The sequence below is a fragment of the Mesorhizobium sp. M0227 genome (assembly GCF_040321855.1).
Lineage (GTDB): Bacteria > Pseudomonadota > Alphaproteobacteria > Rhizobiales > Rhizobiaceae > Mesorhizobium.
On sequence record NZ_JAMYSJ010000007.1, the window covers coordinates 115344 to 173014 of the forward strand.

Sequence of the window (57671 nt, forward strand, 5' to 3'; positions counted from 1 at the left end):
ACAGGAACCGCCAGTTCAGCAATGCCCACACGGCGCTGCCCTGCCCGAACGCCCATCTGGCGACAAGACAGCCGACGATGGTCGCAAACAGGGCGATCACGGTCCAGAAGAGGGCGTCGGCGGCATGGGTCAGGACGATGCCGGCCGCCCTGATCGGCAGGATCATCATCAGCATTGCGCTGAAGAAATAGACAGCGGCAATCGGGATGAACACGCCGGCGTCGGCGATGCTGTCAAGGCGCCTGACGCCGATGGCACCATAGGGATAGCCGTGCCTGGCGACAGCCAGGCTCAACGCCATGAGCAAGGCGGTCAGCACGGCGACCAATGCGAAGGATGTGAGGGCTTTGCTCATGACGTTCCTGTCCCAGACGAATCAGACAGGAACGTTTTTAGCGGGCAGTCGTAAATTGCGTAAGCGAGATCAATCACTACGCGAATTTCGATTGCGGCGTAATCCGCCGACGGCGTCTATTCGGCGGCGATCCTGCCTGCCGAGCGGTTGGCCAGCACGAAGCCGACCTCGTCGACCGCCTGCGCGGCACGCTTAAGGATCGCCTCGGAGTGTAGCACGCCGTCGGTGAAATCCTTGTCGGTGGCGTAGACGGCGGTGGGCAGCGCAAAGGCCTCGAAGAAGCCGAACAGCGGCCGCAGCTGATGTTCGACAATCAAGGCGTGGCGCTCGCCACCGCCGGTCGCCGTCAACACGATGGGCTTCCCCCGCAGCGCTGCCGGATCGATCAGGTCGAAGAAGTGCTTGAACAGGCCGGTATAGCTGCCCTTGTAGGTCGGCGAGCCGACGACGAGCACGTCGGCGGCGAGGATTTCCTCCAGGATCACGCGCGCCTGGCCGTCGAGATCGCGGGCCCATTTCGCCGTTCCCAGCGACGGACCGAGGTCCTCGATATCATAGGTGCTCGCCGACAGGCTGTGGCTGGCGGCGATGTCCCTGGTGACCAGATCGACGAAGGCGCGCGTCTTTGACGGCCGGGTGATGTTGCCGGAAAAGCCGACGACTGTTGGATTTGACATGGCAGTGAACCTCTTGGGGTATAGTGGCCGAAAAATTTTGCTGTGGCGAGCCTCTCGCCCGCCGGTGAGAAATCAGCTCCAGGCGTGCAGCGGCGGGTTTTCGCCGTTGAGGAAATATTTGCCGAGGATCGAATATTTCCAGCGCACCGGATCGTGCAGCGTGTGCGTGCGCGCGTTGCGCCAATGCCGGTCGAGATTGTGTTCGGCCAGCGTTGAGCGGGTCCCCGCAAGTTCGAACAGCTTGTTGGTGGCGGCAATGGCGATCTCGGTCGACAGGATTTTTGCCTCGGCGGTGACGATCTGGGCGTGCGCCACCGTGTCGGCGGTCGGCTCGATCACCGCCCGGTCGATTGCCAGGCCGGCCTTTTCCAGCAGCGCCTGCGCCGCGTGCAGGCGCAGCGTCAGGTCGCCGATGGCCTGGATGGTGTAGGGATCGTCCCAGGCATTGTCGACGCCACTGTCGATCCAGGCTCGGCTCTTGGTCCTGACGAAATTGACCGTCTCGTCGATCGCTGCCTGGGCGATGCCGGTGTCGACCGCCACTTGGATGATCTGGAAGATGGCGCCGTCGGCGGTTGGCCTGTCAAAACCCTTGTAGCCTGGCACCAGATGCGTCTTCGGCACCTTGACGTTGTCGATGATGACGGTGCCGGACAGCGTCGTGCGCTGGCCGAAGCTCGACCAATCGTCGATGACGGTCAGGCCGGGCGCGCCGCGGTCGGCGATCGCATACCAGGCACGGCCTTGGTCATCGAGCGCGACGATCGGCACGAGATGAGCGAGCAGCGCGCCGGACGAATAGAATTTGCGGCCATTGACGACGACATGGTCGCCGGCATCGGTGAAGCGGGTTTCGAAATCGGCGGCGCGTTTGGAGCCGAACTCGGAAAAGGCGTTGCCGAACCGCGTGCCTTTCAACGCTTCGGCAAACAGCAGCTTCTGCTGGTCCGCGTCGGACACGGTGCGGATGGCGGCGACCACGCCGAGATGGTTCTGGGCAATCTGGCCGATCGAGGAATCGGCCGCCGAGATGATCTCGATCACCTTCGCCAGCGTCGCATAGGACAATTCCGGCCCGCCGAATGCCTTGGGCACGTTGATCGACCACAGGCCGCTTTGCGAAAAGGCATCGAGTTCGGCAACCGGCCAGATCCGCTCGCGGTCGCGCCTTGAGGAGTCCTTGACGAATTCGGCGGCGAGCGCGTGGGCGATAGCAATCGCCTCGGCGGCGTCCTTGATGATGTGCGCCGGCGCGGTCGGTCTTGCGACTGCCGGCACGGCGGCGGAAGCCTGGTCGGTCTTGACGGTCGAAACGGTCATTTCACTGCTCCTTGGGATTTCATTTCAGGCAACGGCATGGAGATGGGCTGGTTTGACGGCGGGCGAAGGCTGTTGCCCGGCGGTCGATTGACCGAGGTAGAAGGCCCTGATGTCCTCGCGCTGGCGAAGCTCGGCGGCCGCACCAGTGAGAACGGAGACGCCGTTTTCGAGCACAGTGGCGTGGTCGGCATAACGGAGCGCCACCGCCGAATTCTGCTCGGCGACCAGGATCGACAGGCCGGTCTCGCGGTTCAGCTTTCTGAGCGTCTGGAAGATGTCCTGGACGATGAGCGGGGCGAGACCCATCGACGGTTCGTCGAGGACCAGCAGGCGCGGCCGCGACATCAGCGCCCGGCCGATGGCGGTCATCTGCTGTTCGCCGCCAGAAGTCAGGCCGGACGATGTCCGGCGCTTTTCCCTGAGCCTCGGGAAATAGCCGTAGATCCGCTCGAGATCTTCGTTGATCTCGGCGCGGCGGCCACTGCGGCCAATGCCGCCGGCAACCAGATTTTCCTCGACGGTGAGGCTCTTGAAGCAATGCCGGCCTTCCAGCACCTGGACCAGGCCGGCGCGCACGAGATCGCCCGGCTTGCGGCGCGAGACATCCGAGCCTTCATAGCGGATGGTGCCTGCATTGACCTGGCCACGCTCGGCCGGCAGCAAATTGGAGACGGCCTTGAGCGTCGTGGTCTTGCCGGCGCCATTGGCGCCAAGCAATGCCAGGATCTGGCCGCGCCGAAGTTCGAAGCTGACGCCGTGCAGCGCCGTGATGGCGTGGTTGTAGGTGGCATGAACCGTATCCACGGCAAGAATGACGTCATCGTCCGGCATGGGGCTCTCATTTTGTGGTTCGATGAACCGAACAGGCCGGGCGCTGCGGAACCCTATCCGCTGCGCCCGGCTCTGCCCTGATCAGTTGGTGGTCACTGCGTTGGCATCATCCGCGGTGCGCAGCTTGATGCCCTTCTCGGCGGCGTAGGCCTCGGCGGACTTCTCGATGATTGGCCGCAGCAGCGCCCAGTCCGGCGCGATCCAGTCGGAGACGACGTTCCACTTCTTGCCGTCCCACTGCTGGAAGGTCACGTAGCCCTCGCCTTCGTGATTGTCCCAGCTGACATTGATCGAGTGGAACAGGTCCTTGGCGCCAAGCGCCTCGACTTTGGCCGGATCAAGCTTGAGGTGCTCGAAGCCCCAGCGGACCTCGTCGCCGGTCAGCGTGCGGTGGCCGAACTTCTCCTGCGCGACGCGGATCGCCTCGACATTGAGGATGCCGTTGACGATGCCGAGATTGTGGTAGACCGAGCCGATACGCGCCTTGTCTTCGAGGTTACCCTTGCCGGCGCCGTAGACCGTCTTCACGATCTCCTGAACCACCGGGTAGGAGTTGCCGGAAGCCTGGGTGGTGATGGCGGTGTAACCCTTGGCGGCGTCGCCGGCCGGGATGACATCCTCTTCCGAGTTCGACCAGACATTGCCGACGATGTGATCGACGGGAAAGCCGACCTTGACCGCCGTTTTCAACGCCACCGGGTTCATCACGCCCCACCCGCGCAGGACGACGAAGTCCGGCTTGGCGCGGCGGATCGTCAGCCACTGCGACTGCTGCTCGTTACCGGGATGCGGCACCTCGATCTGCTGCACGGTGAAGCCGTATTTCTGCGCCAGCAATTCATAGATCGGGATGGTTTCCTTGCCGTAAGGCGAGCCGTGATAGAGCACGACGATCTTCTTGCCCTTCAGTCTGTCGATGCCGCCTTCCTTGGAGGCGATGTAGTTCACGATGCCTGATGTCTCACTGTAAGGATTGAGCAGCAGCGGGAAGACGTAGGGGAAAACGCGTCCATCTGTGGAATCGGTGCGGCCGTGGTTGACGGTGATCAGCGGCACCTTGTCGGCGGTGATGCGGTCGATCATGGCGTAGGCGATGCCGACCGAGAGCGGGTTCCAGGCGGCGGCACCGGCATGGCTCTTCTGCCGCTCGTAGCATTCGACGCCGCGCTCGACCTCGTACTGGGTCTCGCATTCGTCCCAGGTCAGCTTGACGCCGTTGACGCCGCCGTCGCGGATGTTGATGAGGTTGAGATAATCGATGAAGCCGCCGAAGAAGCCGGTGCCGCCGGCCGCATACGGCCCGACACGATAGCTCTGCAGCGGGAAATACTGTTCGTCGGCGTGCGCGGCGGGCAAGGCCACCGACACGATCATCGCCGCGGACAGCGCCGCCGCCTTGATTGTGTTCAGGAAATTCATGGTTGAGGTACTCCCGGTATGGGCCGTCTTGGGTTCGGCCTCTGGTTCATTTTCGGATGCGTCAGCTCAAGTCGACTGCCAGGCGGACAGGAGCCGTCTTCGGACCCTGTCCCACAGCGCCACCAGCCCGTCGGGTTCAAGGATCAGAAACAGGATGATGAGCGCGCCCAGCACGATGCGCTGGCTCATGTCGAGCACGCCCGAATCGAAAAGATCGCCAAGCAGGAAGCCGCCGAGGCGCGAAAGAGCGAGCGGGAAGACCACGATGAGGGCGGCGCCGAAAAATGCGCCGCGGATCGAAGCCAGGCCACCGATGATGATGATGAACAGTATCTGGAACGACCGGTCGAGGTCGAAGCCATCCGGCTCGACGGTCCGCAGATACGCGAAGGCCCAGATGACGCCGGCGACGCCGATGATGAAGGACGAGATGGCGAAGGCCAGCAGCTTGGTCTTCAGCACCGGGATGCCGATGATGCGGGCAGCGGTTTCATTGTCGCGGATGGCGATGAAGTTGCGCCCGGTCTGCGACGAGACCAGCCGATGGGCGAGGAAGGTCAGCACGGTGACGACGGTTAGCGCGAAGAGATAGCGGCCGATGGCGCCGTCGAGCGCGAAGCCTGAAATCGACAATCTCGGCGCGTCGATGACGCCGGAAGCCGAGTTGTTGGAGAACCAGCTGAACTTGGTCAGCGCCCATTGCACGAAGAACTGCGCGGCGAGCGTCGAAACCGCGAGATAGAAGCCTTTGAGCCGCAGGCTAGGCAGGCCGAAGACGATGCCGATCGCGGCGGCGACGATGCCGGCCAGGAAAATGCTGCCGATCAGCGGCAGGCCTTCGACGCGCAGGTTGAAATTATAGGCGGCGAAGGCGCCCGCCGCCATGAAGGCAGCACTACCCAGCGAAACCTGGCCGGCATAGCCGGTCAGGATGTTCAAGCCCACGCCGGCGAGGCTGAGCGCCAGGAACGGCAGCAGGATGGCCTCGAACAGATAGCTCGAGCCGATCAGCGGCACGACGCCATAGGCGAAGGCGAGCAGCAACACGGGCACGACCCATTTCGGCAGCACCGGCGCGGACGAGAAATCGCTTGTTATGGCCGTCATGGCTCAGATCCTCTCGACGAGCTTCTGGCCGAACAGGCCGGAAGGACGGATCAGCAGGAAGACCAGCGCGACGACATAGGCGAACCAGCTCTCGATGCCGCCGCCGAAATAGTCGCCGATATAGACCTCGGCGAGCTTCTCGCTGGCGCCGATCAGCAACCCGCCGACGATGGCACCGAGGATGGAATCGAAGCCGCCGAGCACCAGCACCGGCAGCGCCTTGAGCACCACCAGCGACAGCGAGAACTGCACACCGAGGCGCGCACCCCAGAGCAATCCCGCCACCAGTGCGACAAGACCGGCAGCAGCCCAGACGGTGGCCCAGATCAGCGGCAGCCTGAGACCGACCGCGAGGGCCGCGAACTGATCGTCGGCGACGGCGCGAAAGGAGAGGCCGATGCGGGTGTAGCGGAAAAACAGCGACAGCAAGAGGACCATGCCGGCGGCAACCACTGCGGCAAAAATGTCGAACTGGCTGATCAGCACGCCGCCGATTTCCAGCGGCACGTCCTCGATGCCGAGATCGAGGCCGTGGACCTGCGTGCCCCAGATCAGCTGGGCGGCGCCCTCGATGATGTAGGACAGGCCGAGCGTCGCCATGAACAGTGTGATCGGCGGCTTGTTGGTCAGCGGCCGCAGCACCGTGCGCTCGATGGCGACACCCATGGCGACCATGATGGCGAAAGTGATCACCAGCGCCAGCGCGAACGGGATGCCGCGCTCGATAAGGCTGACGAAGGTGAGTGCCGCGAACAACAGCATCGCGCCTTGCGCGAAATTGAGCACGCCCGAGGTCTTGTAGATCAGCACGAAGCCGATCGCGACCAGCGAGTACATGACGCCGGAGAGCAGGCCGCCGACGAGCACTTCGATGAAGAACTGGTAGTCAAAATCGGCGATCATATGCCTGCCCCGTCCTCATTGTCCGAGGCGACGCCGAGGTAGGCATCGATGACGCGCTGGTCGTTCCTGACCTCGTCTGGCGTGGCGTCGGCGATCTTGCGGCCGTAGTCGAGAACGGCAATGCGGTCGGACAGGCCCATGACGACGCCGACATCGTGCTCGATCAACACCACGGTGGTGGCGAAACGATCGCGCGCGGCACGGACGAAAGCCGCCATCTCGCTCTTTTCGCTCGCGGTCATGCCGGCCATCGGCTCGTCGAGCAAAAGCAGGCGCGGCTGGGCGACCAGTGCGCGGGCCAGTTCGACACGCTTCTGCAGTCCGTAAGGCAAGGTGCCGACAAGACGGTCGCGAATGGCGGTGAGGTCGAGAAATTCGAGGATCTGTTCCGCGCGGCTGCGTGTTTCGCGCTGCTCGCCGCGCGAGCGGCCGATGCCGAGCACCTGGCCGGCAAAGTTGGAGCGAACCTTGTAGGCGAGGCCGGAAGCGACATTGTCGAGGACGCTGAGACCCTTGAACAGTGCAAGGTTCTGGAAGGTTCTGGCGACACCGAGGTGAGCCAACTGCTGCGTCGGCACCTGGGCATAGAAGGTGCCGTCGAGCCGGACGTGGCCGCGATCCGGCCGATAGACGCCGCTGATGACGTTGATCAGCGAGCTTTTGCCGGCGCCGTTCGGGCCGATGATGGCGCGAATTTCGCCTGGGTGAACCGACAGGTCGATATCGGCCAGTGCGACGACGCCGCCGAACGACAGGCCGATGCCCTGGAGCGAAAGCAGCGGAGCGGCGACACCAGTAACGGAGCCGATCGCCTCGCTGCCGGCTTCGGACTGCTGCTCCCGCGGGCTTGACGGCAGGCCGCGCGCAAAGACTTCCGGCGCATAGACCGAAGCGTCCATCACTCCGAGAGTATAACTGGGCAACGGCATTCCAATCGTCCTTGATTAGGCGCGCAAAACCTCATTGCCGCTCGACGGATCGAGCGCGCCGGCAACCTTCATGCGTGTGCTGGCCGGACCGTGGCGGGCCAGGCTGCGGGATGGCTACTCCGCCGCCAGCGACGCCGCCGCCTCGGCGTTTTCCAGTTCGCGGACCAGCGGGATGACATGCTTGCCGAAATACTCGACCTCTTCCTGGAAGTGCAGGAAGCCGAGCAGGATGAGATCGGCGCCGGCGCGCTTCAGGTCGACGATGCGCTCGGCGACTTGCCTTGGCGTGCCGATCAGGTTCGAGCGGAAGCCGTCATTGTACTGGACCAGATCGTCGAAGGAGGATTTCGCCCAATTGCCCTCGCCTTCCGGCGAAGCCTTGCCGGCATTTTTCACCTCATGGCCAAAGGCGTTGACCGCCTCGGGGTTGGCCTTGGCAATGATTTCGGCGAGCACCGCCCTGGCCTCATCCTCTGTCTCGCGGACGACCGCGAAGGCGTTGACGCCAACCTTGACGGAATGGTTATTGGCCTTCGCCTTGGTCCTGAGGTCGTCGACCTGCTTGGCGATCTCGGCCGGCGTGTTGCCATTGGTGAAGTACCAGTCCGAGACCCGCGATGCCATGTCGCGCGCGGCGCGCGACGAGCCGCCCTGGAAGATTTCGGGCAGCGGCTGCGGCGGTTTCGGCTTCAGCGAATATTCGTTGAAGCGGTAGAAATCGCCACGGAAGGTGAAGCTGTCCTCGGTCCATATTCCGCGCAGCGCACGAATGAATTCCTCCGAGCGGCGATAGCGCTCGTCATGGTCGAGCCAATGCTCGCCGATGGCATGGAACTCGCCACGGAACCAGCCGGAGACGAGGTTGATCGCGACGCGGCCATTGGTGAGATAGCTGATGGTGGCGATCTGCTTGGCCGCCAGCGCCGGGTTCCACGGTCCGGGCAGGATCGCCGCGATGACCTTGAGCGTTGTGGTCGCCGCCAGCAGATCATGGCTGAACGCCACCGATTCATGCTGCTCGTCGGCGCCGTAGCCGGCGGTGAAGCGGATCTGGCTGAGTGCGTAATCAAAGCCGGACTTCTCGGCGATCTGCGCCAGCTTGCGATTGTACTCGGCCGAATGGTTGGTGCGCTGCTCGATGTTGGAGATCACAAGGCCGCCCGAAACATTCGGCACCCAGTAAGCAAACTTGATCGAGTCGGTCTCTGCGTGTGCCATGAACTGTCTCCCATTCAGGCCATCTCGTTGATCGATCCGACCGCAGCCGGTTTCGTCGGTATTTATTATGTTTATAGAATCTATATACAAAGAAGGATTTTCCGTTTTTGAGCCCCTCTTGGGACGGAAATACCAATTTTGCTCGGCCAACCCGGTTTGCCGGTGTCAGCTCATGACCGGACCCTGCGCGGCATTGGCGCCGATGGCCTGCGCTGACGGCAGCGTTACCAGCAGCTTGGCAATTTCAACCGCGACCGCCTGGGCATGGCGAGCGACTTCCGGCAGACCCATGAGCTCGCCGAAAGTCCCTCGTGCCAGCGGGCCGGCGACCAGGAGTGTCGCGACCGCCTCACCGTCCCGGCCGATCGCGCGGCTGTCGAGACCTGTCTCGATGCCAAGCCCATATTGGTCCGTCCTGATCAAGCCGGTTTCCGCCAGCGAGCTCAGCGCCGGGTTCAGCTGCAGCGCCTGCCCATGAGCCGGACCGGTGGTGTTGATGACGGCAGCGAAGCGCGCCGCCTCGATCCGGGTCTGCCCGCGCCGTTGAAAGCTGACAGCCAGGCTGCCGTCCTCATCGTTCGACGCGACAAGCCTGGCGGCAATGGTGTCGACTGTACCGGCGGCATGGCGCCGGTCGAGCACGGCGGCGACCTGCGGGGCGATCCTGAAACGATGCACGTCCCAGAACACGCGCAGCTGGCGGACCAGCCTTGCCCGCTCCGGCGGGGCAAGTGCGGCCCACAGCACCGGCCCCTGCAGGCGCAACTGGTCGAAGACCGACTGCCAGTTGACATTGGCCGCTCTTGCCGCTGCCAGCGTCGCGCGAATGGTCCTGAGCAGGCCGAGCGCCGTCGTCGCCGGCGCGGATGCAAAATCGCCAAAAGGCTCGCCCCTGACATCGGGGTGTCCGCGCGAGCGTAAGCCGCGGCGCGACAGCGTGAGGATGCGGCCACGATGGCCACGACGGTCAAGTTCGGCGACCATGTCGGCCGAGGTCAGCCCGGAGCCGACGATCAGCACCGAGGCGTCCGGCCCGATCCCGGCAAGCGCCGCGGCTGCGTATGGGTCGGCGATGAAACCCGGCGCTTCCGTCAGGTGGATCAACGCGGCTGGAATTGCAGGCTGCGGATGCGTTGCTGCTAGAACGACGATGTCGGAGGCGACCGGTCCGGCAGAGGTGTGCACGGTCCAGCCCGCGCCACTGGCATCGCGTGTCACGCGTGTGGCGGAACCTTCAACATGATGGACAAGGCCGGAATTGAGATGCTGCGCCAGATGCTCGGCAACATAGCGACCGAACACGCGCCGGCGCGGAAAAGCGTCGCCGTTCATCCAGATCGCATCCGGGTCGTGTTCGAGTTCTCCGCTGCCAGTCAACCAGCGTGCAAAATGCTGCGGGTCGTCGGGAGCCATGCTCATCCTGACCGCGGGAACATTGACCCGATGAGAGGGTTCCTCGCTGGAATAGGCAAGGCCACCGCCAATCCAGGGTCGCGGCTCGATCACGGAAATGGAAATGCGCTCCGGTCGAGGCATTTGCGCCAGGTGCCACGCCACCGCCGCACCGGAAAAGCCGCCGCCAATAATGGCGACGCGCAACCGCGAGGACGCAGGAAGCAAGTTCACGAGGCGCTGGCGAGCGACTTCGGCCGGTGGTCGCCGGCGATGGTTTCGCCGAACGGACCGGTGTTTACGGACGAGCCGGCTGCCTTGACCGGATGGTCGGTCGGCAGTTTCGGCAGCACCAGCTCGCCGAAGCGATAGGCTTCTTCGAGATGTGGATAGCCGGAAAGGATGAAGGTATCGATGCCGAGGCGCCGGTACTCGTCGATGCGCTCGGCGATCGTGTCGGGATCGCCGACAAGTGCGGTACCTGCGCCGCCGCGCACCAGGCCGACGCCGGCCCAGAGGTTGGGGGCGATCTCGAGCTTGGCGCGATTGCCGCCATGCAATGCGCTCATCCGCGCCTGGCCGACCGAATCCATGCGGGCAAAGACCTTCTGCGCCGAGGCGATCGTCGCGTCGTCGAGCCGGCTGATCAGCCTGTCGGCAGCGGCCCAGGCCTCCTCGGTGGTTTCGCGGGCGATGACATGCAGCCTAATGCCGAAGGAGAGCTTGCGGCCAGCCTTCTGCGCCAGTTCACGCATGCCGTCCAGCTTGCGCTCGACATCGGCTGGCGGCTCTCCCCAGGTCAAATATTTGTCGATCTCCTGCGCCGCCACCACGGACCCAGCGTCGGACGAGCCCCCGAAATACAATGGCGGATATGGCGTCTGCACCGGCGGAAACAGCAGCCGGCCGTCCTCGATGTGGAAATGCTTGCCCTCGTGCCCCACCGTCTCGCCGCTCAGCACCCGCTTGTAGATCTGCAAGAACTCCTGCGTCACCTCATAGCGTTCGGCATGCGACAGGAAGATGCCGTCGCCCTTGTTCTCCAGCGGATCGCCGCCGGTGACGACGTTGATCAGCAGGCGGCCATTGGAGATGCGATCCAGCGTCGCAGTCATGCGCGCGGCCAGCGTCGGCGACTGCAAACCGGGCCGCACGGCGACAAGGAAACGCAAGCGCTCGGTCATCGGTACGAGGGCCGATGCGATCACCCAGGAATCCTCGCAAGAGCGGCCGGTCGGCAACAGCACGCCATAGTAGCCGAGCGTGTCGGCCGCCTTCGCCACTTGCGTCAGATACGGCAGATCGACCGATCTGCCGCCCTCGGCCGTGCCGAGGTAGCGGCTGTCGCCATGCGTAGGCAGAAACCAGAGCACCTTGATGCGGTCTGGCACGACCCGGCTCATGGCCTTTCTCCCGCTGCCTGGCGAAGGCGGCCGGATATGCCTGCTTTGGTGAGTAGCTGATGCGAAAGAGTGGGCATGGCGTGGTCCTGTCCGGGTGGAAACCAGATCGCCAGTGCAGATTGCTTATTCCACAAACTCTGTAGAGTTAGTTTATTCCAATTCTGTCGCCGCTATTAGAATTTCTCTCTCCAACGCGTCGGCGGTGAGGCCGACCCGAGTGCACCGGGCCGGCCTTCCTGAATCAGAACGCGGGTTCGACCGCGTTGACGTTGTCCTTGGTGACGACGGTCAGCGGGATGGGCAGCCGGTCCTTGACCTGCTTCCCGTCGATGATCTCGGCCATCGTGTTGATCGCCAGGCGGCCATCCTCGACGGGCGACTGGACGATGGTCGAGTACATCTCATTGGTGCGGATGGATTCGAACGCATCCTTCTGGCCATTGATGCCGACAATCGGCGGTGCGGCCTTGGAGGGGTTGGCCTCCTTCCATGCGTCGATGAAGCCGCGGGCCATCGTGTCGTCATTGGCGTAGACACCGCTGATCTGGTCGCCGAAGCGTGTGATCAGATCGCGGCTGACCACCAGTGCCTTTTGCTGGTCGAAGTCGGCATTGACCGTGTCGAGCACCTTGATGTCGGCATTGGTTTCCTTGAGACGGTCGGTGAAGCCGCTGACACGTCCGATCGTGGTGCCGTTGCCGGCCTGGCCGGCGATGATGACGACGGAGCCCTTGCCGCCGAGCGCCTTGCTCAGCGAGTCCGCCGCCAGCTTGCCTTCCTCATAGACATCAGGCCCGGTGAACGACTTGATGAACGGCTTGGCATCGTCGCTCATCGGCGAATTGATGAGGATCGCCGGAATGTTCGCCTGCTGCGCGCGCGCCAGTCCCGGTATGTAGGCCTGCGGGTCGAGCGGCCACAGGATGATGCCGTCGACCTTGCGCGCAACGCAGGTGTTGAGCTGCTCGGTGCCTTTCTGGACATCAAAATCCTGGCTGAGGCTCAGGATCTCGATGCCGAGTTCCGCGGCGCGCGCCTGAAGCGCCTTGTTGGCCGGCGTCGCATAGGCATGCGAATCCGCTGCCGTCACGTAGCAGACCGTCTTGGCGCTGGCCCAGCCCGTCGATGCCAGCACAGCCGCCATGGCGGCGACGTGAAGCATGCTTTTCTTGCCAATCATGTGTTTCCTCCCAATCATGTGGTTCCTCCTTGAGTGATTGGATTGTCGCGAACGAGCGCCGGGCGCGTGCCCGGAGCCCTCCCCTTGGTGGTAACGGCCCGATCGAGCACGACGAGCAGGATCAGGATAAGCCCGGACACGACCTGCTGGACGTATGCGGGAACGGACTGGAACTCCATCGCGATGGTCAGCGAGCCGATTGTCAGCACGCCGCCGAGCGTGCCGAGCGCGGATCCCCTGCCGCCTTCGAGACGAGTTCCGCCGACAACGACCGCGGCAATGACGGCGACCGTCAGTTCCGAGCCGAAGACGGGTGAGCCGGTGTTGGTGACGAGGCTCTGGAGAACCCCCGCCAGGCCGGCAAGCGTGCCGGCAAAGACAAAGCCGAGAAAGACGATACGGTCCGAGGCGATACCGCTTTCCTTGGCAGCCGCCGGGTTGGATCCCACCGCAAAGACGTTACGCCCAGGTATGGTGCGCGTCAGCCAGAAATGCAGCAGCACGATCAGGGCGATGAACAGCGCGCTGCGGAGGGTGAAGACATCGAGATAGATCTTGGCCAGCGCCAGGGAAAGCATGATGTCGGTTCCGGTCACCGGCTGGCTGTTGGTGATCCAGTGCGCGAGCGAGCGGAAGATGAGCATCGTCGCGAGCGTCAGCACGAGCGAATTCACCTTCAGGCCGACGACCAGCATGCCGTTGACGGCGCCTGCCAGGGTACCGACCAGGATGCCGACGATCGCGGCAGGGAGGATGCCGATCTCTCGCTGCAGGATGACCGATACGATGCCGGCCAGGGCAAACACCGCGCCACCGGAGAGGTCGATCTGGCCCGATATCAAAAGCACCGTCAGGCCGATCGCGATCAGGCCGATCGTCGCCGCCCGGTCGAGGCCGAGGCCGAGGGTCGATGCCGAGAGGTAGCCGGGGACCACCAGCGCGGAAATGACGAGCGTCAGACCGAGAATGACGATGACGCGATACTGCGAGACAAGCGAAAGAAAACGCATCACGACACGCCCCGCTTGCGCAGCGCCGCATCCATGCCGACGGCGCCGACGATCAGGATGCCGAGCACGAAACCCTGGATCGGCGTGCGCACACCGTCGAGCACCATGACGTTGGTCAGCAGTTGCACGAAGATGAGGCCGGCAATGGCCCGTGGCACCGATCCGAAGCCGCCGACGATCGACACGCCGCCGACCACCACCGCCGTGATGGCACTGAATTCGTAGCCGCCGCCGATGAGCGGCCGCGCGCTCTGCAGCGTCAGCCCGAGCAGGCCGCCGCTGATGCCGGAAGCGAGTGCTGTGATCACGAAGGCGCCAGCCTTCACGGCCTGCACCGGAACCGCACTTGCCTCGGCGGCGCTGTAATTGCCGCCGGTGGCAAGCGTCCATCTGCCCCAGAAGGAGCGGGACAGGACGAAATGGCCGACAAGAGCAATGACCAGGAAGATCAGCACCACGACGGGAATGCCGAACAGCCGGCCCTTGGCGAGTTCGGCGGAGGCGGGATTGCTGCCATAGACGATGACCCCGCCGACAGCCGCCTGGACGATGCCCAGTCCGATCGTGCCAATGCCGAGCGTGGCAATGATTGGATTGATGCCGACATATCCGACCAGGACCCCGTTGAGCAGGCCTATGAGGCCCGCGAGACCAACCGCCAGCACGAAGGCCGGCAGCGGCCCGATCATCGGCTGCAGCCCGAGCGACAGGATGGCGCCGCAGGCGATGGTGGCCGGCACCGACAGGTCGGCCAGGCCGCCGACCACGAGCACGAAGGTCATGCCGACTACGACGATGCCGACGATGGACATCGAGGTCAGGACGTTGAGCAAATTGCCTGATGTGAAGAAGGCGGGGCTGACGAAGGAGCCGTAGAGCATCACGGCGAGGATAGCGAAGGCCAGCCCCGCCTTCGACAGGACATCGACAAGCCTGCTGCCACGCGTAAAGCGGTCGTTGCGGTTCACGCCGCCGATCTCCATGGCAGCTTCGGTCACGCCGTCTCCTCCCCCGTGGCTAGCGCCATGATGCGCTCCTCGCTCAATTCGCTGCGCAGGAGAGGCTCGGAGGCATAGCCATCGCGCATCACCACCACGCGGTCGCAGACGCCGAGGATTTCGGGCAGCTCCGACGAGATCATCACGACCGCCATGCCGCCGGCGACGAGTTGGCCGATGATGTGGTGGATCTCGGCCTTGGCGCCGACGTCGACGCCCCGCGTCGGCTCGTCGAGGATCAAGGCCGAAGGTTTGGCGGCAAGCCATTTGGCGATGACCGCCTTCTGCTGGTTACCGCCCGACAGAAGGCTGATGCGCCGTTCGCCGTCGGGCGGTGAAATCGAAAACTGCTTGACCGAGTCCGCGGCAAGCGAGTGATCGGCGCTGCGGCTGATGCGCCCGAAACGGCTCAGGCGGCGCAGTATGGGCAGGCTGATGTTTTCCCGGATCGACATTCCAGGCACGACGCCGTCGCCCTTGCGATCTTCCGGAACATAGGCAATGCCTGCCCTGACCGCCTGGGATGGCGAGTTGATCGAGACCTCGCGTCCGTTGACGCTGACCGAGCCCTCGACAAGCCGCGACAGGCCGAAGATTGCGCGGGCGACCTCGGTGCGGCCAGCGCCCACCAGCCCCGTCAAGCCCAGTATCTCGCCGGCGCGTACATCGAAGCTGACATTGCGGAAGCGCGTGCCGTCGCTGATGCGTTCGACGCGCAGCACCGACTTGCCGATCTCGGCCGGGCTTTTCGGGAAGACATTGCTGACTTCGCGACCGACCATCAGCCTGATCATGTGAGCGGCATTTATGCCTTCGATCGGACGCGTCTCGATCATTGAGCCGTCGCGCAGCACAGTCACCTCGTCGGCGATTTCGAGCACCTCCTTCAGTCGGTGGCTGATGTAGATGATGGCGATGCCGTCATCGCGCATCTTGCGCAGGATCCGGAACAACGCCGCCGTCTCATGCTCGCTGAGGCTGGATGTCGGTTCGTCCAGGACGATGATCCTGGGCTGCGCCGCGTAGGCCTTGGCGATCTCGACGAGCTGCTGCTGGCTGATAGAAAGGTTGCCGAGCCGTTCACGCGGGTTGATGGCCGCTCCAAGTTCGTCGAGGACGGCAGCGGCCGCCCGGATCATCTCGCCCTTGCGCAGAAAGGACCATTTGCCGGGCATGCGGCCGAGATAGACGTTCTCGGCGACGGTCAGGTCGGGGACCAGATTGATCTCCTGGTGCACCATGCGAATGCCGAGCGCCTGGGCGTCGGCGGGCTGGCGCATGCGCACCTCGGCGCCGCCGACCCTGATTGTGCCGCTGGTGGGCGCGTAGGATCCGTTGAGGACCTTCATGAGCGTCGATTTGCCGGCGCCGTTCTCACCCACGACCGCATGAACGGTACCGAATTTTACGGCGAAATTGACGTTGGACAGAGCCTTCACGCCCGGGAACGTCTTGCTGATGCCTCGCATGTCCAAGGCGCAATCGTCGGCGACAGTCATATCTGGCTAGGTTCCTCCTGGCGGCTGGCCGATCATCCTCTGTATCGGCCATCGATATGTTAGTATAATAGTTTCTTCAACGCAGCTCGACCCCTCTTCGAACTGGCTTGAACATCCGGGCTTTTGAACACGCGGCTCAGTCCAGGCTCTCGGTTGCGGATTGAATTTCTCACCGCGGATGATGACTATTGCACTAATATAACAGTTCTGGCAAGCTGGATTCCGGCGGTCGTTATGGACATCGTGTCACCGACACCCGACGCTTCCATTGGATGCGTTCCAATTGACATTCTAGTATTATCTAGCCATTTCTGGTGAACGAAGACACGGATTTACAATGGACCTGGATCCTTCGACGCTCAATCGGGCTCTTCCGCTCCGCGATCAGATCTACCACAAGATCCGCAACCTGATCGTCGTCGGGCAGCTGAAGCCGGGAGAGGTGATCAACGAAGTCGCCATCGCGGAGGCCCTGGGGGTGTCTCGCACCCCCGTTCGCGAAGCGGTCAAGCGCATCAGCGACGAGGGCCTGGTCAAAATCCTGGCACAGACCGGCACCTATGTCGCTCCGATCAGCCGGGCTGACCTGGAAGAAGCCTATGTCATCCGGCGGGCCCTGGAGATGGAAAGCGCCCGACGCGCGGCCGCCAAGTTCACAGCGGCAGCCAGCGAATTGCTGGAAGACAACATGGCGGCGCACCGGCTTGCCATATCGCGCGGCAGATATGCCACCGCGATACAACTCGACGATGTCTTCCACCGCACCATAGCCGAGATCTGCGGCCTGCCGATGATCTGGAGAGCCGTCGACATCTCGAAGGCACAGATGGACCGCGGACGCTATCTCGCCATCCCAAGACCGGGTTATGGCGAACAGACGATCGAGCAGCACGAGGCCATTTTCGACGCGCTGAAGCGCCACGACGCCGAGGGGGCGGCAAGGGCCATGGAACATCATCTCGAGACGTCGTTCCGCAACACGCTCGAAGTCGCCGCCGACCTTCTCGACTGAAGCCTCGCGAGCAACCGGCATGCAAAGAATGGGGCTTTGTATCGGCGTGAAAGCCGAGGCGATCGCGGACTACAAGCGCGTCCACGCCGCCGTCTGGCCGGAAGTGCTCGACGTCATCAGTCGCGCCGACATCCGCAACTATTCGATCTTCCTGCGCGAACCGGAGAACCTTCTGTTCGCCTGCTGGGAGTATCACGGCAGCGACTTCGCCAGGGATGCGGCGCGGATGAGCGAGTCGCCGGCCATGCGCAAATGGTGGGAACTGTGCGACCCCATGCAGACGCCGCTACCGACGCGCGCCGACGGCGAATGGTGGGCGGCCATGCAAGAGGTCTTCCATCTCGATTGACCGTGTCCCGGGCGTGCGGCGGTCCGTTGTTTCATCCAGCCGTTTGCCGCCCTCAAACTCCGCCGCAAGGCGCACTCATTGCAAGCCACTCACCTAACCGATCCGCCGCAACGCCCTGCAGTCCAAGCCTTTCGCAACCGCACCTTGACCGCTGACATTCTGTTATATTAGTATTCTAAATCACTTTTGTCTCTCGACGCTCCTTGTCGGGGAGGCCTTCTTCAGAGTTTGGGTTCATGGCACGGTTCATCAAGCTGTCGGATATCGACAACATTCTTCTGGCGGTCGATCCGTTGAAGATCGGCGAAAAAGCCGGGGACGTGGCGGCCAGGGCACGCATACCGCGCGGGCACAAAATGGCCTTCCGCGACATCGGCTCGGACGAGCCGATCGTGAAATACGGCCAGACCATTGGTTTTGCGCGGGGATCCATCGTCGCCGGCGACTGGGTTCACGAGCACAATGTGTATCTGCGCAATTTCGAACGCGACTACGTCTTCGGCACCAATACCAGGCAAACCGAGGTCGTTGCCGAGGCCGAGCGCGCTACTTTCATGGGTTACCGCCGGCCGAGCGGCAAGGTGGGCACGCGCAACTTCATTGCCGTCCTGACCTCGGTGAACTGCTCTGCCAGCGTCGCCCGGTTCATCGTCGACGAGGTCAACCGGTCTGGCATCCTGCGCGACTATCCCAATGTCGACGGCATCATCGCACTCGTCCACGGCACTGGCTGCGGCATCGACACCAAGGGCCCCGCTTACGACCTGTTGAAACGGACGCAATGGGGCTTTGCCACCAACCCCAATGTCGGCGGCGTGCTGATGGTCGGACTCGGCTGCGAAGCGTTCCAGATCCCACGCTGGATGCAGTCGTACAACATCGAGGAGAGCACGATTTTCCGCACGATGACCATCCAGGAAACCGGCGGCACGCGAAAGACAGTCGAGGCCGGCGTCAAGGCGATCGTCGACATGCTGCCTACGGTGAACGCCGCCGAAAGGACTCCGCAGCCGGCCTCCGAACTGGTGCTTGCGCTGCAATGCGGCGGATCGGACGGCTATTCCGGCATCAGCGCCAATCCGGCACTGGGTGCTGCGGTGGACCTGCTTGTCGGGCAAGGCGGCACGGCCGTGCTCTCGGAGACGCCCGAGATCTATGGCGCCGAACATCTTCTCGCCTTGCGCGCCGAGAGCCGCGCGGTGGGTGAAAAGCTGATCGAGCGCATCCGCTGGTGGGAGGATTATACCGCCAGGCACGACATGGAGATGAACAACAACCCTTCGCCCGGCAACAAGCTGGGTGGGCTGACGACCATCCTGGAGAAATCGCTCGGCGCCTCCGCCAAGGGCGGCACCACCAATCTGCGCGCGGTGCTGGAATATGCCGAGCCGATCAACGAGCGCGGCCTCGTCTTCATGGATACGCCTGGCTACGATCCGGTCTCGGCCACCGGGCAGGTCGCCGGCGGAGCCAACATATTGTGCTTCACCACCGGCCGCGGTTCGGCCTTCGGCTGCAAGCCGACGCCCTCGATCAAGCTCGCCTCCAACAGCTTCATCTTCGAGCAGATGCGCGAGGACATGGACATCAATTGCGGAGACATACTGGACGGCGTCTCGCTGGCCGAGAAGGGCGAGGAGATCTTCGCCGAGATCCTGCGCGTCGCTTCCGGCGGGCGCACCAGGTCGGAAGCGCTCGGCTATGGCGACAACGAGTTCGTGCCATGGAGCCTCGGCGCGACGATGTAGCGATATCGCCCGCCTGCACAGGCCGGCCTTTATCCCGGAAGTAGCTCAAACGGAAAGAACCGCTCGACATGAACAGGATTGATCTTGACGGCCAGCACGCTGTGGTCACCGGCGGCGCCCAAGGCCTCGGCTTTGCGATGGCCAGACGCTTCGTCGCCTCCGGCGCGACGGTAACCTTGTGGGATCTCGATGAGGCTCGCCTCGAAACCGCCAAGAAGGAACTCGGCAACGCCGCCACGACAGAGATCGTGGACGTCGCCGATTGGGTGTCGGTGGACGCGGCGCGCGCCAGGACCGAAGAGCTGGCCGGCAACATTTCCATTCTGGTCAATTCCGCCGGAATCGCCGGCCCGGCCGTCCCGCTCGACGTCTACGACATCGAGACGTGGAAAAAGGTCATCGACGTCAACGTCAACGGTACGTTCTACGTCAATCGCGCCGTGGTTCCCGGGATGAAGGAGCGCAATTACGGGCGGATCGTCAACATCGCTTCGGTCGCCGGCAAGGAGGGCAACCCCAACGCCTCCGCCTATTCAGCCTCGAAGGCGGCGGTCATCGGCTTGACCAAGTCGCTCGGCAAAGAACTGGCGCAGTACGACATCGCCGTGAACTGCATCTCGCCGGCCACGGCACAGACGCGCATCCTTGAACAACTGACGCCGGAGCATATCGAATATATGCGCTCGCGCATTCCGCGCGGCCGCCTGTTGGAGGTCGATGAGGCCGCTGCCATGGTCGCCTGGCTCGTCTCCAAGGAGAACAGTTTTACAACCGCCTCCACGTTCGACCTGTCGGGTGGGCGGACGACCTATTGAAAGGCAGTTGACGTTCAGCCAGGCAACCGACCGAGACCAATCGCAAAGCGCTCCACCATCGCGAGGCCAGGCTCGCTGGGCCGCATCGCCGGAGCCCGGGCGTGTATCGGGATGCCTGCGCGGGCGCCGAACAGCCGCTTGCCATAGCAGATCAAGTTTTCGATGCCTTGCATGACGAAGACCGCTGCCGGCAACATTCTTGCATATTCAGCCTCGGCCGTGGCTTCGCCTCCGGCGCGGAACGCATGATAGGCGCGCACGGCATAGTCGGCGCAATCCGGCGCCAGGATCATGCCGCGGCAACCGATGCGGAAATTGTCGATCAGTTCCAGGCCGCCACGCCCGTTGAAAACCGGTATCCGGCCATCGGTGCGCTCGATCAGCCCGGCGATGTCGGTAACCGGACCCTCGCCCTTGATCAGCCTAACGTTGGGATACAGCGTGACGAGGTCGCGGATTTCGTCTGATGAAAGGCCGCGCCCGAAAAACGCCGGCGCGTTCTGGATCGCCACCGGCAGATCGGTCGCCTCGGCAACGCGGCCGAAGAACTTGATGTATTCCGGCGCACCATAGGACCCAACCGGCGGCGGCTGCAGGATCACCCAATCCGCTCCCACGCTTTCAGCATGGCGAACCTGTGCGACCTGCTCGGCCACCGAAGCGCCGAAGATGGTGAAAGCGAGTGGCACTTTTCCGTCGGTGTCTTCCGCCGTCCAGTCCATGATCGTCCGGCGCTCGGCCTCGGACAGCTTGGCGACTTCCGTCGCCAAGCCGAGCGCCGCCATGCCGTGCACGCCGCTCGCCAGGCAGATCTGCGCATCGCCGCGCGGTCGAGTTTTTCGTTCTCATCAAAGAGCGCGTAGAGAATGGCGTGAATGCCGTGGAAATCATAAGGTTTGAATTTTGTCACGCGGACCTCAATGGCTTTCGCGTTGAATGGCGTGGCCACGGCATCCGACGAGAAAATCGAGGTCGGCGCCGCGATCCGCCTGCAGCACATGGTCGACGTAAAGACCCTGATAGCCGCCGCGCATAGCCGGCTGCGGCGGAGCCCAGGATGTCCGCCGCTTTGCGAGTTCCTGTTCTGACACGTCGAGATGCAGCTTCCTTGCTTCGACATCGAGCTCGATCATGTCGCCGCTCCTCACCAGCGCCAGCGGGCCGCCGACAGCGGCTTCGGGTGCGGCATGCAGCACGACGGTGCCGAAGGCGGTGCCCGACATGCGGGCATCGGAGATACGGATCATGTCGCGGACGCCTTGCTTCAACAGCTTCTGAGGCAGCGCCATGTTGCCGACCTCGGCCATTCCCGGATAGCCCTTGGGGCCGCAATTCTTCAGCACCATGATCGAGCCCTCGTCGATGTCCAGCAAGGGATCGTCGATGCGCGCCTTGTAGTCGTCAATGTCCTCGAAGACGACGGCGCGGCCGCGATGCTTCATGAGAGCTGGCGACGCGGCTGACGGTTTGATGATGGCGCCGTCGGGCGCCAGATTGCCGCGCAGCACCGCGATGCCGCCGTGCGATGTCAGCGCCTTGTCGCGCGGGCGGATCACCTCCGGATTGTAGTTTTGGGCGTCAGTGATGTTCTCGCGCACGCTCTTGCCGGTGACGGTCAGCGCATCGAGATCGAGCATGTCGGCGATCTCTTTCATGACGGCCGGAATACCGCCGGCGTAGCAGAAATCCTCCATCAGGAAACGGCCTGACGGCATCAGGTCGAGGATGGTCGGCACGTCGCGGCCATATCGATCCCAATCATCCAGGGTCAGCTCGGTGCCGACGCTGCCGGCGATGGCCAGGAGATGCACGACCGCATTGGTGGAGCCGCCGATCGCGCCATTGACGCGGATGGCGTTGGCGAAAGCTTTTCTCGTGAGGATAGCCGACGGGCGCAGATCCTCATTGACCATCACGACGATGCGCCGCCCCGTCATGCGGGCGATGCGGCTGCGGCGCGCGTCGACCGCCGGATAGGCAGCGTTACCGGGCAGCGCCAGGCCGAGCGACTCGACCATGGAAGCCATGGTCGAGGCCGTGCCCATGGTCATGCAGTGACCGGGCGAGCGCGACATGGCGCTCTCGGCATTGGCGAAATCCTGCTCGCTCATCACACCGGCGCGAACGTCTTCCGAAAATTTCCACACATCGGTGCCGGAACCGATTTCGTGGCCCTGGAAGCGGCCATTAAGCATCGGCCCGCCGGAGATGGCGATCGACGGCAGGTCGCAGGAGGCCGCGCCCATGACCAGCGACGGTGTGGTCTTGTCACAGCCGGCCATCAGCACGACGCCGTCCATCGGGTTGCCGCGGATCGCCTCCTCGACATCCATCGAGGCGAGGTTGCGAAACAGCATCGCCGTCGGCCGCAGATTGGACTCGCCGCAAGAGAAGACCGGGAATTCGAGCGGCAGGCCGCCGGCTTCCAGCACGCCGGCCTTGATGTGCTCGATCAGAGCACGGAAATGCACGTGGCAAGGCGTGAATTCGGAGAATGTGTTGCAGATGCCGATCACCGGACGGCCGTCGAAGGCATCGTCGGGCAGGCCGTTGTTCTTCATCCAGCTGCGGTGGATGAAGGCATCCTTGCCCAGCCCGCCGAACCAATGCTGCGATCGTCTCTTGGTCATGGTCTTTCCGGCGTTCAGGCGGGATGCTGCAGCTGGCTCAGCCCGCCATCGACGACGAGCGTCGCCGCGTTCATGAACGGGCATTCGTCGGAGATCATGAACACCGCAGCCCGCGCGATCTCGCGCGCCGTGGCGATGCGGCCGCCGGGATGCAGCGCCATGGTGTTGGCGCGTGCTGCGGCCGGATCGGCAAAGCTGTTCCAGTAGTCGATCGCCTTCTGCGTCTCGACATAGCCCGGCGCCAGCGCGTTCACGCGCACGCCTTGCGCCGCATATTCGAGCGCCAGCGATTTGGTCAGGCCGAGCAGCGCGTGCTTGGCGACGGGATAGGGGAAGGTGTGCGGAATGATGGTGAAGCTGTGCGTCGAGGCGATGTTGAGGATGGCGCCGCCGCCGCTTGTAATCATGCCCGGCAGCACAGCCTTGCTGCAATTCCAGGCGCCCTTGACGTTGACGTCGAAATTGCGGTTCCACTCTTCCTCGGTCGCCTTGAGCGGCGTCGAGAACACATTGACCCCGGCATTGTTGATCAGCGCGTTGATGTGGCCGATTTCGTCGGTCGCTTGGCCGACGGCAGTGGCAATCGCGGCTCCGTCGCTGATGTCGGCTGCCGCATGCCCGACATGGCCGTGCGGCGCGGCAAGGCCGGCGACGGCCTTGTCCAGCAGTGCGCCGTCGCGGTCGACGAGGAACAGTCTTGCACCTTCGGCAAGGCAGGCCTCGGCGATGGCCAGCCCGATGCCTTGCGCGGCGCCGGTCAGGAAGATGCGTTTGCCGGAAAGGCGCTCAGCCATTTTTGTCCCTCCAGCTTAGCGCCGGCCCAGTGCCGACGAGCGCAGATTGTCGAGCAGCACGGCCAGCAGCAGGATCACGCCACGTACGATGTACTGGTAGAAGGCCGGGATGTTGAGCAGGTTCATGGCGTTTTCGGCGATGCCCATGATCAGCACGCCGACGATGACGCCCGACATGGTGGCGCGGCCGCCGGCAAGCGAAACACCGCCGAGCACGCAGGCCGAGATGACCGAGAGTTCGAGCCCGACCGCCGCGTTGGGCTGGCCGGAGGTGATGCGCGACGCCAGCAGGATGCCGGCGATGCCGCAGACGACGCCCTGCAGCGCAAAAATCCAGATGCGCGTCCGGTCGACATTGACGCCGGCAAGACGCGAGGCCTCCGGATTGCCGCCGATGGCCAGCGTGTTCTTGCCGAAGACGGTGCGGTTGAGGACGAAGCCGAAGATGCAAAACAGGATAGCGAGCACCCAGACCGGCGTCGGTATGCCGAGCAGTTTCGAGAGCGCCAGCTGATAGAAATCCGAGCTGTTGATGCCGACGGCACGGCCGTCGGACGCGATCAGCGCAAAGCCGCGCACGATCTGCATGGTGGCCAGCGTCGTGATCAGCGCGTTGATGCGGAATTTGGCGATGACGACGCCGTTGATGAAGCCGACGAAAGCGCCGCAGGCGATTGCCGCCAGCAGGCCAAGCAGGATCGAGCCGGTGTAATTCGACGCCATCACAGCGACCATGCCGGCAAAGGCGACGATCGAACCGACCGACAGGTCGAAGTCGCGCGCGGCGAGGCAGAACATCATGGTGCAGGCGACGATGCCGACGGTGACCACCGACTGCAGCAGGCCGAGCATGTTGCGGTCCGTAAGGAAGTTCGGCACCAGAGCCGACACCAGCGCGAAGGCGACGACGAAGATGACGACGAGGCCCTGTTCGCCGAGCAGGATTTTTTTCAACTGGTCGGTCATGCCAAAGTCCTCAGGATGCGATCGCGTCGGGAGTTTTCTGATCGGGGAGAGCGGCGGCCAGGATCGCCCTTTCGGCGAACTGGTCGCGGGTGAGTTCAGCGCTGACGCGGCCACCGCACATCACCAGAATACGGTCGCAGATGCCCATCACTTCCGGCAGTTCGGACGAGACCACGACGATCGCCATGCCGTCCTGCGCAAGCTGGTAGAGCAATTCGTAGATTTCCGATTTGGCCCCTACGTCGATGCCGCGCGTCGGTTCGTCGACAATGAGAACCCGCACCCCTTGTTCGGACAGCCAGCGGCCAAGGATGACCTTCTGCTGGTTGCCGCCGGAGAGATTGATGATGTCCTGCTTGCGCGACGGCGTGCGCACCTTGAGCTTCTTGATGAAGGTTTCGGCGGTGGCGATCTCGCTGGCGCGGTTGAGCACGCCGAAGCGCGTGTGATGGCGCCGCGACGAGATGTTGATGTTCTCCTCGACCGAGCGGCCCTGGATGATGCCGTCATGCTTGCGATCCTCCGAGCACAGCACGATGCCGGCCCGGATCGTGCCACGCGGATCGGCGGCACGGACCAGCTTGCCGTCGACGGTGATGCTACCGCCCGAGCGCGGATCGGCGCCATAGACCAGCCGCATCAGTTCCGAGCGCCCGGCGCCGATCAGGCCGAAGAAGCCGACGATCTCGCCTGCCCTCGCCTCGAAACTGGCCGGCGTCTTCAGTTTGGGGCCGCTGAGAGCGTCGACCTTCAGGCGGACATCGCCCGTTTTTCGTGCGCGAAAACCCCAGATATCCGAAATCTCGCGGCCGACCATCTCGGCGACGACCTGGTCGCGGGTGACGCCTTTCAGCGACGCATGGTGCGCCGCGAGCTTGCCGTCGCGCAGCACGGTCAGGCTGTCGCAGAGCCGGAACACTTCGTCGAGCCTGTGCGAGACATAGATGATGACCTTGCCTTCGCCGCGCAGGCGGTCGATCAGGGCAAACAGGATTTCGCTTTCGCGCGAGGAAAGCGACGAGGTCGGTTCGTCCAGCGCGATAACGCGTGCGTCGAGCATGACCGCCTTGGCGATCTCGACCATCTGGCGTTCGCCGATCGACAGCGTCTTGACCTTGCGGCGCATGTCGATGTCGATACCGGCCGATTTCAGCTTGGCGCCGACGTCGTCCAGCATCCGGCGGCCGGCGATGATGCCGGCGTTGGCGGGGAAACGACCGAGGCTGAGGTTTTCGGCAACGGTGAGTTCAGGAACGAGTTGCAGTTCCTGATGAATGACAATGACGCCATTGTCGAAGGCATCCCGGGTCGAGGTATAGGCCTGAACCCTACCGTCAATGCGGATCTCGCCCTGATCGGCATGCTGGTCACCGGACAGTATCTTGATCAGGGTGGATTTGCCGGCGCCGTTCTCGCCCATCAAACCATGCACGGCGCCTTTGTCGACACCGAACGAGACGTCCGACAGCGCCTTGACGCCCGGATAGGTCTTGGTGATGTGCGAGAAGTCGAGAAAGGACACGGGCAGCGATCCTCTTATGGAATGGCAAACAGGCGGCGGGATGAGCCGCCGCCTGTTTGTACAGGGAGGATTATTCGATGCCGAGACCCTGGCGGACCTTCTGGTAGTCGTCGCGCTTGGCGAGTGCACCCGAGGTCAGGATCAGCTTCTCCGGCTCCTTGTTGTTGGCAACCCAGTCATACATGTTGAGCGCCGTCTCGTAGCCATGACGCTTCGGCGAGATGATCACGGTGCCGACGAAGCCGGTGGCCGTCGGCTTCTTAAACTCGTTGATCGCCGAATCCGCGCCGCCAATGCCAACACCGATCATGCCGTCCGCCGGAATGCCAACGCTTTCGGCTGCACGCACGGCGCCGAGCACCGCTTCGTCGTTGAGGCCGAAGGAAACCCACTTCTTGATGTCGGCATGGGCGTTGAGCACGACCGTCGCCGCATTGAGGGCAGCTTCCGTGTCGGTCTTGGCCTGCGGGGCGTCAAAAATGTTCTCGGCCTTGAAGCCGTTTGCCTTCAGCACCGAGATGGCACCTTCGACGCGATCGACCGCCGTCGGCAGCTGGTCGTAGGAGACGCGGATGGCGCCAACCTCGTCGGCTTTCCAGCCGCGCGCCTTCATTTCGTCGACGATCGCCTGGCCGACGGCTTCGCCGATCTTGGTGGCCGAAATGCCCATATGCGGGACGTCTTCCAGCGCCTTGCCGTCGGCGCCGACCAGACGGTCGTCGACAGTCATCAGCTTGAGATTGTTGGCGGCGGCCTTGGCGACGATGCCGGGGCCAAGCTTCACGTCCGGTGTGCAGACGATGAAGCCCTGGGCGCCCTGGGCGCCGAGATTGTCGATCGCCGACATCAGCTTCTCACCGTCCTCGGCGCCGATCTTGACCAGGGTAAAGCCCTTCTCCTTGGCGGCCTGGTCGGCGAACTTCCATTCGTCCTGGAACCACGGCTCCTCGGGCTGCTTGACGATGAAACCGATCTTGGTGTCCTGAGCATATGCAGCGATGGTCGTGACGGACAGCACGGCAAGCGCGCCCGCGACGAGCGCGGTCTTCAAAAGTCGCATGATTACCTCCCAGCGATAGACCGGGCGCTCAGCCCGGATGCCGGAGTGTCTAATCGTTTTTATCATACTCGTCAATTGATCTGGTATGATAATTAATGTACATGCTCTGACCAGCAATCGCTGGCGCAATCAGTCCGCATCCGTTAATGGCGGATCGGTTGTGCGAAACCAGCGGTTCGCCGCCTTGGAGGAGGGCTGAGGTGACCGGGACTTTGAAGAAACCGCAAGGCGACACAGCCACTCGCCGCCCGCGCGTCATGCCCGATGTGACCAAGGCAATGGCCTCAGACATCTTTTCCGGGCGCTACCCGGCCGGATCCTCCTTGCCGACCGAAAACGAACTCGGCGTCGAATATGGTGTCAGCCGCACTGTCATCCGCGAGGCCCTGAAAGTGTTGGCGGCAAAGGGGCTGGTGCTGTCGCGGCCGCGCGTCGGCACGATCGTCTGCAACGAGGACGACTGGAACATCATCGACCCACAGGTGCTGGCCTGGCACGCGCCGCATGCACTGGACGACAAGCTGTTCGACGCCATCCTCGAAACGCGCCGCGCCATCGAACCGCTGGTCGCCGAACTGGCGGCCACGCGCGCAACGCTGCAGGAAATAGCCGATCTCGAAGCGGCATGGCGCGGCATGGCCGGCGCCGGCGAGGATCTCGCCGCCTTCTCGCGCAGCGACATCGCTTTCCACCAGATCGTCTATGCCGCGAGCCATAACCCGATCTTTCGCCAGATCGGCAATCTCATCGACACCGGGCTGAAATTCTCGCTCGAGGCGACGGCGGTGATTTCGCTCGACCGGCGCATGGAGGCCGTGGCGGCGCACCGCGAGGTGGTCGAGGCGCTGCGCATGCGCGACGCCGAGGCGGCGCGTGGGGCCGCAAACAAGATCCTCGACCTTGCGGCGCGCGACCTCGTCAGCGCCAAGAAACTCAAGAGCAACTGAGATTGCGCATGAAAATCATCTCGCTCACCACCTACATCGTTCCGCCGCGCTGGCTGTTCCTGAAGATCGAGACCGATGCCGGCGTCACCGGCTGGGGCGAGCCGGTCGTCGAGGGCCGGGCTCTGACCGTCGAGGCAGCGGTCAAGGAGCTTGGCGATTACCTCATCGGCAAGGATCCCCGCCTGATCGAGGACCACTGGACGGTGATGCACCGCGGCGGCTTCTACCGTGGCGGGCCGATCCTGATGAGCGCCATTGCGGGGATCGACCAGGCACTGTGGGATATCAAGGGCAAGGCGCTCGGCGTTCCCGTGCATGAGTTGCTCGGTGGCAAGCTGCGCGACACGATCAAGGTCTATTCTTGGATCGGCGGCGACCGGCCGGCCGAAGTGGCCGCTGGTGCCCGGGAAATGGTTGCGCGCGGCTTCCTGGCGCTCAAGATGAACGGCACTGAAGAACTGCAGATCGTCGACAGCCACGACAAGATCGACGCCGCTGTCGAACGCGTCGCCATGGTGCGCGAGGCCGTCGGACCCAACATCGGCATCGCCGTCGATTTTCATGGCCGCGTGCACCGGCCGATGGCGCGTGCCCTGGTCAAGGAACTCGAACCCTATAGGCTGATGTTCATCGAGGAGCCGGTGCTCAGCGAAAACCGCGAGGCGCTGAAGGAGATCGCCGCGCTCGGCTCGACGCCGATCGCGCTCGGCGAGCGGCTCTACAGCCGCTGGGACTTCAAATCCGTGTTCAAGGAAGGCGTCGTCGACATCATCCAGCCTGATCTGTCGCATGCCGGTGGCATCACCGAATGCCGCAAGATCGCGGCGATGGCGGAAGCCTATGACGTCGCGGTGGCGCCGCACTGCCCGCTCGGGCCGATCGCGCTTGCCGCGTGCCTGCAGCTCGACGCGGTCAGCTACAACTGCTTCATCCAGGAGCAGAGCCTCGGCATCCACTACAACGCCGCCAACGACCTGCTCGACTATGCCGCCAACAAGGATGTCTTCCGCTACGAGGATGGTTATGTCGCCATTCCCGACGGCCCGGGCCTGGGTGTCGAGATCGACGAGGAGTATGTCAAGGAACGCGCCAAGGAAGGCCACCGCTGGCGCAACCCTGTCTGGCGCCACAAAGACGGCTCCTTCGCCGAGTGGTGATCGGGCCGGCTTCCAGTCTCTAAGCGCTCCATGAACAGTGAAGACTTTGTCCGGCGAACAGTTGCTCTCGAGAAATGGCTGGTTCGTTCCGTTTGATGGGGGCGCTTTCAGCGGCGTTGCCTGAACTGACCATCAAACGCAGATGACCGCAGTACCACACATTCATCGGCTGCGAATTGCAGAGGGACTGTTTGGTGGAGCCAATCGGGATCGAACCGACGACCTCTTGAATGCCATTCAAGCGCTCTCCCAACTGAGCTATGGCCCCACTTCCGGCAGTCAACCGGCGCCGTTTCCGGCGAAGAGATCCGGCGCGGGTTGGAGACCGCGCCGTTAGTGCAGGCGGCTTCTAACCCCGCCTTTCGTCAATATCAAGCCTTCAAGAGCCGCTTTTTCTTCGCAGGCTACGAAAGCCTGCAAACGCCCGCTTTCAAGGCCGATCAGACCTCGTCGTCGTCGTCGCCGACGCCGATCATGTCGGCAACGTCGTCATCTTCTTCCTCTTCGTCGGCGAGGAAGGTGTCATCCTCGTCGTCGCCGAGGTCGACGTCATCCTCGTCGTCGCCGAGATCCGGCAGGTCGTCGCCCTTGGCGTCCTCGTCGGCCTCTTCAAGCGAGACGACCTCGACGCCCTCTTCTTCCTCGGCGTCCACTTCCTTCTCGGCCACTTCCTCTTCCTCCTCGAGGGCGGCAATCTTGCCTTCCTCGAAATAGGAACGCGGATAGGTCTTGCCGGTGTAGGGCGAGACGATCGGGTCCTTGTTCAGGTCGTAGAATTTTCGGCCCGTCTCCGGGTCGATACGTTTTGTGCCAAGTTCGGTTTTTGCCACGGCAAGCCTCGTCAATAAAAGAGTGGTCCCCTTAACCACAGTTTGCAGCGCTGTCAAAGCGAAAAGCCGGCGTCACAAAACCATACGTTGAAAGGCGTCGCGTCAGTGACGACCATGGGGGATGACCATTTCGGCCCGCCGTGATACGAGACCGCCGCAACAAATGAAAAGCGCCGGCCTGCCGGCATTCCGTCCAGGGAATTTCCATGTCTCACGCCGCCGCGCCCAAGCCGGCCACCGCCCGCCAATCCCCAGCCCTTTCCGGTATCGCGCGCGTGCCGGGCGACAAGTCGATCTCGCACCGCTCCTTCATGTTCGGCGGCCTCGCCTCCGGGGAGACCCGCATCACCGGCCTGCTCGAAGGCGAGGACGTGATGCGCACAGGTGCTGCCATGAAGGCTATGGGCGCACATATCGAGAAGAACGGCGACGAGTGGGTGATCCGCGGCACCGGCAACGGCGCGCTGCTGCAACCGGAAGGGCCGCTCGATTTCGGCAATGCCGGCACCGGCTCGCGGCTCACCATGGGCCTCGTCGGCACCTATGATATGGAAACGACCTTCATCGGCGACGCCTCGCTGTCCGGCCGGCCGATGGGCCGCGTACTCGAACCCTTGCGCCAGATGGGCGTGCAGGTGTTGAAGGCGACGCCGGGCGACCGCATGCCGATTACGCTGCATGGGCCAAAGCATGCCGCCCCGATCACCTATCGTGTGCCGATGGCCTCGGCGCAGGTAAAGTCGGCGGTGCTGCTCGCCGGCCTCAACACGCCCGGCATTACCACGGTGATCGAGCCGGTAATGACACGCGACCACACGGAAAAGATGCTAAAGGGTTTTGGCGCCAATCTGTCGGTCGAAACCGACGAACGCGGCGTGCGCCACATCTTCATCGAAGGCCAGGGCAGACTGACCGGCCAGACCATCGCGGTGCCGGGTGACCCCTCCTCAGCCGGCTTCCCGCTGGTGGCCGCGCTGATCGTGCCGGGATCGGACATTGTGATCGAAAACGTGCTGATGAACCCGACCCGCACCGGCCTGCTTTTGACGCTCCAGGAAATGGGCGGCAAGATCGACATTTTGAACCCGCGCAACGCCGGTGGCGAAGATGTCGCCGATTTGCGCGTGCGCTACTCCGAACTGAAGGGCGTCACCGTGCCGCCCGAGCGGGCGCCGTCGATGATCGACGAGTACCCCGTGCTTGCGGTCGCTGCCAGCTTCGCCGAGGGCGAAACGCTGATGCAGAGACTGGAAGAGCTGCGCGTCAAGGAATCCGACCGGCTGTCGGCCGTCGCCAACGGGCTGAAGCTCAACGGCGTCGACTGCACCGAGGGCGAGGCCTCGCTTGCCGTGCGCGGAAAACCGGGCGGCAAGGGGCTGGGTGGCCATCCGAACGGCCAGGACACGACCGTGCAGACCCATCTCGACCACCGCATCGCCATGAGTTTCTTGGTCATGGGGCTGGCGACGGAAAAGCCGGTGACGATCGATGACGCCGCGATGATTGCGACGAGCTTTCCGGAGTTCATGGGGCTGATGACGGGGCTGGGCGCGGAGATCGGCTAGTCGATGGCTTGGGACCAGACTGCAACGCTGGCGGGACAGCACCCCCCTCTGTCCTGCCGGACATCTCCCCCGCAAGGGGGGAGATTGGCGGCTTTGGCGCTCCATTCAATCCTGCAATATTGGCGATTGGCTAAGTCAGCGGTGATGGCTGATCTCCCCCCTTGCGGGGGAGATGTCCGGCAGGACAGAGGGGGGTGTGAAGAATCTCGGCGCCCGTCTTCTTCATCGCACCTGTCAATCGCGGCGGCCCGCCAATGACTCACACCTTCACCATCGCTATCGACGGCCCGGCCGGCGCCGGCAAAGGCACCCTCGCCCGCCGACTCGCCGACCATTACCGGCTGAACCTACTCGACACCGGCCTCACCTATCGCGCCGTCGCCTATGCGCTGATCCAGCACGCGCTGCCGCTCGACAATGTCTCGGCGGCCGAAACCGCTGCCCGCCAGGTCGATCTGGCGAAGCTCGACCGCGCGGTGCTGTCGGCGCATGCCGTCGGCGAGGCTGCCTCCAAGGTCGCGGTGTACCCGACGGTGCGGCGCATCCTCGTCGAAAAGCAGCGCGACTTCGCCAAGACGCCGCCGGGTGCGGTGCTCGATGGGCGCGACATCGGCACCGTCGTGTGCCCCGACGCCGACATCAAACTCTATGTGACAGCGAGCGCGGAGGTGCGGGCACAGCGCCGGCTGTCGGAGATCGAAAGCATCGGCGGCACCGCTGATTTCACCGAGATCCTCGCCGATATCGTGCGCCGCGACGAGCGCGACATGGGTCGAGCGGACTCACCGTTGAAGCCGGCGGCCGACGCGCACTTGCTTGATACCAGCGAAATGGCTATAGAAGCCGCGTTTCTTGCAGCCATGGCGATCATAGACGACGTGCTGGCCAAAAGAGACAAGGCCTGATCCGGGTTTTCCCTCGTATTCCGTTGTCGGAGGCGAAGAAAATACCCATATCGGGCACGAACCAGCCTGCCAGCATTCTTCATGCGCCGGAATTGCCGCTTAAAGAGCGGCCCAGGGTTTTTGTAGCCCGGAACGCCGGCAGGCCAACGCAACGCTAACCCACGGCGCCCGTCCCGCTTTTAGATGCGGGGCACTCCAGGAGAAACAATGTCAGCTGCAAATCCCACTCGCGACGATTTCGCGAGCCTGCTCGAAGAATCTTTTACCGCCGGCCATTCCGGCGAAGGTCAGGTCGTCAAGGGCATCATCACCGCCATTGAAAAAGACATGGCTATCATCGACGTCGGCCTCAAGGTCGAAGGCCGCGTGCCGCTGAAGGAATTCGGCGTCAAGGGCAAGGACACCACCCTCAAGGTCGGTGACACCGTCGAAGTCTATGTCGAGCGCATCGAAAACGCGCTTGGCGAAGCGATGCTTTCACGTGAAAAGGCCCGCCGCGAAGAGAGCTGGGTCCGTCTCGAAGAGAAGTTCACCAAGGGTGAGCGCGTCGAAGGCGTCATCTTCAACCAGGTCAAGGGCGGCTTCACCGTCGACCTCGACGGCGCCGTGGCCTTCCTGCCGCGCAGCCAGGTCGATATCCGCCCGATCCGCGACGTCTCCCCGCTGATGCACAACCCGCAGCCCTTCGAGATCCTCAAGATGGATCGCCGCCGCGGCAACATCGTGGTGTCGCGCCGTACCGTGCTTGAGGAGAGCCGCGCCGAACAGCGTTCGGAAATCGTGCAGAACCTCGAAGAAGGCCAGGTTGTCGAAGGCGTCGTCAAGAACATCACCGATTATGGTGCGTTCGTCGACCTCGGCGGCATCGACGGCCTGCTGCATGTCACCGACATGGCATGGCGCCGCGTCAACCATCCGACCGAAATCCTCAACATCGGTCAGACGGTCAAGGTGCAGATCATCCGCATCAACCAGGAAACCCACCGCATCTCGCTCGGCATGAAGCAGCTCGAGAGCGATCCGTGGTCCGAGATCGGCACCAAGTTCCCGATCGGCAAGAAGATCAAGGGTACCGTCACCAACATCACCGACTACGGCGCGTTCGTCGAGCTGGAGCCGGGCATCGAGGGTCTCATCCACGTTTCGGAAATGTCGTGGACGAAGAAGAACGTGCATCCCGGCAAGATCCTGTCGACGACCCAGGAAGTCGACGTGGTGGTGCTCGAGGTCGATCCGGCCAAGCGCCGCATCTCGCTCGGCCTCAAGCAGACGCTCGAGAATCCGTGGCAGGCTTTCGCCTCGAGCCATCCAGTCGGCAGCCAGGTCGAGGGCGAGGTCAAGAACAAGACCGAGTTCGGCCTGTTCATCGGCCTCGAAGGCGACGTGGACGGCATGGTGCACCTTTCCGACCTCGACTGGACGCGTCCGGGCGAGCAGGTCATCGAAGAGTACAATCGCGGCGACATGGTCAAGGCGCAGGTGCTCGACGTCGACATCGACAAGGAGCGCATCTCGCTCGGCATCAAGCAGCTGGCCAAGGATACGGTCGGCGAAGCGGCGACTTCAGGCGAACTGCGCAAGAACGCGGTCGTCACCTGTGAGGTCATCGGCGTCAAGGATGGCGGTCTGGAAGTGCGGCTGGTCGACAGCGGCATCGAGACCTTCATCAAGCGCTCCGATCTGAGCCGTGACCGCGACGAGCAGCGCCCCGAGCGCTTCACCGTCGGCCAGAAGGTCGACGCCCGCGTCATCGCCTTCGACAAGAAGACCCGCAAGCTGCAGGTCTCGATCAAGGCGCTGGAAATCGCTGAAGAGAAGGAAGCGGTCGCTCAGTACGGCTCGACCGACTCCGGCGCTTCGCTGGGCGACATCCTGGGTGCCGCGCTGAAGAAGCAGGGCAGCTAAGCCCTTCGCATCGCGAAGTCCTTCGCGAAGCGAAGTTCTTCACAGGCTCGAAAACAAAACCCCGCCGGAGCGATCCGGCGGGGTTTTTCTTTGACCGAGGTAAAGGTTGGAAGGTTACGCCCTGCCGTAAAGCGGCACCAGCGTACCACTCATCGCCTGGTTGGCCGGCGAGGCAAGGTAGGCGATGGCCTCGGCGGCGGCTTCGAGGCTGACCCATCTGGTGACGTCGGCATCCGGCATGTCGGCACGGTTGGCCGGCGTATCGAGCGTCGACGGCGCCACCGCATTGACCAGGATACCCCTGTGCTTCAGCTCTTCGGCCACCGCCACCGTCATGGCTGCCACTGCCGCCTTGCTGGCGGCGTAAGCGACCATGCCGGCGCCGCGCCGCGGGTCGAGCCCGGCGCGCGCCGTGACGTTGACGATGCGGCCCGCCGTGTCCGACGACAGCATCGAGCGGATCGCGGCGCGGCAGCACAGGAAGGCGGTGCGCGCATTGGTGTCCATCATCTCGGCAAAGGACGCCGACTCGATCTTTTCCACCGGTGCGGCGGTGAAGCCGCCGGCCAGGTGGATCGAGCCCCACAGGCCTGGAACCTGGCTGTAGAACGCTTCGACCTTGGCAGGGTCCGAGAGATCGACGTTGTGCACCAGCTGGACACGGTCATGCGTGGTAAAGGGGAAATGCGTAGGGGCGGCAGCATGAGCGTTGGGCACATGGCAGATCGCGCCGTCACTCAGCAGTTTGCCGACAACCGCACCGCCGAGCGCACCGGTCCCACCGGTCACGACGATATGCTTGCCTTCAAGTGTTTCCGTCATCTTGGACGCTCCTGTCATTTTTTTATCGTTAGGTCGTTTCTGTGCCGCCGACGCGAAGCGTCGCGCCTTTTGCGCCATCACTCAATTGACATCTCGACATGGCAGTTGTCGCGTCTTTGCATGCGTCCGCCCACCGGCCGGCCGTGGTTCAGGGCCGTTGAGACGGGAAATACGTAGCACCGTCCTTCAGTCAACCGTGATTTCGATGACGCGCGGCAGTCCGGTGGCCCGGGCGCGTTTCAGCGCGTCCGCCAGAGCGTCGATATCGGCAAGCCGTTCGGCGCCGATGCCATAGGCCTCGGCCAGCTTGCAGAAATCCGGCGGCGCCGGCGATACGCCGACGGGCTCGACACCGACATCGAGCATGGAGGTTTCGATCTCGCGGTAGCCCCTGTTATTCCAGACGATGAAGATGACCGGCGCCCGCGCATCGAGCGCGGCGCCCAACTCCGGCAACGTGAACTGGAAGCCGCCGTCGCCGGTCACGCAGACAACCGGCGCATCGGGTATCGCAAGGGCCGCGCCAATCGCTGCCGGCGGGCCATAGCCGAGCGCGCCGAAGCCGGTGGCGGCGTTGAACCAGCCGCCGGGGCGATCATGGTCGTAATAGAGGTTGGCGGCATAGATCGGCTGTGTCGAATCGCCGACGATGAGTGCCCCCGGCAAAGCGTCGCGGATCATCTCGACGGCACGCACTTGCGCCTGCAGGGTCGGATTGAGCTCGGCAAAGGCCGCTTTTCGTGTAGCAGCGGCGCGCAACGAACCGCCCTCGCTTGCCCGGACATGGCCCGTTTCCAGAAGCAGCGCTTCGAGCGCCTCGCTGCAATCGGCCTGGATCGAAACGGTTGCCGGGCGGCGGGCAAGCTGGTCGGCGCCGATATCGATGCGGATCAGATTGGCGGGCAGGACGAAGCCGCCATCGCTGTAGCCGTCATAGTCGGTCGGGCCGAATTCGGTGCCGGCGGCAATGACCAGGTCGGCATCGGCCATCAGCGCCCGCACTGTCTTCAGGCTGGGACTGGCCGGCACGCAAAGCGGATGACCATGCAGCAGGCCGCGCGCATTGGTGGTCTGGACGACCGGCGCTCCCAGCCGCTCGGCCAGACGCCGCAATGGCGCCCCGGCGCGTTTGGCGCCGCCGCCGACCAGGATCAGCGGGCGGCGCGCGGCAGCGATGAGTTTGGCCGCGCTGGCAATTGCGGCACCTTCCGGCGCGGGTGGCGTCACATTGCTCAGCATGGCAGCGATGCCATCCGCCGGCTTGACCATGACGTCGGTCGGGATCTCGATATGCACCGGGCCGGGCCGGGCCAATGAAAACAGGGCGAAGGCCTGCGCCAGAGCAGCGGGCAATTCGCTGGCCTCGGTGACGCGCTTCGAAAACAGCGCCACCTTCTCCATCATGCCGCGCTGATCCGGCAGTTCATGCAGATGGCCGAGGCCCTTGCCCAGCGTCGGCATGGCGTTGACGCCGGATATGACCAGCATCGGCACCGAATCAGCGCGTGCCTGCCCCATGGCGGTGATGGTGTTGGTCAGCCCCGGTCCGGTGATGACGAAGGCGACGCCCGGCCTGCCGCTGGCGCGCGCATAGCCATCGGCCATGAAGCCGGCGCCCTGTTCGTGACGCGGCGTGACGTGGCGGATCTTCGAGCGCGCCAGCCCGCGGTAGAGCTCGACCGTGTGGACGCCCGGAATCCCGAACACCGTGTCGACGCCATGCGCTTCGAGCAGCGAAATCAACGCCTCCCCGACCGTCGTCCCAGTGGTGGCCCCAGTGGCGATCATTGGCGCAGCACCGGGCGCGTCAGGCAGGTCGGACCGCCCTCGCAGGCGATGCAGAGCGCATCCGCATCGAAGGTGGCGACCGTGCAGCCGGCCGCTTCCATGGCGGCCGCCGTCCTGGGAAAGCCGGCAACGGCAATGATCTGGCGCGGCGCGGTCGGCAGCACATTGAGACTGAGCCCGCTGGAGGCGAAGAACTCGTCGGCATCGCCCTCGACCAGCTTGATGCCGCGCGCCCGCAGCATCTGGTAGAAGGCGGCCGGCACCAAGGGCGCATAGACCAGCGCCAGATCGTCGGCGAGCGGGCTGATCACCGACATCAGATGCAGGCAGGCTTCCTCGCCGTGCCAGAGCGGCAGATCGAAACCGAAGACCGAAATGCCCTTAGGCGAGAGCAGGTTCGAAAGCTGCTGGATGCCGTCCTGGTTGGTGCGTACGCCACGACCGACGGCCAGCGTGGTTGCGTCGACCCAGACACAGTCGCCGCCTTCCACCTGGCCCGGATCGTCGATCCGGCCGAGAATGGGGATCCCCATGCGCTTGTAAGCTGCCTCGTGCAGACCGGGCTCGGCACGGCGCAGCGCCTTGCCCATCGAAAGGATAATCGCGCCATGATCGGTCATCAGCGACGGATCATGGGTGAAGACGGAATCGGCCAGCCCGTCATCGGCGTCCGTCAACCATTCGATCTCGGCGCCGGAGGCCGCGACCATGCTGGTCAACTGCTCATGCTGGGCCGCGGCCTTCTGTGGATCGAACCCCGGACCATAGTGCCATTCCTGTGCCCTGGCATGACGCATGGCGCTCGTGGCGGACCGCATCAACACGCGTTTCAGGGGTCCGGCCATGGACTGCGACCCGTATGATTTGCCCACTAAATTCTCCCTGAACGTCGGTTGGCGCCACTAACCACTACAGCAAGCTGTGATCAATAGTCCAAAAACCATGGTTGACGGAGGCAAGCGGAACGGTCCATCCTGAGCATGGGAACTCTGTCCAGTGACGGGTAATGGGTAAAAGATACCAGCAGCGACGAGCTCGAACGCTCCGCGGAGCGTGGAAGGAATGACGGCCATAAGCGCCGCATCCGGGATGACAGCGCAAAGCGCCGCACCCGCATTGAAACATACGGCGCAGGACGGCGCCGCCGAAGCCATCCATGTCGAGAACCTGCACAAGAGATTCGGTGAGCTGCATGTGCTGAAGGGCGTCTCGCTGTCGGCGCGCGACGGCGAGGTCATCGCCATAATCGGCGGCTCGGGCTCGGGCAAATCGACCCTGCTGCGCTGCATCAACTGCCTGGAAAACCCGACGAGCGGCATCATTCGCGTCAATGGCGAGGAGATCAAGCTCAAGGCCGACAGCCATGGGCACACGGTTCCGGCCGACCGCAAGCAGATCGAGCGCATCCGCTCCAAGCTTGGCATGGTGTTCCAGAACTTCAACCTTTGGAGCCACATGACGCTGATCGAAAACGTCATCGAGGTTCCCGTACATGTGCTTGGCATCAAGCGCGATGTTGCGATCGACGAGGCCGAAAAGCTGCTCGCCCGCGTCGGTCTGGCCGAAAAGCGCGACGTCTATCCGGCCTATCTGTCAGGCGGCCAGCAGCAGCGCGCGGCGATCGCCCGGGCGCTGGCCATCAATCCGCGCGTCATGCTGTTTGACGAACCGACCTCGGCGCTCGATCCCGAGCTGGTCGGTGAGGTGCTGAAGGTGATCGGCGACCTTGCGCGCGAAGGCCGCACCATGGTGCTGGTCACCCACGAGATGAAGTTCGCCCGCGAGGTCGCGACGCATGTCGTCTATCTCTACAATGGATTGGTCGAGGAAGAAGGCCCGCCGGAGCAGATCTTCGGCGCGCCCAACTCCGAAAGGCTGAAGCAGTTCATCCGCAACATCGGCTAGGAAAGCCGGGACGGAAGAAAACCGGGAACCAACAACAAACTGGGAGTCGTGACATGAAGACTGTTCTGAAAACATTCGCCGCAGCGCTGCTGCTGGGCGTCGCCGCCATGGGCGTGGCCAAGGCCGATCCGGTCAAGATCGGCGTCGCCGCCGAGCCTTATCCGCCCTTCACCTCGCCCGATGCTTCGGGCAAGTGGGTTGGCTGGGAGATCGACTTCATCGACGCCGTCTGCGCCGAGGAGAAGCTCGATTGCGTCATCACCCCGGTTGCCTGGGACGGCATCATCCCGGCACTGACGACCAAGAAGATCGACCTCATCGTCTCCTCGATGTCGATCACCGCCGAACGCGCGAAGACGATCGATTTCTCGGACAAGTACTATAACACGCCGACCGCGATCATCGGCCCCAAGGACCAGAAATTCGGCTCCGCCCCGGACGACCTCAAGGGCAAGATCGTCGGCGTGCAGGTTTCGACGGTGCACGCTGTCTACGCCAAGAAGCACTTTGGCAGCACAGCCTCGGAGATCAAGGAATACCAGACCCAGGACGAGGCCAACAACGATCTGGCCGCCGGCCGCCTCGATGCGGTTCAGGCCGATTCCATCGCGCTTGGCGAGTTCCTGAAATCCGACCAGGGCAAGGCCTGCTGCGACTTGAAGGGGATGGTCGCTCCTGACGACGAAGTGCTCGGACCGGGCGTCGGGGCCGGTGTGCGCAAGGAAGACACCGAACTGAAGGGCAAAATCAACGCCGGCATCAAGGCGATCCGCGCCAACGGCAAATATGACGAGATCTCGAAGAAATACTTCGATTTCGACATTTATGGCGGCGGCGGCGCGCAGTCGAACTGACGATCCTCGTATGAGCGGTGGGGCATGGCGTCAGCGCCAGGCCCCACCTGCCCGATCTTTCCCAGGCATGTTTGCCGCCGACTTAGCCGTCGGCGGTTATCCAGCACTTCGGGGGCGACGCTGATCGACGCACTTCTTTCGGCCTCCGCGGCCGGCATCACCGAGCTTCTCTCGCCCTACCCGCCAGGCTGGGGCGGGACGCTTCTGGTCGGGCTGCTGCATTCGATCGAGATCGCGCTGGGCGCCACGTGCCTCGGCCTTCTGATCGGCACCGGCGGCGCCTATGGCAAGCTTTATGGCGGGCCGGTGGTGCGCGATCTCCTGGCGGTCTACACCACCATCGTGCGCGCGGTGCCCGAACTGGTGCTGATCCTGCTGCTCTATTACGCCGGAACCGACCTGATCAATCAGGCGCTGACGGCCATGGGCTATCAGCGCGTCGACGTGAGTGGCCTTGCCGCCGGCATCGCCGTGCTCGGCTTCGTCCAGGGCGCCTATTCGACAGAGGTGATACGCGGCGCGATTCTGGCCATTCCGCAGGGCCAGATCGAGGCCGCGCGCGCCTATGGAATGTCTCCGGGCCTGATGTTGCGGCGCATCACCTTGCCGTCAATGCTGCCCTTCGCCATACCGGGCCTCGCCAATCTCTGGCTGATCGCCACCAAGGACACCGCGCTATTGGCGGTCGTCGGTTTTTACGAACTGGCGCTGGCGACGCGGCAGGCGGCGGGTGTCACCAAAGCCTATTTCACCTTCTTTTTCGCGGCGGGCGTGCTTTATCTGCTTTTGTCGCTGTTCTCCAACCTCGTCATCGGCCGTGTCGAGACCTGGTCGCGGCGCGGCATGCCTTCGCTCAAGGAGGCGCGCTGATGGCCAACGAGGCTGCCATCATCAACGTCGTCGCGCGAACGTCGCTGTGGCTGCAGCCGCACCGCATCGTGCTGATCCTGATCGCACTCGGCCTGGTTCTGTCGGCCGCCTTTTTCATGCGCTGGGACTGGCTGCCGCAATATTATGAAATGGGCTTGATCGGCATCTGGCGGTCGCTGTGGATCCTGGCCGTCACCTGCGTCCTGGGCTTCCTGCTGGCCGTGCCGCTAGGGCTGGCGCAAGCCGCCGGCTCATTCTGGTTCGCCGCGCCCGCCAAGGTGTTCTGCACGGTGATCCGGGGCACGCCGCTGCTGATCCAGCTATGGCTGCTTTATTACGGCCTGGGCTCGCTGTTCCCGCAATATCCTTGGATCCGCGAATCCTGGATGTGGCCATATCTGCGGCAAGCCTGGCCCTATGGCGTGCTGGCGTTGACCCTGTCGTTCGCCGGCTATGAGGGCGAGGTGATGCGCGGCGCCTTTGCGGGCGTGCCGAAGGGGCAACTCGAAGCCGCCCGCGCGTTCGGCATGAGCCGCTGGAAGGCGTTCCGGCGCATCTGGCTGCCGCAAGCCATCTATCGGGCGTTGCCGACGCTGACCGGGGAGACCGTGCTGCAGTTGAAATCGACGCCGCTGGTGGCGACGATCAGCGTCATCGACATCTTCGCCGTTTCGTCCAAGGTGCGGCAGGACACCTATCTCACCTATGAACCCCTGCTGCTGCTGGCGCTGATCTACATGATGATCACCGGTATTCTGGTCTTTGCGTTCAGCAGGATAGAAGCGCGGATCCCCAACAAGATTGGTTAGAGGGGAGTAGGGGAGTAGGGGAGTAGGGGAGTAGGGGAGTATCCGGCTACTATCCACATTCACATTTCCATCCCCATTCGCTATTCACTGCTCACTGTCCCCTACTCCCGTACTCCCCTATTCCCTTACTCCCCTAGGACGGCCATGATGCAACTCAGTCTCGACCAGGCAAAAGGACTGTGCCGGATGGCGGCACTTGGCGCCGGCGCCAATGAGGAAGCGGCACAATCGCTCGCTGCTTCGATCATATCAGCCGAGGCCGAAGGGCTTTCCTCGGTCGGTCTGTCGCATTTCATCGACTATCTTGAGGCGCTGGAAGCCGGACGCATCGACGGCAATGCCGATCCGGTGATCACCCGGCCGGCGCTTGCGGTCTATCTCTCCGATGCACGCGGCGGGCTGGCGCATACCGGCTTCGACCGCACCATCGACGACCTCGCCAAGGCGGCAAAGCTGTTCGGTGTCGCCATCTTCTCGCAGAAGAACGCCTATACATGCGGCGCGCTCGGCTATTTCACCGGAAGGCTGGCAGCACTTGGACTGGTGTCGTTCGCCGCCACCAACGGCCCGGCCGTGCTTGCCGGCTCGGGCTCGGTCAAGCCGGTCTATTGCACCAACCCGATGTCGTTTGCCGCACCCGCCGCCGACGGCGCGCCGCTGGTCATCGACCAGTCGTCAAGCGCCACCGCCTTCGTCAACATCCGCAAAGCGGCCGAAGAGGGCAAGACAATCCCGGAAGGCTGGGCGCTGGACGCCAGCGGCAACCCGACCACCGATCCGGCCGCCGCCATGAAGGGCGCCATGCTTGCCTTCGGCGGCCAGCGCGGTGCCAACATCGCGTTGATGGTCGAAGTGCTGGCAGCCGGCCTGTCAGGCGCCAACTGGTCGCTCGACGCGCCATGGTTCAGCGGCGGGCCGGACAGTCCCGGCACCGGCCTGTTCGTGCTTGCCGTCGAGCCCAAGCTGCTCGATCCGGATTTCGAGCAGCGAATGAAGGACCAACTCGACCGGCTGCGGCGGCGCTTCGGCGTGCACGTGCCGGGCCGCGCCCGTGCAGAGGCGGCAGAGAAGGCGCAAGCGCGGGGCATCACCGCATCCAAGGCGGTGGTGCAGCGCATTTCCGAATTCGCCGCACGCTACTCTTCCTGAATAATAATTAAATATCAATTGGTTATCTGAAATCAGCCCGCCCCAGGCGCGGTGCGGTGCGATTTTCTTTGCGCGCCGCTGAACCTTTCCGCGCCTTGCTGCGACACAGCTTTGTCCAGGGCAAGGCGAGCTTGCCCGATCCACACCGGGGGAAGCAGCAAACCGAAATCGAAAGCCTGCATCACGCGATGGCCGGTCCTTCGCGCCTCGGAAACTCAACCCAAATCAAAGGAAATTGTCATGACCAACACCAAGATCACCATGCTGACCGCCGTCCTTCTGCTCGGCTCGTTCATGGGTGCCACACAGGCAGCCACCTTGAAGGCCGCGCCGGCCAAGCCGTCCAGCCCGGGTGTCATCACTGCCCCGAGCGGCGGGGCCACCGAAGATCACTACTGCAAGAACGGCCATGCAAAATTCGCCAATTGCAGCGCCGATTTCGTCGCCGCCTGCAAGAAGGTTGGTGGCACCATGTCGGATGTTCAGGGCTGGGGTGGGCGTACTTGCTTCACGCCCTCCTGATACCGTCTCAGGTCAGGCCGCTCCGTCGGCCCCTGACTTCACATGGACGTCGCCCGGAAAACCCCGCTTCTGCGGGGTTTTCTGCGTTTTGATCGAACAATGGTAAAACATTCTTATTCTGGTCAACTTTTGTTTATTTGACTTCGGCCGACCCGATCGGCCGTTTGCGCTGATTGAGCAAAACAGAGGAGTTATAATGTCGGCAAGCACGGACAATCCCCGCAACGCCCTTGTCATCCCGGTCCTTGGCAGGTTTTACGCGGCTCTGCACGATGGTGCCGAAACCGTTCTTCGCCTCGTCGCCGGTGGGTTTCTCGCCATCCACGGTTCGCAGAAGATCACCAATCCCTTCGGCGCTGCCGAGATGGTCGAGGGTCTCGGCTTCTATCCGGGTGCGTTGTGGTCCTTGCTTTTGGCCTGCACTGAATTCTTCGGCGGCATCTTCATCGCCATCGGGTTTTTGACGCGGCCGGCCGCCTTTGCCGGCCTGTTCGTGCTGCTGGTCACGGTCTGGTTCCACTGGGTTACGATGGACCAGGGTTATTCGGGCGCGGAGAAGTCGCTGCTGTGGGCGGCGATCCTGCTCTTCTTCGTCATTCGCGGCGGCAACCGCCATTCGGTCGACGCCCGTATCGGCAAAGCGTTCTGACAGGCTGATAGCGACGACGCGTCGCCCTTTGCCTTTGGCACGAAACGGATTATGAAACGGCTTCAGCCAAGCTTGCGAGCGCCGGAGCCAGCCATGACCGAAATCCTGCAGACCCCAAAGCTCGTCGTCGTCTTTGGCGGGTCAGGCTTTGTCGGGCGCCATGTCGTGCGTGCGCTGGCCAAGCGCGGCTATCGCATCCGGGTCGCCTGCCGGCGGCCCGATCTTGCCGGCCATTTGCAGCCGCTTGGCAATGTCGGCCAGATCCAGCCGGTCCAGGCCAATGTGCGCGTGCGTTGGTCGGTAGACCGCGCCGTGCAAGGCGCCGACCATGTCGTCAATCTGGTCGCCATCCTGCATGAGAGCGGCCGGCAGAAATTCTCCGCCGTGCACGAATTCGGCGCCCGCGCAGTGGCCGAGGCCGCGCGCTCGGTCGGCGCCGGCCTGACCCACATTTCTGCGCTTGGCGCCGATCTGGACTCCGAATCGGACTACGCGCGCACCAAGGCGCTTGGCGAAAAGGCTGTGCTGGAGACGATCAAGGACGCCGTGATCTTCCGGCCGTCGATCAATTTCGGACCCGAAGACGGCTTCTTCAACCGCTTCGCCAACATGGCGCGCTATTCGCCGGTGCTGCCGCTGATCGGCGGCGGCCAGACCAAGTTTCAGCCGGTCTATGTCGGCGACGTGGCCGAAGCGGTGGCGCGCTCGGTCGACGGCAAGGTGGATGGCGGCCAAATCTATGAACTCGGCGGACCGAAGGTGCTCACCTTCAAGCAGTGTATGGAAGAGCTGCTCGACGTGATCGAGCGCAAGCGGCTGCTGGTGCCGGTGCCGTGGTGGGTGGCCAACATCCAGGCCTCGATCCTCGGCCTGTTGCCCAATCCGCTGCTGACCAAGGACCAGGTGATGCAGTTGCGCGAGCACAATGTCGTTTCGGACGCCGCCACCAAGACCAACAGGACGCTTGCGGGGCTCGGCATCCAGCCGCAATCGATCGCGACGATCCTGCCCAGCTATCTCTGGCGCTACCGCGCCGCCGGCCAGTTCCAGCAACGCAAGCCTGCGGCTTGATTTATCACAACCGTCTGAAGCTGTGTCTCATGCCTATCGCGGCGTGACCCGCATTGGCAGACCGCCTTGTGGCTGCGTGGTGAGTTTCTGCACCGGCCAAGGCTTGGTTTCGGCGGTGGTGTCGAAGCGGAAGCGCGACAGCATGATCGCCAGCGCGATGATCGCCTCCTGCATGGCGAAGCTGGCGCCGATGCAGACGCGAGGACCGGCGCCAAACGGCAGATACTGGAAGCGGTCGATCTTTTCGCGATTTCCCGGGTGGAAGCGCTCCGGCAGGAAGGCATCCGGCCGGTCCCAAAGCTTCCTGTGGCGATGCACGACCCATGGCATCACCAGCACGGCGGCATGCTTGGGGATATGAAGATCCTTCCACATTTCCGGTTCGATCGGCTCGCGGTTGATCGACGGCGCCGGCGGATAGAGCCGGAGCGCCTCGTCGAAGGCGGCGCGGGTGAACGGCATGGCATCGAGCCATTTCGTCGGATCGGGCTCGCGCGCCAGCACCTGGTCAATCTCCTGCTCGACCCGGTTGCGCTCCCACGGTGATTCCGCCAGGCAATACAGCGTCCAGCCCAAAGCCCGCGCGGTCGTCTCATGGCCGGCGCCGATGAAGGTGATGATGTTGTCCTCGACCTCGGCCCGCGTCAGTCCGTCGGGGCCCTCGGCCTTGAGCAACAGCGTCAGGAAATCCTGCGGCACGGCACCTGGATCGCGCTTGAATTTCCCTTCGCGCATCTTGACCGTGTCGGTGACGATCTTGCGGAAATAGGCCATGGTCTTGCGGCCACGGATGCGGGTCAGCCTCGGCAGCCAGTCGGGCGCGCGCAACAGATCGAGCGGGTCGACGCGTCCCATGGTCTCGAACAGGCGGTCGATCTCGTTGGCGAAACTGCCGGGCTCGCCAGCGATCTCGCCGGAAAACAGCGTCTCGGCCAGGATGTCGTAAGTGAGCAGCGTCATGTCATGAGCGATGTCGGACGTGCCGCCGTCTTCATAGCGGGTGACGAAGTCCAGCGTGCGTCTCAGCATCGGCTGGGCGAAGCCGAAGATGTGGCGCGGCGTGAACACCGGCGCCATCGCCTTGCGCGACCGCTTCCAGACCTCGCCCTCGGCGGTCAGCAGGCCGTCGCGCAGGATCGGCCGCAGGATCTTCTGGCGCACCGTCGCCATCTTGTAGTTCCTGGCGTTGTCGACCAGCACATGGCGGATCAGGCCGGGATCGTTGGCGACGATCAGATGTCCGCCAACGCCATTGGCCGAAATCCAAGGCTCGTTGTAGGTGTGTTCACCCCACAATTCGAGCGGGTTGCGGTAGACGATGCGGATCATCTCCAGCGTCGAGGGCGGCGTCGTGCGCGGCTTCGGCGCCGGGGGAATGAAGGGGGCGGGCTGGATGTCCATGCTGTGCTCCGCTGATGACCCAATGTAGTGGGCCGCAAAGCAGGCGTCCATGTGACCGTACGGCAAGGCCCTGCTCTCCGGAACGTGACCGGTTACCGTGAGGTGCCTTCTTGTTGCCCCGAGCGGCATGCCCTAGGTGGCAGTCACCAATGGATACCGCTACCGCAGGAGCCCAGCTTGAAGCACCAGTTGAACATCATCATCGGCAGCACGCGGCCAGGCCGCGCAGGACCGGTTTTTGCCAAGTGGCTGGAGACGTTCGCGCGCGAGCATGGAAAATTCGAGCCGGTACTGACCGACATCGACACGTTCAAGCTTCCGGTGCTGGACGAACCGCACCATCCAAGACTCGGCAATTACCAGAACGACCATACCAAGGCCTGGTCGAAAGCGATCGATGCCGCCGATGCCTTCGTCTTCGTGGCGCCGGAATACAATTATTTCGTGGCGCCGGCGATCGTCAACGCGATCGATTATCTCTCGCGTGAATGGAAGTACAAGCCTGCCGCCATTTTCAGCTATGGCGGCGTCTCCGGCGGCCTGCGCGCGGCGCAAGCGCTGAAGCCGCTGCTGACCTCGGTGGGTGTCATGCCGATCTCGGAAGGCGTCGCCCTGCCGATGTATCAGAAACTGCTCGACGAGAACGGCGCTTTCAACGCCGGCGAACAGGTGCAGGGCGGAGCCAAAACCATGCTCGACGAGCTGTTGCGCTGGAGCGAGGCTTTGAAGCCTATGCGGGCTGCCTGAAAACGCTGGTCTTCCGCAAAAAGCCCGGCTTGCTCATGGCATAAAGAGGTGGAATGTTTGCGCAAATGGACAAGCCGGGGGGCGGTTCGACTTGCGTTTGCTTTTTGCCTTGCTGCTGATGCTCATGACCACCGCCACCGCGGCGGCTGAGCGGCGCGTGGCCTTGATCATCGCCGACGACGACTACCGCCTGATCCGGCCGCTTGCCAATCCGGTCCATGACGGCGAGGCGATGGCAGCGGCGCTGAAGAAGCTCGGCTTCGAGGTCGTCCTCGAAACCAATCGCGACCTCAGGCGCATGCGCCGCGCGCTCGACGATTTTCGCCAGGATGCCAAAGGCGCCGACGTGGCGCTGGTCTATTTCTCCGGCCACGGTGTCGAAATCTCGGGCGACAACCGGCTGCTGCCGGTCGATGCCGACGCCTCCTCGCTTGATGCGCTGGAGAAGACCAGCCTGCCGCTAGAGGAGGTGCGCGACAGCGTGGCCGCCACTGCCAAGGTCGGCCTGATCATGCTCGACGCCTGCCGGAGCGATCCGTTTTCGGGCACGGTGGGTGACGGGCGCGGCGCGACGTCGCTGGTCAAGGATGTCGTGGAAAATGTCCGGCCGGGGCTTGGTCGGACTGGCCGCGCCGAAAACATCCTGTTCGCTTTCTCGGCAGCACCCGGCGAGACGGCGGCCGACGGAACCGGCCAGAACTCGCCATTCACCACGGCGCTGACCAAATATCTCGGCACCAGCGGGCTCGAAATCCGCTCGGTGCTGACGCTGGTGCAGCAGGAGGTCTACGATTTGTCGCGGGGCAAACAGCTGCCTTACGTCGAGAGCGGCCTGCCGAAGCTGTTCTTTGCCGCGGCCGCCAAGGAACAATTGCCGGAGCGCGAGCGCCTGCTGCTTGCCATGGCCGACGTAACGCCGGAAATGCGCGGTGAGGTCGAGCAGGTTGCCAGCGATGCCGGCATGCCGCTGGCGCCTCTCTACGGCGTGCTGATCAGTTCCGACGCCAGCCACCTTTCGGCGGACAGCCTGAATGCCCGGTTGCGCGAGGCGGCGGACGCCTTCGTCAAGGTGCGCGGCGAAATGAGGACGCTGGCCTCCGATGATCCGCAGGTGACGGAGCTGCGCCGGCAGTCCGAGGAGCAGCTTTCGCTCGGCGCCTTCGATGGGGCTCGCGCCATCCTCGCAAAGGCCGCCGACATCGACAATGTTTCGCGCAACGCCTTGAAGGCCAATTTCGTCGGCCGCACGCTGTCCGAGGCGGCGACGCGTTTCCTGTCCGGCGGTGCGGCGCGCGCCGACCTCGACTACGCCACGGCCATCAACGATTATGAATCGGTCCTGGCTCTTTACCGCGAGGCCGGGCAGACCGATCTGACCCTGGACCAGGCCGACCGCCAGATCCGCACGCTGGACGAACTCGGCAAGCTCTACACCCTTGTCGGCAACACCGATGCGGCAGGCCGCGCCTTTGCAGCGCTGGTATCCAATCTCGAGCTGCGTTCGGCCCGGGAAACCGACCCGAGCGTCAAGCGCGATTTTGCCGTCAGCCACATCAAGCTCGGCAACGTCAAGCTGGCGCAAGGGGACCTGCCGGAAGCGCTGGAAAACTATCGGACCGCCAGAACCATGCTCAGGGATTTGACCGCTGCCGAACCCGATCGGCTGCCATGGTTCGGGGACTTCGCCATGGTCGACGACAAGATCGGCAACGTGCTGGTGACGCAAGGCGATCTGGCCAGCGCCGCACAAGTCTACCAGGAAAGCCTGTCGATCAAGAAGCAACTTGCCGATAATGAACCGGAGCGCGCCGAGCTGCAGCGCGACCTGACCATCACCTATGACGAGATCGGCGGCCTTGCCCGGGTCATGGGGCGACTGGACAACGCCCAGATGGCCTACGAGGAGAGCCTGAAGGTCCGATTGGCGCTGGCCGAGAAGAAGCCGCGGGACGCCGAGCGGCAACGCGATGTCTCCGTCAGCCATGATACGATCGGCGACCTCAAGCGCGAGCGCGGCGACGCGGCGGGCGCACTCGCGTCCTATAAAGCGGGCCATGCGATCGTCGAACAATTGGTGGGCCGCGACCCCGACAACAGTGAGCTGAAGCGCGACCTGTCGGTCGGCAACGCAAAGATCGGCAATGCGCTGAGCGATCAAGAGGACTGGCCGGCAGCCCTCGCCGCCTACAGGCAAGCCCTCTCGATAGCCCGCATGCTGGCGGCCAGTGACCCTGCCAACGCCGACTGGCAACGCGACCTCTCGGTCAGCTTGGAAAAAGTAGCGGGCATTCTGGCGATTCAGGGCGACCGCGCCGGAGCGCTCAACGCCTATACAGACAGTTTCGCTATCGCCGACCGACTGGCCAAGCTCGATCCAGCCAATGCCGACTGGCAACGCGACCTGTCGATCACGCTGTCAGAGATCGGCATGCTCAAGGCCAAGCAGCGCGACGTCAAAGGCGCGCGGCAGGCTTTCCAGGACAGCCTGGACATCCGCCAGCGGCTTGCCGAGGCAGATCCGGACAACGCTACCTGGCAGCGCGACCTGGTGGTTGCCATGATCGACTACGCTCAGGTCGCCAAGAACCCCAAGACGGTGCTTTCGCAAGCGCTCGACATGACGCTGGAGCTCGACCGTAGCGGGCGGCTGGCGCCACGATACAAGTTCATGATCAAGTTTCTCAAGGACCGGCTGGCCAAGGTGAAATAGGGCTTGGCGAGAGCCTGTCGTGGACAGCCGGCTGATTCCCCGTGAAATGCCTGCAAACCTTGGAAAAACCGCCTTTTGCGCCTATATCTAGTCGATATCAGAGGCGCGATTCGGCGCGGATTTTTTGCGCTGTGCAAGCGGCATCCAGACAACAGGTTTTCATGAGCGATCAGATCGACAACAACAACGGCGCTGAAGCCGAATACGGCGCCGATTCCATCAAGGTTTTGAAGGGGTTGGATGCTGTCCGCAAACGCCCCGGAATGTATATCGGCGATACCGACGACGGTTCGGGCCTGCATCACATGGTCTATGAGGTGGTCGACAACGCCATCGACGAGGCGCTGGCCGGTCACGCCGACCTCGTCACCGTGACGCTCAACCCCGACGGTTCGGTCACTGTGATCGACAATGGCCGCGGAATTCCGACCGATATCCACACCGGAGAAGGCATTTCGGCGGCCGAAGTGATCATGACGCAGCTGCATGCCGGCGGCAAGTTCGACCAGAATTCCTACAAGGTCTCGGGCGGCCTGCATGGCGTCGGCGTGTCGGTGGTCAACGCGCTGTCGGCGTGGCTGAAGCTGAAAATCCGCCGCAACGGCCAGATCTTCGAGATGAGTTTCACGCATGGCAATGCCGACGCACCGCTGAAGGCGACCGGCAGCTATGAGCAGGACAAGCAGCCGGGCACCTATGAGGGCCGCAGCGGCAGCCAGATCACCTTCTTCCCGTCGGCCGAGACCTTCACCATGGTCGAGTTCGACTTCGGCACGCTGGAACACCGGCTGCGCGAGCTTGCCTTCCTCAATTCCGGCGTGCGCATCATTTTGACCGATGCCCGTCACGCCGATGTCGTGCGCCATGAACTGCACTATGACGGAGGCCTCGAAGAATTCGTCAAATATCTCGATCGGGTCAAGAAACCGCTGATCGACAAGCCGATCGCCATCAAGGCGGAGCGCGACGGGATCACCGTCGAAGTGGCGATGTGGTGGAACGACAGCTACCACGAGAACGTGCTGGCCTTCACCAACAACATCCCGCAGCGCGATGGCGGCACGCATCTGGCCGGCTTTCGCGGCGCGCTGACGCGCCAGATCACCGGCTATGGCGAATCGTCGGGCCTGACCAAGAAGGAAAAGGTCTCGCTGATCGGCGACGATTGCCGCGAAGGCCTGACGGCGGTGCTTTCAGTCAAGGTTCCAGATCCGAAATTCTCCTCGCAGACCAAGGACAAGCTGGTCTCGTCGGAGGTCCGTCCTGTCGTCGAAGGCCTGGTCAACGAAGCGCTCGGCACCTGGCTTGAAGAACATCCGAGCGAAGGCAAGGTGGTCGTCGACAAGGTGATCCAGGCCGCGGCGGCGCGTGAAGCGGCGCGCAAGGCGCGCGATATCACCCGCAAGAGCTCGCTCGGCGTCACTTCCCTGCCCGGCAAACTGGCCGACTGCCAGGAACGCGACCCGGCGAAGTCCGAAATTTTCATCGTCGAGGGCGACTCCGCCGGCGGCTCGGCCAAGGGTGGGCGTTCGCGCCAGAACCAGGCGATCCTGCCGTTGCGCGGCAAGATCCTCAATGTCGAGCGGGCGCGCTTCGACCGCATGCTCGGCTCCGACATGATCGGCACGTTGATCACGGCGCTCGGAACCTCGATCGGCAAGGACGAGTTCAACGCCGACAAGCTGCGCTACCACAAGATCATCCTGATGACCGACGCCGACGTCGACGGCGCCCATATCAGAACCTTGCTGCTGACCTTCTTCTTCCGGCAGATGCCGGAGCTGATCGAGCGCGGCCATCTCTATATCGCCCAGCCGCCGCTCTACAAGGTGACGCGCGGCAAGAGCTCGCAATACATCAAGGACGAGAGCGCGTTCGAAGAGTTCCTGATCGGCTCGGGACTGGAGGAAGCATCGCTTACGCTCGGCTCGGGCGAGGTTCGCATCGGACAGGACCTGCGCGGAGCGATCGACGATGCGCTGGCGGTGCGCCAGCTGATCAACGGCCTGCACACGCGCTACAACAGAGGCGTCGTCGAGCAGGCGGCGATCGCCGGCGGGCTCAACCCGGACGTGTTCACCGATCTCGGCCGCGCCAACGACATGGCGGAGCGGATTGCAAAACGCCTCGACATCATCGCCGAGGACACCGAGCGCGGCTGGACCGGCCGCATGTCGACCTCGAATGAAGGCGTCGGCGGCTATGTGTTCGAGCGCACGGTGCGCAGCGTCAAGGAATACGCGCATCTCGACCTGGCGCTGATCAATTCGGCCGACGCACGCCAGCTCGACCGCTACGCACAGCGCCTCAGCGAGGTCTACGGGTCGCCGCCGGTGCTGCGCCGCAAGGATGTCTCCGAAACCATCTCGGGGCCGCTGGCGATGCTCAACGCGGTCTTTGCGACCGGCCGCAAGGGCCTGACGATGCAACGCTACAAGGGTCTCGGCGAGATGAACGCCGAACAGCTGTGGGAAACCACGCTCGATCCGAACGTGCGCTCGCTGCTGCAAGTCAAGGTCAATGACGCGACCGATGCGGATTCGCTGTTTTCGCGGCTGATGGGCGATGAGGTCGAACCCAGGCGCGAGTTCATCCAGGACAACGCGCTGTCGGTCGCCAATCTGGACATCTGATCTGGACATTAAATCTCAATTGGCGCGCTGCGGCGCGCCAATGTTCCGCTGGCGGCAAGAAAATCATTTTACAACGCGCCGGAACGGAAGTTCCCTTGGAACATTGTGACAACATCGATTCACAATATTCTAACAGGAGGCCTCCATGGGACGTGGCATTTTGCTCTGGTTGCTCGGCATTCCGATTCCGATCATCATTCTGATCATGCTGTTCGTACGATAGGGGGCTTCCATGCAGTCCACCCTGTCGGCGGTCGATGTTTCCGCCTCAACCGAGTCCTCCTCCACCGCCGTCAGCTGGGGACCGATCATCGCCGGAGCCTTCGCGGCCTCGACATTGACCCTCATCCTCATGCTGCTCGGTTCGGGGCTGGGATTGACCATGGTGTCGCCATGGTCGGGATCGGGCGCATCTGTCACCACTTTCGCGGCGTCCACCGCGATCTGGCTTGTCATCGTGCAATGGCTGTCCTCCGGCGTCGGCGGCTATCTTGCCGGACGCCTGCGCACCAAATGGGTCGGCATCCACACCGATGAAGTCTATTTCCGGGACACCGCACACGGCTTTCTTGCCTGGGCGCTGGCCACGTTGCTCGTCGTCGGCGTGCTTGGCTCCGCGCTTTCCGCTGCGATAGGCTCAGGCGTGCAGGCGGTGTCCACCATCGCGTCTGGCGCGGCCATGGGCGCATCGGCGGGAGCTTCGGCCAATGCCGACAGCACATCGGCAGACAATGCGACCTCCTACCTGGTGGATTCGCTGTTCCGTCCGGCTGATCCGGGCAGGCTGGCTGCCGCCAATCCGGACAGCGATGCGGCTGCGGTCGGTCAGGCTTCGCGCATCCTGATCGCCGGTGCAGCGGCAGGCGAGGTTTCCGCAGACGACAAAACGTATCTGTCGCAGCTGGTCGCCGTCCGCACAGGGCTTTCTGAAGCAGACGCCAGGACCCGGGTGGATGCCGTCCTCGCCAAGGCTCAGGACGCCAAGCTCAAGGCGCAGCAGGCCGCCGACACCGCCAGGAAGGCCAGTGCGACGTTTGCCCTGCTTGGTGCGCTCTCGCTGGCCATCGGCGCCTTTATCGCCAGTGCCGCCGCGGCCCTCGGAGGCAGGCAGCGCGACGATGAGGAGGCGGTTTTTATCGCCAACCGCTGAACTGCACTTGCAACAAAGCCACTCCGGCCCGCCCGGAGTGGCTTTGCTTTGAAATTATCGCACAGCGCTGCCTCGGCCCCCGTTCGCTGAAATCCGTTCCTATTTTCGGGGAGGAATCGTCGGTGCTTCGGCTTGGCTCGGCTCCAGTTTGCGACCGAGGTCGACCGCGTCGCGCAGCACGGCAAGATGCAAGCGCGGCCGATCGCCGACCTCGACACCGGTCGCCGTCAACGACCAGTACAGCGTGTGGGTGAAGACACGGCCGAGGCAACCGCGCAGCTCGACCTGGATGTTCTCCACGCCCGGGCCGAAATTCTCCGCCATCGGCCCGGAGATCGGATCCCCCGTCAGCCAACCGTTGCCGCGGTCGAAGATATTGGTCCAGCGCGTCGCAGCAAACACCGCGCCATGATGCACCGCGCGCTGCGGCTTGCCCGAAGAACGGTTGCGCCCTTCCTGATAAAGCACAGTGCCACCGGCCGCCGCTCCCTCGGCGACCGGCGGACATGCCGAGAACAGACGCTCGGCGATGCCGCGTCTGAATTCGGCGAGATTGTGCGTCACCAGAAATTCGCTGTGGGTCAGCGGGCTGCCAAGCGTGACGAAATCGCTGATCTTCCAAGGCCCATGGTTGTCGTCCTTGGTGCGCAGTTGGCGATAGAGTTCCCACTGATGGCGCCTGAAGCCGGCAAGATCGTCCAGGCTGCCGGGCCATGCCGAGCCGGCGACGAGCGTCGCCTTGTCGATGGCGTGGATCGCCTTCAGTTTCGCCTTGTCGCGGATGGCCTCCAGTTTTCGGGGCCTGAAATCGGCCCACAAGATCTGCAGCAGGTCATAGGCGATCATCGACCCGAGGCTGTGCGAGACCAGCACGATGCGATCGTAGGTATCGTCCATCATCAGACGCTTCAGCAGCTTCAGACCACGGCTGCGGATCAGAGCCCGCTTCTCGACGGTTGCAGCTTCAGCGCGCACATAGGCCGCGACATCGCCGAAATAGGGAAGGCCAAAACGGTCCACTGACCAGATGACGAACGAGGCCAGGATGGTGACGAGCGCGCCGACGGTCCACGAAATTTGCTGCTGCCAAACCGACGTCGCAAGCGCGAGAGCCGCGACCAGAACGATGATGACGGCCAGAAGCGTGACCAGATAGAGCTTTCGGCGTCGGGCGGTATGTCGTCGGGCTTGCGCCACAGCAGGTTTGTCACCCAGGCGGCAAGCCGGCCCCGCGTCGTGCCCTGCGTGATGTCGGCCCAGTAAAGCTCGTAGAAATCGGTGCGACGGCCATCGACATCGTAGGGCGTGGTGATGCGGCGAAGTTCGTACGAATTGGTCCGGCTGTCGGGAGTGATCCAGCTCTGGTTGATCTTCGCGCCGGCGGGGTCGGCCGGATCGGCGACATGGGCATAAAACGGCGCGCGGCTGGGGTCGTGGCTCCAGACAGCCTGGACAAAGCCGCGCAGCGTATCCATCGGCCGCTGTTCGCCCATGCCATGCACGATCACCACCGCCTGGCCAGGCTTGCGCAACGCTTTTCCGACGGGCGGCGATGCGATGATGGGGTCGGGCACCAACGTCTCCGTTGACGACAATCCCGTCGGTGGGACAGGAATTCGTCATCGTAGCCCCGAACAGCCGACACGCCAAGAAAAAGCCCGGCACGAGGCCGGGCGCATCCTGGCTTGTCTCAGTGCCGATCGCCGATCAGTGGTCCATCGCCTTGACGATCTCTTCAGTCATCTTCTTGGCATCGCCGAGCAGCATCATGGTGCCGTCCTTGTAGAACAGCGTGTTGTCGATGCCGGCATAGCCGGAGCCGAGCGAGCGCTTGACGAACAGGCAGGTGCGCGCCTTGTCGACGTCGAGGATCGGCATGCCGTAGATCGGCGACGACTTGTCGTCCCGCGCGGACGGGTTGGTGACGTCGTTGGCGCCGATGACATAGGCGACATCGGCTTGCGCGAACTCCGAGTTGATGTCCTCGAGCTCGAACACTTCGTCGTAGGGCACATTGGCTTCGGCGAGCAGCACGTTCATGTGGCCGGGCATGCGGCCGGCGACCGGGTGAATGGCGTACTTCACGTCGACGCCATTGGCCTTGAGCTTGTCGGCCATTTCGCGCAGTGCGTGCTGCGCCTGGGCAACCGCCATGCCGTAGCCCGGCACGATGATGACTTTCTGGGCGTTCATCATCAGATAGGCGGCGTCGTCGGCCGAGCCCTGCTTGACCGTGCGTTCGATGCCGTCGTCGGCCTGAGCTGCCGTCTCGCCGCCGAAGCCGCCGAGAATGACGGAGATGAAGCTTCGGTTCATGCCCTTGCACATGATGTAGGACAGGATCGCGCCGGATGAGCCGACCAGTGCGCCGGTGATGATCAGCGCCAGATTGCCGAGCGTGAAGCCGAGGGCCGCAGCTGCCCAGCCCGAATAGGAGTTGAGCATCGAGACGACGACCGGCATGTCGGCGCCACCGATCGGGATGATCAGCAGGATACCGAGCACCAGCGAGGCGGCAACGATCAGCCAGAAGACCAGCTTCGATTCCGTGGTGACCAGCAGCACGATCAGCACGACGAGCGCGATGGCAAGTGCCGCGTTGATGAAGTGGCGTCCGCCGATCATGATCGGCTTGCCCGACATGCGGCCATCGAGCTTGAGGAAGGCGATGACCGAGCCGGTGAAGGTGATAGCGCCGATGGCGACGCCAAGGCTCATCTCGATCAGCGCCTGGGCGTGGATGTCACCATCCGTGCCGATGCCAAAACTTTCCGGCGCATAGATGGCGGCGGCCGCCACCATGACGGCGGCGAGGCCGACCAGCGAGTGGAAGGCGGCGACCAGTTGCGGCATCGAGGTCATGGCGATGCGCCGCGCGGTGACGGCGCCGACGCCGCCGCCAATGGCAAGGCCGAGCACGATGAGGCCGAAGCGGCCCGCTGACGGGGTTGCCAGCGCCAGCGTGGTGGCGATGGCGATGCCCATGCCGATCATGCCATAGAGATTGCCCTGGCGACTGGTGGTCGGATGCGACAGGCCGCGCAGCGCCATGATGAACAGAACGCCGGAGACGAGATAGAGGAAGGACGCGAAGTTGGCGTTCATGGCGCTCTACTTGTCCTTCTTCTTGTACATGGCCAGCATGCGCTGGGTGACGAGGAAGCCGCCGAAGATGTTGACCGACACCAGCATCAGCGCGACGAAGCCGAAGCCCGCGGCAATGCCGGAGGCGGCGATGCCGACGGCAAGCAGCGCGCCGACGACGATCACCGAGGAGATGGCGTTGGTGACGGCCATCAGCGGCGTGTGCAGTGCGGGGGTCACCGACCAGACGACGTAGTAGCCGACGAAGATCGCCAGGACGAAGATGGCGAAGCGGAAGACGAAGGGATCGATGGCGCCCCCGGAGAGCGCATGCGCAGCATCACCCGCAGCGTCGGCACCACCAGGCGCGGTCGCCATGTTTTGCACCGCCAGCCGGACGGCGGCGGAAGCCTGGTCGAGCTGGTCCAGGGCTTTCTGCAGGGTCTGGTCCATCACGCGATCCCTTTCGGCTTCGACGAGGGCGACTTGGAGGCGGCCGCCTTCTTGGGCGCGGCTTTCTTGGGCGAAGCGTCGGCGACCATGGTCTTGGCCGGGATTGCGGCCGGCTCGACATGGGGCTGCTGGTCGGCCTTCACGAATGCCGGATGAACCACCTTGCCGCCGTCGGTCAGCATCGTTGCCTTGACCAGATCGTCGTCGCGGTTGATGGCAAGCGTCTTGGTCGTCTTGTCGACCAGCGTTTCCAGGAAGGCAAACAGGTTTCTGGCATAAAGCAGCGATGCTGACGCCGCGATGCGGCCGGGCACATTGAGATGGCCGACGATTTTTACCCCATTGGCCGTTGTCACCACCTGGCCCGGTACAGCGCCCTCGACATTGCCGCCGCGCTCAACCGCCAGATCGACGAGCACCGAGCCCGGCTTCATCGAGGCGACCATCGCCGCCGACACCAGCTTCGGCGCCGGCCGGCCGGGAATAAGCGCGGTGGTGATGACGATATCCTGCTTGGCGATGTGCTCTGATGTAAGGGCCGCCTGCTTGGCCTGATATTCCTTCGACATTTCCTTGGCGTAGCCGCCGGCCGTTTCCGCAGCCTTGAA

Annotated in this window: 52 protein-coding genes and 1 tRNA gene (2 of these 53 cut by a window edge); 21 read left to right on the forward strand and 32 right to left on the reverse strand. The window is 63.5% G+C overall.

The window, feature by feature from the left end:
* The 15 genes from NKJ00_RS12190 to NKJ00_RS12260 all read right to left on the reverse strand — a co-directional run.
* On the reverse strand, window positions 1-355 hold the 5' portion of the coding sequence (locus NKJ00_RS12190; protein WP_352611571.1) for a hypothetical protein. 131 nt of this gene lie to the left of the window's left edge; 355 of the gene's 486 nt are visible here — the first part of the coding sequence; the start codon lies at window positions 353-355; its stop codon lies off the left edge, out of view.
* Window positions 356-471: 116 nt separating this feature from the next.
* A complete protein-coding gene (gene msuE, locus NKJ00_RS12195) occupies window positions 472-1032 on the reverse strand; it encodes an FMN reductase (protein WP_352611572.1) in 561 nt (186 codons plus the stop codon).
* Between the two features lie 72 nt (window positions 1033-1104).
* Window positions 1105-2352, reverse strand: coding sequence for an SfnB family sulfur acquisition oxidoreductase (locus NKJ00_RS12200; RefSeq protein ID WP_023811543.1), 1248 nt, complete (start codon window positions 2350-2352; stop codon window positions 1105-1107).
* A gap of 24 nt (window positions 2353-2376) precedes the next feature.
* Window positions 2377-3183, reverse strand: a complete 807-nt coding sequence (locus NKJ00_RS12205; protein ID WP_352611573.1) for an ABC transporter ATP-binding protein — start codon at window positions 3181-3183, stop codon at window positions 2377-2379.
* An 81-nt stretch (window positions 3184-3264) separates the two neighbouring features.
* Entirely contained in the window at window positions 3265-4602 is a 1338-nt protein-coding gene (locus tag NKJ00_RS12210; protein ID WP_352629842.1) for an ABC transporter substrate-binding protein, read from the reverse strand.
* Window positions 4603-4668: 66 nt separating this feature from the next.
* Window positions 4669-5709, reverse strand: coding sequence for a branched-chain amino acid ABC transporter permease (locus NKJ00_RS12215; protein WP_352629845.1), 1041 nt, complete (start codon window positions 5707-5709; stop codon window positions 4669-4671).
* A gap of 3 nt (window positions 5710-5712) precedes the next feature.
* Window positions 5713-6612 (reverse strand): branched-chain amino acid ABC transporter permease, encoded by a 900-nt coding sequence (locus tag NKJ00_RS12220; protein ID WP_352439783.1) that lies wholly within the window; start codon window positions 6610-6612, stop codon window positions 5713-5715.
* Window positions 6609-7541 carry an ABC transporter ATP-binding protein gene (locus NKJ00_RS12225; protein WP_352611575.1) on the reverse strand — a complete coding sequence of 311 codons (933 nt, stop codon included), beginning with the start codon at window positions 7539-7541 and terminating at the stop codon, window positions 6609-6611. Before NKJ00_RS12225 ends, NKJ00_RS12220 begins: the two co-directional genes overlap by 4 nt.
* Window positions 7542-7655: 114 nt before the next feature.
* Window positions 7656-8759 (reverse strand): dimethylsulfone monooxygenase SfnG, encoded by a 1104-nt coding sequence (gene sfnG / locus NKJ00_RS12230; RefSeq protein ID WP_352629847.1) that lies wholly within the window; start codon window positions 8757-8759, stop codon window positions 7656-7658.
* Window positions 8760-8924: 165 nt separating this feature from the next.
* A complete protein-coding gene (locus tag NKJ00_RS12235) occupies window positions 8925-10385 on the reverse strand; it encodes an FAD/NAD(P)-binding protein (protein ID WP_352611577.1) in 1461 nt (486 codons plus the stop codon).
* Complete coding sequence (ssuD, locus tag NKJ00_RS12240) at window positions 10382-11554, reverse strand: FMNH2-dependent alkanesulfonate monooxygenase (protein WP_352611578.1); 1173 nt, start codon at window positions 11552-11554, stop codon at window positions 10382-10384. The genes NKJ00_RS12235 and ssuD overlap by 4 nt, the downstream gene beginning before the upstream one ends.
* Window positions 11555-11795: 241 nt before the next feature.
* Complete coding sequence (locus NKJ00_RS12245; protein ID WP_128302819.1) at window positions 11796-12734, reverse strand: sugar ABC transporter substrate-binding protein; 939 nt, start codon at window positions 12732-12734, stop codon at window positions 11796-11798.
* A gap of 14 nt (window positions 12735-12748) precedes the next feature.
* Window positions 12749-13744, reverse strand: coding sequence for an ABC transporter permease (locus NKJ00_RS12250; protein ID WP_127322263.1), 996 nt, complete (start codon window positions 13742-13744; stop codon window positions 12749-12751).
* Window positions 13744-14742 (reverse strand): ABC transporter permease, encoded by a 999-nt coding sequence (locus NKJ00_RS12255; protein ID WP_352439787.1) that lies wholly within the window; start codon window positions 14740-14742, stop codon window positions 13744-13746. Before NKJ00_RS12255 ends, NKJ00_RS12250 begins: the two co-directional genes overlap by 1 nt.
* Window positions 14739-16241 (reverse strand): sugar ABC transporter ATP-binding protein, encoded by a 1503-nt coding sequence (locus tag NKJ00_RS12260; protein WP_352439788.1) that lies wholly within the window; start codon window positions 16239-16241, stop codon window positions 14739-14741. The genes NKJ00_RS12255 and NKJ00_RS12260 overlap by 4 nt, the downstream gene beginning before the upstream one ends.
* Before the next feature lie 337 nt (window positions 16242-16578).
* Between NKJ00_RS12260 and NKJ00_RS12265 the strand changes: the two genes are divergently transcribed.
* From NKJ00_RS12265 to NKJ00_RS12280, 4 genes are all read left to right on the forward strand, one after another.
* On the forward strand, window positions 16579-17253 hold the full coding sequence (locus NKJ00_RS12265; RefSeq protein ID WP_128287601.1) for a GntR family transcriptional regulator: 675 nt from the start codon (window positions 16579-16581) through the stop codon (window positions 17251-17253).
* 19 nt (window positions 17254-17272) lie between these two features.
* The gene (locus NKJ00_RS12270; RefSeq protein ID WP_352461279.1) at window positions 17273-17602 is read left to right on the forward strand and encodes an L-rhamnose mutarotase; all 330 of its coding nucleotides are present in this window, start codon (window positions 17273-17275) and stop codon (window positions 17600-17602) included.
* Between the two features lie 236 nt (window positions 17603-17838).
* Entirely contained in the window at window positions 17839-19350 is a 1512-nt protein-coding gene (locus NKJ00_RS12275) for a UxaA family hydrolase (protein WP_352439790.1), read from the forward strand.
* A 68-nt stretch (window positions 19351-19418) separates the two neighbouring features.
* Window positions 19419-20165, forward strand: a complete 747-nt coding sequence (locus NKJ00_RS12280) for an SDR family NAD(P)-dependent oxidoreductase (protein WP_128302814.1) — start codon at window positions 19419-19421, stop codon at window positions 20163-20165.
* Between the two features lie 14 nt (window positions 20166-20179).
* Here NKJ00_RS12280 and NKJ00_RS12285 read toward each other — a convergent pair whose 3' ends face one another.
* From NKJ00_RS12285 to NKJ00_RS12310, 6 genes are all read right to left on the reverse strand, one after another.
* Window positions 20180-20950 carry a dihydrodipicolinate synthase family protein gene (locus tag NKJ00_RS12285; RefSeq protein ID WP_352629938.1) on the reverse strand — a complete coding sequence of 257 codons (771 nt, stop codon included), beginning with the start codon at window positions 20948-20950 and terminating at the stop codon, window positions 20180-20182.
* A gap of 132 nt (window positions 20951-21082) precedes the next feature.
* Entirely contained in the window at window positions 21083-22795 is a 1713-nt protein-coding gene (locus NKJ00_RS12290) for an IlvD/Edd family dehydratase (RefSeq protein ID WP_352629851.1), read from the reverse strand.
* Between the two features lie 14 nt (window positions 22796-22809).
* Window positions 22810-23589 (reverse strand): SDR family oxidoreductase, encoded by a 780-nt coding sequence (locus tag NKJ00_RS12295; protein ID WP_128302811.1) that lies wholly within the window; start codon window positions 23587-23589, stop codon window positions 22810-22812.
* 15 nt (window positions 23590-23604) lie between these two features.
* Window positions 23605-24555, reverse strand: a complete 951-nt coding sequence (gene araH / locus NKJ00_RS12300) for an L-arabinose ABC transporter permease AraH (RefSeq protein ID WP_023811524.1) — start codon at window positions 24553-24555, stop codon at window positions 23605-23607.
* Between the two features lie 10 nt (window positions 24556-24565).
* Window positions 24566-26077, reverse strand: a complete 1512-nt coding sequence (araG, locus tag NKJ00_RS12305; RefSeq protein ID WP_352439793.1) for an L-arabinose ABC transporter ATP-binding protein AraG — start codon at window positions 26075-26077, stop codon at window positions 24566-24568.
* A 70-nt stretch (window positions 26078-26147) separates the two neighbouring features.
* Window positions 26148-27137 (reverse strand): arabinose ABC transporter substrate-binding protein, encoded by a 990-nt coding sequence (locus NKJ00_RS12310; RefSeq protein ID WP_023811522.1) that lies wholly within the window; start codon window positions 27135-27137, stop codon window positions 26148-26150.
* Between the two features lie 200 nt (window positions 27138-27337).
* On the opposite strand from NKJ00_RS12310, the gene NKJ00_RS12315 reads away from it, so the two are divergent.
* Window positions 27338-28084, forward strand: coding sequence for a FadR/GntR family transcriptional regulator (locus NKJ00_RS12315; protein ID WP_128302809.1), 747 nt, complete (start codon window positions 27338-27340; stop codon window positions 28082-28084).
* 8 nt (window positions 28085-28092) lie between these two features.
* Window positions 28093-29241, forward strand: a complete 1149-nt coding sequence (gene dgoD, locus NKJ00_RS12320; RefSeq protein WP_128302808.1) for a galactonate dehydratase — start codon at window positions 28093-28095, stop codon at window positions 29239-29241.
* A 192-nt stretch (window positions 29242-29433) separates the two neighbouring features.
* Here dgoD and NKJ00_RS12325 read toward each other — a convergent pair.
* Both NKJ00_RS12325 and NKJ00_RS12330 read right to left on the reverse strand, forming a co-directional pair.
* Window positions 29434-29509 (reverse strand) — tRNA-Ala (locus NKJ00_RS12325).
* A gap of 172 nt (window positions 29510-29681) precedes the next feature.
* Window positions 29682-30071 (reverse strand): TIGR02300 family protein, encoded by a 390-nt coding sequence (locus NKJ00_RS12330; RefSeq protein ID WP_023811519.1) that lies wholly within the window; start codon window positions 30069-30071, stop codon window positions 29682-29684.
* 206 nt (window positions 30072-30277) lie between these two features.
* On the opposite strand from NKJ00_RS12330, the gene aroA reads away from it, so the two are divergent.
* The 3 genes from aroA (at window position 30278) to rpsA (ending at window position 34446) form a co-directional block, all read left to right on the forward strand.
* Window positions 30278-31636 carry a 3-phosphoshikimate 1-carboxyvinyltransferase gene (aroA, locus tag NKJ00_RS12335; RefSeq protein ID WP_352629853.1) on the forward strand — a complete coding sequence of 453 codons (1359 nt, stop codon included), beginning with the start codon at window positions 30278-30280 and terminating at the stop codon, window positions 31634-31636.
* Between the two features lie 254 nt (window positions 31637-31890).
* On the forward strand, window positions 31891-32541 hold the full coding sequence (gene cmk, locus NKJ00_RS12340) for a (d)CMP kinase (RefSeq protein ID WP_352439795.1): 651 nt from the start codon (window positions 31891-31893) through the stop codon (window positions 32539-32541).
* A gap of 207 nt (window positions 32542-32748) precedes the next feature.
* A complete protein-coding gene (rpsA, locus tag NKJ00_RS12345; protein WP_023811516.1) occupies window positions 32749-34446 on the forward strand; it encodes a 30S ribosomal protein S1 in 1698 nt (565 codons plus the stop codon).
* Window positions 34447-34560: 114 nt separating this feature from the next.
* Here rpsA and NKJ00_RS12350 read toward each other — a convergent pair whose 3' ends face one another.
* From NKJ00_RS12350 to NKJ00_RS12360, 3 genes are all read right to left on the reverse strand, one after another.
* The gene (locus NKJ00_RS12350) at window positions 34561-35268 is read right to left on the reverse strand and encodes an SDR family NAD(P)-dependent oxidoreductase (protein ID WP_352611579.1); all 708 of its coding nucleotides are present in this window, start codon (window positions 35266-35268) and stop codon (window positions 34561-34563) included.
* 186 nt (window positions 35269-35454) lie between these two features.
* Complete coding sequence (locus tag NKJ00_RS12355; RefSeq protein WP_352629856.1) at window positions 35455-37056, reverse strand: 5-guanidino-2-oxopentanoate decarboxylase; 1602 nt, start codon at window positions 37054-37056, stop codon at window positions 35455-35457.
* A complete protein-coding gene (locus NKJ00_RS12360; RefSeq protein ID WP_352611581.1) occupies window positions 37053-37901 on the reverse strand; it encodes a dimethylarginine dimethylaminohydrolase family protein in 849 nt (282 codons plus the stop codon). Before NKJ00_RS12360 ends, NKJ00_RS12355 begins: the two co-directional genes overlap by 4 nt.
* Window positions 37902-38145: 244 nt before the next feature.
* Between NKJ00_RS12360 and NKJ00_RS12365 the strand changes: the two genes are divergently transcribed.
* The 8 genes from NKJ00_RS12365 (at window position 38146) to NKJ00_RS12400 (ending at window position 44885) form a co-directional block, all read left to right on the forward strand.
* Window positions 38146-38961 carry an ABC transporter ATP-binding protein gene (locus NKJ00_RS12365; protein ID WP_352611636.1) on the forward strand — a complete coding sequence of 272 codons (816 nt, stop codon included), beginning with the start codon at window positions 38146-38148 and terminating at the stop codon, window positions 38959-38961.
* A gap of 53 nt (window positions 38962-39014) precedes the next feature.
* Complete coding sequence (locus NKJ00_RS12370) at window positions 39015-39815, forward strand: transporter substrate-binding domain-containing protein (RefSeq protein ID WP_023811511.1); 801 nt, start codon at window positions 39015-39017, stop codon at window positions 39813-39815.
* A gap of 156 nt (window positions 39816-39971) precedes the next feature.
* Entirely contained in the window at window positions 39972-40685 is a 714-nt protein-coding gene (locus NKJ00_RS12375) for an ABC transporter permease (protein ID WP_197031624.1), read from the forward strand.
* On the forward strand, window positions 40685-41494 hold the full coding sequence (locus NKJ00_RS12380) for an ABC transporter permease (RefSeq protein ID WP_023811509.1): 810 nt from the start codon (window positions 40685-40687) through the stop codon (window positions 41492-41494). The genes NKJ00_RS12375 and NKJ00_RS12380 overlap by 1 nt, the downstream gene beginning before the upstream one ends.
* 147 nt (window positions 41495-41641) lie before the next feature.
* Complete coding sequence (locus NKJ00_RS12385; protein ID WP_164892839.1) at window positions 41642-42643, forward strand: Ldh family oxidoreductase; 1002 nt, start codon at window positions 41642-41644, stop codon at window positions 42641-42643.
* 240 nt (window positions 42644-42883) lie between these two features.
* Window positions 42884-43165 (forward strand): hypothetical protein, encoded by a 282-nt coding sequence (locus tag NKJ00_RS12390; protein WP_023811506.1) that lies wholly within the window; start codon window positions 42884-42886, stop codon window positions 43163-43165.
* A gap of 196 nt (window positions 43166-43361) precedes the next feature.
* Window positions 43362-43814 carry a DoxX family protein gene (locus tag NKJ00_RS12395; protein WP_352611582.1) on the forward strand — a complete coding sequence of 151 codons (453 nt, stop codon included), beginning with the start codon at window positions 43362-43364 and terminating at the stop codon, window positions 43812-43814.
* A 93-nt stretch (window positions 43815-43907) separates the two neighbouring features.
* Complete coding sequence (locus tag NKJ00_RS12400) at window positions 43908-44885, forward strand: complex I NDUFA9 subunit family protein (RefSeq protein ID WP_352611583.1); 978 nt, start codon at window positions 43908-43910, stop codon at window positions 44883-44885.
* A 33-nt stretch (window positions 44886-44918) separates the two neighbouring features.
* Here NKJ00_RS12400 and NKJ00_RS12405 read toward each other — a convergent pair whose 3' ends face one another.
* Window positions 44919-46286 carry a cytochrome P450 gene (locus tag NKJ00_RS12405; protein ID WP_352611584.1) on the reverse strand — a complete coding sequence of 456 codons (1368 nt, stop codon included), beginning with the start codon at window positions 46284-46286 and terminating at the stop codon, window positions 44919-44921.
* A 177-nt stretch (window positions 46287-46463) separates the two neighbouring features.
* On the opposite strand from NKJ00_RS12405, the gene NKJ00_RS12410 reads away from it, so the two are divergent.
* From NKJ00_RS12410 to NKJ00_RS12425, 4 genes are all read left to right on the forward strand, one after another.
* Window positions 46464-47033 carry an NADPH-dependent FMN reductase gene (locus NKJ00_RS12410; RefSeq protein ID WP_023811502.1) on the forward strand — a complete coding sequence of 190 codons (570 nt, stop codon included), beginning with the start codon at window positions 46464-46466 and terminating at the stop codon, window positions 47031-47033.
* Window positions 47034-47124: 91 nt separating this feature from the next.
* On the forward strand, window positions 47125-49743 hold the full coding sequence (locus NKJ00_RS12415) for a caspase family protein (protein ID WP_352611585.1): 2619 nt from the start codon (window positions 47125-47127) through the stop codon (window positions 49741-49743).
* 161 nt (window positions 49744-49904) lie between these two features.
* The gene (gene gyrB, locus NKJ00_RS12420) at window positions 49905-52376 is read left to right on the forward strand and encodes a DNA topoisomerase (ATP-hydrolyzing) subunit B (RefSeq protein WP_023811500.1); all 2472 of its coding nucleotides are present in this window, start codon (window positions 49905-49907) and stop codon (window positions 52374-52376) included.
* A 232-nt stretch (window positions 52377-52608) separates the two neighbouring features.
* Window positions 52609-53526 (forward strand): hypothetical protein, encoded by a 918-nt coding sequence (locus tag NKJ00_RS12425; protein ID WP_352629858.1) that lies wholly within the window; start codon window positions 52609-52611, stop codon window positions 53524-53526.
* 99 nt (window positions 53527-53625) lie between these two features.
* Here the strand turns inward: NKJ00_RS12425 and NKJ00_RS12430 are convergent, their stop codons facing one another.
* The 5 genes from NKJ00_RS12430 to NKJ00_RS12450 all read right to left on the reverse strand — a co-directional run.
* On the reverse strand, window positions 53626-54546 hold the full coding sequence (locus tag NKJ00_RS12430) for a hypothetical protein (protein ID WP_352629860.1): 921 nt from the start codon (window positions 54544-54546) through the stop codon (window positions 53626-53628).
* Complete coding sequence (locus NKJ00_RS12435) at window positions 54462-55100, reverse strand: hypothetical protein (protein ID WP_352629862.1); 639 nt, start codon at window positions 55098-55100, stop codon at window positions 54462-54464. The genes NKJ00_RS12430 and NKJ00_RS12435 overlap by 85 nt, the downstream gene beginning before the upstream one ends.
* Before the next feature lie 133 nt (window positions 55101-55233).
* Entirely contained in the window at window positions 55234-56631 is a 1398-nt protein-coding gene (locus NKJ00_RS12440) for an NAD(P)(+) transhydrogenase (Re/Si-specific) subunit beta (RefSeq protein ID WP_352611587.1), read from the reverse strand.
* A 6-nt stretch (window positions 56632-56637) separates the two neighbouring features.
* Window positions 56638-57063, reverse strand: a complete 426-nt coding sequence (locus NKJ00_RS12445) for a proton-translocating transhydrogenase family protein (protein ID WP_006339983.1) — start codon at window positions 57061-57063, stop codon at window positions 56638-56640.
* A protein-coding gene (locus NKJ00_RS12450; protein WP_352629864.1) for a Re/Si-specific NAD(P)(+) transhydrogenase subunit alpha crosses the window boundary here: on the reverse strand, window positions 57063-57671 show its end. The gene runs 660 nt beyond the window's last position; the window shows 609 of its 1269 coding nt (coding positions 661-1269); its start codon lies beyond the right edge, outside the window; it ends in the stop codon at window positions 57063-57065. The genes NKJ00_RS12445 and NKJ00_RS12450 overlap by 1 nt, the downstream gene beginning before the upstream one ends.

Coding starts and splice junctions, on each gene's coding strand:
- NKJ00_RS12215 (WP_352629845.1), bottom strand. CDS start 5,709: ATGACGGCCATAACAAGCGATTTCTCGTCCGCGCCGGTGCTGCCGAAA.
- rpsA (WP_023811516.1), top strand. CDS start 32,749: ATGTCAGCTGCAAATCCCACTCGCGACGATTTCGCGAGCCTGCTCGAA.
- NKJ00_RS12200 (WP_023811543.1), bottom strand. CDS start 2,352: ATGACCGTTTCGACCGTCAAGACCGACCAGGCTTCCGCCGCCGTGCCG.
- NKJ00_RS12280 (WP_128302814.1), top strand. CDS start 19,419: ATGAACAGGATTGATCTTGACGGCCAGCACGCTGTGGTCACCGGCGGC.
- dgoD (WP_128302808.1), top strand. CDS start 28,093: ATGAAAATCATCTCGCTCACCACCTACATCGTTCCGCCGCGCTGGCTG.
- araH (WP_023811524.1), bottom strand. CDS start 24,555: ATGACCGACCAGTTGAAAAAAATCCTGCTCGGCGAACAGGGCCTCGTC.
- NKJ00_RS12365 (WP_352611636.1), top strand. CDS start 38,146: ATGACAGCGCAAAGCGCCGCACCCGCATTGAAACATACGGCGCAGGAC.
- NKJ00_RS12370 (WP_023811511.1), top strand. CDS start 39,015: ATGAAGACTGTTCTGAAAACATTCGCCGCAGCGCTGCTGCTGGGCGTC.
- cmk (WP_352439795.1), top strand. CDS start 31,891: ATGACTCACACCTTCACCATCGCTATCGACGGCCCGGCCGGCGCCGGC.
- NKJ00_RS12350 (WP_352611579.1), bottom strand. CDS start 35,268: ATGACGGAAACACTTGAAGGCAAGCATATCGTCGTGACCGGTGGGACC.
- NKJ00_RS12245 (WP_128302819.1), bottom strand. CDS start 12,734: ATGATTGGCAAGAAAAGCATGCTTCACGTCGCCGCCATGGCGGCTGTG.
- NKJ00_RS12355 (WP_352629856.1), bottom strand. CDS start 37,056: ATGATCGCCACTGGGGCCACCACTGGGACGACGGTCGGGGAGGCGTTG.
- msuE (WP_352611572.1), bottom strand. CDS start 1,032: ATGTCAAATCCAACAGTCGTCGGCTTTTCCGGCAACATCACCCGGCCG.
- NKJ00_RS12210 (WP_352629842.1), bottom strand. CDS start 4,602: ATGAATTTCCTGAACACAATCAAGGCGGCGGCGCTGTCCGCGGCGATG.
- NKJ00_RS12445 (WP_006339983.1), bottom strand. CDS start 57,063: ATGGACCAGACCCTGCAGAAAGCCCTGGACCAGCTCGACCAGGCTTCC.
- NKJ00_RS12250 (WP_127322263.1), bottom strand. CDS start 13,744: ATGCGTTTTCTTTCGCTTGTCTCGCAGTATCGCGTCATCGTCATTCTC.
- NKJ00_RS12380 (WP_023811509.1), top strand. CDS start 40,685: ATGGCCAACGAGGCTGCCATCATCAACGTCGTCGCGCGAACGTCGCTG.
- NKJ00_RS12295 (WP_128302811.1), bottom strand. CDS start 23,589: ATGGCTGAGCGCCTTTCCGGCAAACGCATCTTCCTGACCGGCGCCGCG.
- NKJ00_RS12395 (WP_352611582.1), top strand. CDS start 43,362: ATGTCGGCAAGCACGGACAATCCCCGCAACGCCCTTGTCATCCCGGTC.
- NKJ00_RS12275 (WP_352439790.1), top strand. CDS start 17,839: ATGGCACGGTTCATCAAGCTGTCGGATATCGACAACATTCTTCTGGCG.
- aroA (WP_352629853.1), top strand. CDS start 30,278: ATGTCTCACGCCGCCGCGCCCAAGCCGGCCACCGCCCGCCAATCCCCA.
- sfnG (WP_352629847.1), bottom strand. CDS start 8,759: ATGGCACACGCAGAGACCGACTCGATCAAGTTTGCTTACTGGGTGCCG.
- ssuD (WP_352611578.1), bottom strand. CDS start 11,554: ATGAGCCGGGTCGTGCCAGACCGCATCAAGGTGCTCTGGTTTCTGCCT.
- NKJ00_RS12225 (WP_352611575.1), bottom strand. CDS start 7,541: ATGCCGTTGCCCAGTTATACTCTCGGAGTGATGGACGCTTCGGTCTAT.
- NKJ00_RS12390 (WP_023811506.1), top strand. CDS start 42,884: ATGACCAACACCAAGATCACCATGCTGACCGCCGTCCTTCTGCTCGGC.
- NKJ00_RS12360 (WP_352611581.1), bottom strand. CDS start 37,901: ATGGCCGGACCCCTGAAACGCGTGTTGATGCGGTCCGCCACGAGCGCC.
- NKJ00_RS12400 (WP_352611583.1), top strand. CDS start 43,908: ATGACCGAAATCCTGCAGACCCCAAAGCTCGTCGTCGTCTTTGGCGGG.
- NKJ00_RS12260 (WP_352439788.1), bottom strand. CDS start 16,241: ATGACTGTCGCCGACGATTGCGCCTTGGACATGCGAGGCATCAGCAAG.
- NKJ00_RS12440 (WP_352611587.1), bottom strand. CDS start 56,631: ATGAACGCCAACTTCGCGTCCTTCCTCTATCTCGTCTCCGGCGTTCTG.
- NKJ00_RS12405 (WP_352611584.1), bottom strand. CDS start 46,286: ATGGACATCCAGCCCGCCCCCTTCATTCCCCCGGCGCCGAAGCCGCGC.
- NKJ00_RS12290 (WP_352629851.1), bottom strand. CDS start 22,795: ATGACCAAGAGACGATCGCAGCATTGGTTCGGCGGGCTGGGCAAGGAT.
- NKJ00_RS12285 (WP_352629938.1), bottom strand. CDS start 20,950: ATGGCGGCGCTCGGCTTGGCGACGGAAGTCGCCAAGCTGTCCGAGGCC.
- NKJ00_RS12205 (WP_352611573.1), bottom strand. CDS start 3,183: ATGCCGGACGATGACGTCATTCTTGCCGTGGATACGGTTCATGCCACC.
- gyrB (WP_023811500.1), top strand. CDS start 49,905: ATGAGCGATCAGATCGACAACAACAACGGCGCTGAAGCCGAATACGGC.
- NKJ00_RS12310 (WP_023811522.1), bottom strand. CDS start 27,137: ATGCGACTTTTGAAGACCGCGCTCGTCGCGGGCGCGCTTGCCGTGCTG.
- NKJ00_RS12425 (WP_352629858.1), top strand. CDS start 52,609: ATGCAGTCCACCCTGTCGGCGGTCGATGTTTCCGCCTCAACCGAGTCC.
- NKJ00_RS12265 (WP_128287601.1), top strand. CDS start 16,579: ATGGACCTGGATCCTTCGACGCTCAATCGGGCTCTTCCGCTCCGCGAT.
- NKJ00_RS12270 (WP_352461279.1), top strand. CDS start 17,273: ATGCAAAGAATGGGGCTTTGTATCGGCGTGAAAGCCGAGGCGATCGCG.
- NKJ00_RS12385 (WP_164892839.1), top strand. CDS start 41,642: ATGCAACTCAGTCTCGACCAGGCAAAAGGACTGTGCCGGATGGCGGCA.
- NKJ00_RS12220 (WP_352439783.1), bottom strand. CDS start 6,612: ATGATCGCCGATTTTGACTACCAGTTCTTCATCGAAGTGCTCGTCGGC.